The sequence below is a fragment of the Micromonospora sp. WMMD1155 genome, assembly GCF_029581275.1.
Taxonomy (GTDB): domain Bacteria; phylum Actinomycetota; class Actinomycetes; order Mycobacteriales; family Micromonosporaceae; genus Micromonospora.
This window is the reverse complement of sequence record NZ_CP120742.1, coordinates 3,873,381-3,931,051: the sequence shown is the minus strand read 5'-3', so window position 1 is coordinate 3,931,051 and position 57,671 is coordinate 3,873,381. Positions and strand designations below refer to the sequence as shown.

The window sequence follows — 57,671 nt, the reverse complement described above, 5'->3', positions numbered from 1 at the left end:
CGCCGCGATCGACTTCTACCAACGGACGTTCGGCATGCGTTGCGTGCACGTCGAGACGAACGAGGAGCAGGGCGTCCGCGAGGCGATGCTGTCCGTCGGACCGACCACCGAGGGCGGCTGCGTGCAGTTGCTCGCACCGCTGACCCCGGAATCGACGATCGCCAAGTTCCTGGACCGCAACGGGCCGGGCGTGCAGCAGGTCGCGTACACCGTGGTGGACGTCGACGCGGCCTGCGCCGCACTGCGCGAGCGGGGGATGCGACTCCTCTTCGACACCCCGCGACGCGGCACCGCGGACAGCCGGATCAACTTCGTCCACCCGAAGGACGCCGGCGGCGTCCTCGTGGAACTGGTGGAACCCGCCCGCACCCCCCACTGACCCCACCCCGCCCCCGCGCCGGGGCCACACGGGCCGTGCCGCCTCCGCGCGGCCCGCGCACGGCCCCGCGCGGGCCGCGCCGGGGCCACACCCGCCGCCCCCCGCCGCCCCGCCCCCCAAGATCCGCGCAACTGCGGGGATGTTGCTGCCACCGTCGCGTCTGAGACAGCAACATCCCCGAAGTTGCTGCCTCCGCCCGCGCACGCAGGCGAGGCGTGGGACGTCGGCCCTGCCTGCGCGCACGTCAGTGCGCGGTTGGCGGGCTGGTCGGACACCTTCACGCATCGGCGGATGCAGTTTTTCACAGAGGACTTCCGGGCCTAGCTACCGTTCAGTAACGTCCGGCCCCACCGGAGCGCGACCGGTGCCGGATGTGTCGAACGCCGACATGGTGGTCGTGCCCACCGGCGCCGACGATGGCAGCACCCGGGCCCGTGCGGGTGCGGACGAACCGGAGGTCACCGTGCAGGACATCCTCGAAGCGATCATGGCGGCGGAGGACTCGAACGATCCGGACCGCGAACTCGCCGGCGTCGCCGCGCTGCCCGTACCGCAGAGCTACCGGGGCGTGGTGGTCCGCGCCGAGGAGTCCCGGATGTTCGACGGGATGGCCACCCGCGACAAGGACCCCCGCAAGGCGCTGCACGTACAGGAGGTGCCGACGCCGGAGCTGGCGGCGGGCGAGGCGCTGGTCGCCGTCATGGCCAGTGCGATCAACTACAACACCGTGTGGACCAGCATCTTCGAGCCGCTGCCCACCTTCAAGTTCCTCCAGCGCTACGGCCGGATCTCCGAGCTGACCCGTCGGCACGACCTGCCGTACCACGTGGTCGGCTCGGACGCGGCGGGCGTGGTGCTGCGCGTCGGTCCCGGGGTGACCCGCTGGGCACCCGGCGACGAGGTGGTCGCGCACTGCCTCTCCGTCGAGTTGGAGGACGCGGCCGGACACGACGACACCATGCTCGACCCGCAGCAGCGGATCTGGGGCTTCGAGACCAACTTCGGCGGGCTGGCCGAGCTGGCGGTGGTCAAGGCCAACCAGCTCATGCCGAAGCCACGGCACCTGAGCTGGGAGGAGGCGGCCAGCCCCGGCCTGGTCAACTCCACCGCGTACCGGCAGCTCGTCTCGCACCACGGCGCCAACATGAAGCAGGGTGACGTGGTGCTGATCTGGGGCGCCTCCGGCGGCCTCGGCGGGTACGCCACCCAGATGGCGTTGAACGGCGGCGCGATTCCGGTCTGTGTCGTCTCCTCGCCGGAGAAGGCCGAGCTGTGCCGCCGGATGGGCGCGGAGCTGGTCATCGACCGCGCCGCGGAGGGCTTCCGCTTCTGGCAGGACGAGGAGACGCAGGACCCGGACGAGTGGCGACGCTTCGGCGAGCGGATCCGCGAGCTGACCGGCGGCGAGGACCCGGACATCGTCTTCGAGCACCCGGGTCGGGAGACGTTCGGCGCCAGCGTCTTCGTGGCCCGGCGTGGCGGCACCATCGTCACCTGCGCGTCCACGAGCGGCTTCCAGCACCAGTACGACAACCGTTACCTGTGGATGCACCTGAAGCGGATCGTCGGCAGCCACTTCGCCAACTACCACGAGGCGTGGCAGGCCAACCGGCTGGTCGCGCTCGGCAAGGTGCACCCGACGGTCTCCCGCACCTACCCGCTGGAGCGCACCGGCCAGGCCGCGTACGAGGTGCACCGCAACGCCCACCAGGGCAAGGTCGGCGTGCGGTGCCTCGCCCCCACCGACGGGCTGGGTGTACGCGACGGGGAACTGCGCGCCCAGCACGAGGACGCGATCAACCGGTTCCGCGGACACTGAGCGGGCCCGTCCGGCTGGGCTGGTCGGCACCGAGCGGGCCCGACCGGCTGGCACCGAGCCGGCCACCGGCCGGACGGACGAGCACCCGGTGGCCATTGTGGTGCTCGGCATTGTTCTTCCATCTGATTAGCGCAAGGCCGCCCTGGGATCCGACAAAGGGCCTCGGGGTGACCTCGGGGCCCTTTTCCGGATCACGCCGCACGGCGTGCGCCCCGCCCGGGAGCTGCCAAGATCGCCGATTGGTCCGGCTCCGCCGATCGCCGAAGTTGACCATGTAAACAGGGCACGAAAGCTCCGCACCGCTCTTGCGAACCACCCTGGGGCGTCTGCCAGTATGTCCCAATGCCCCAGCAGCAGTCCTCCCCTCTCGCGTTCTTCGATAACGCGAACTCGCAGCCAGATTTCACCGTGGGTCTGCGCGGATACAACACTCACCAGGTCGACGACTTCCTCGGCCGGATGACCGCCGCGCTCACCCAGTCCGAGCAGGCCCGTGCCGAGGCCGAGCAGCGGATGAACGACGCCCAGCGCCGCCTCCGCCAAGCCGAGCAGCGCATGAGCGCGTTGGAGCAGAAGCTCACCGACACGAACAAGCAGCTCGAAGAGAACAACCGGCCCACCCTCTCCGGGCTCGGCACCCGCGTCGAGCAGATTCTCCGGCTCGCCGAGGAGCAGGCCAACGACCACCGCAACGAGGCCAAGCGCGAGTCCGAGGGCATCCTCTCCGCCGCTCGCCTCGAGGCCCGCGAGATCACCGACAAGGCCCGCGCCGAGGCCGCCGCCATGAAGGCCAGCGCGGAGCGCGAGGCGGGCAACCTGCGTACCGCCGCCGAGCGGGAGGCCGCCGAGGTCCGGGTGCAGGCCCGCCGCGAGGCGGACACGCTTCGCGCGGACGCCGACCGCGAGACCAAGCAGCTGCGCACCGTCACCGCGCACGAGGTGGCCGAGCTGAAGTCGACTGTCGAGCGGGAGGTGGCGACCCTCCGGGCGACCGCCGAGCGTGAGATCACCCAGCAGCGGGCGAAGGCCGCCCGCGAGGCCGAGGAGAAGCGTGCCGAGGCGACCAAGCTGCTGACCGACGCACGGGACAAGCGCGACAAGGACCTCCAGGCGCTGGAGCTCCAGCTCGCCGAGCGGCGGGAGAAGGCCGAGCGCGAGGAGTCCGAGCGCCACGCCGCCCAGGTCGCGCAGACCCAGAAGCTGGTCAGCGAGGCCGAGCAGCGTGCCCGGGCGGCGCAGGAGCGCGCCAAGGAGATCGAGCAACGCGCCGAGGCTCGGCGGGTCGAGTCGGAGCGCAACGCCGCCGAGACTGTGGACAAGGCCAAGGCGCACTCCGAGAAGACCCTCAACGAGGCCAAGGCCGAGTCGCAGCGCCTGCTCACCGAGGCCCGCACGGAGGCGGAGCTGACCACGCAGGCCGCCCGCCGCGAGGTCGAGGACCTCACCCGGCAGAAGGACGCTGTCACCTCGCAGCTGGGCCAGATGCTCTCCGGGCTCGCCGGCATCGTTCCGGGGGTGCCGGCCGCGGCGGCTCCGGCGACGGGCAAGCCGGAGGCCAAGAAGACCGACGGCGGTCAGGACCGGGTTCCCGCGGAGACCGCTGGCTGACGCGTGGCGTAGGTCGGGGCATCGACGGCGCGAGGTGACACCGGGTGACCGGTTCCACCTCGCGCCGTATGCGTTTCCCAGCTCGTGGAATGCCCGGTCCGAAACCGAGTGAAGTAGCTCGCACAAGGCCCGTCCGTATCGCCCCAGCCGGGCCCGATGCGTGTGAGGATGGGGGCATGTCGCACGGCGAGGAACTGTTCGCTCTCGGCGGGGACGTGACGACGGAGCCCAGCTTCGAGTCCGCTCTGCGGGGGTACGAGAAGAAACAGGTCGACCGGTATGTCGCACGTGCCGAGCACGAGATCGCGACCCTCGCCGCCGAACGGGAACAGGCGTACACACAGATCCACAAGCTCGCCGGCCAGGTCGAGGTGCTCCAACGCGACCTGACCCAGGTGCGCAAGCAGATGAACGTGGTGGACCGGGCTTCGTTCAAGCACCTCGGGCCGCTCGTCGGCTCGATCCTCAGCCAGGCCGAGGAGTTGGCCGAGCAGATCGTCGCCGACGCCAACGTGGAGATCGAGGCCCGTCGCGCCGCCGCCGAGCACATCATCGAGGAGGCCCGCGAGCAGGCCGACCGGGCACTGAAGGACTTCGAGATCGCCCTCGCCGCGCGGCGCGCGGAGGAGGAGCGGCACAGCGCCGCCCAGCGGGCCGAGGCGGAGCAGACCCTGCGGTCGGCCCGGGCCGAGTCGGAGCAGCTGCGTAAGGCTGCGCAGGACGCGCTGGCGAAGGCCCAGCAGGAGGCCACCCAGCTACGCGACACCGCCAAGGAGATCCACACCCGGGCCCAGCAGGAGTCGACCAAGCTGCGCGAGACGGCGCGCGAGACGTTGGCCAATGCCCGGCAGGAGGCCAGCGACCTGCGCGACGCGGCCAAGGAGGTGCACGCCAAGGCCCTCCAGGAGGCCAAGCGGCTCACCGACACCGCGACCGAGGCGGGCCGGGCCACGCACGCCAAGGCGCAGCAGGACGCCAAGCAGATCATCGACGACGCGTCGATGGCGGGCCGAGCCACCCGCGCCAAGGCACAGCAGGAGGCGGAGCGGCTGATCACGCAGGCGTCCGAGTCGGCCAAGCGCAACCGCGCCGAGACCGAGGCGTACGTGCAGCGGATGCGCGCCGAGACCGAGGCGTACGTCAAGCACACCCGGGAGCAGACCCAGCAGGAGCTGGGCGCGTGGCGGGCCGGGGTGGAGCAGGAGGTCAACTCCCGGCGGGAGGCGGCCGACCGCGAGTTGGCGCAGCGGCGGTCCGCAGCCGAGCAGGAGTACGCCAAGCGCCGCGACGACCTGGACAAGCAGCACAAGTCCCGCCAGCAGGAGCTGGAGACCGGGTTCACCAGCCGTCAGCAGGAGTTGGAGACGGGCTTCACCAGCCGCCGCGACGAGCTGGAAGCCGAGTACACCGGCCGCAAGAACGAGCTGGAGACCGCGTACACGGCGCGTCGGGACGAGTTGGAGACCGAGTACACGGCTCGCAAGAACGAGATCGAACAGGGCGCGGCCGGGATCCTCCAGGCGGCCGAACAGGACGCGGCGGCTCTGCGCCAGCGGGCCGAGACGGAGGCCACCGAGCTGCTGACCCGGGCCAAGACCGAGGCCGGCGAGAAGCGCCGCGAGGCCGACGAGCATGTCGCGTCCTCTCGGCGGCAGTTCGAGGAGTACGCGGCCACCACGCAGCAGCACCTCGCCACCACGCAGCAGCACCTGGCAGCCACCCAGCAGGAGGCGGCGGCGGGGCGGCAGCAGCTCGCCCAGGTGATGTTGGAGATCGCCCAGGCCCAGCAGCAGCTCGCGGACCTGCGGCAGGAGACCTGGAAGGCCCGGCAGGAGTCCGACGAGCTCCAGCGGCAGATGAGCGAGCTGCGGTTGCAGAGTGTCGCGGGTCCGATCGACGGTCCGACCGCACCGACGGCCGATGACGCCGCGAGCAGCGCGACCGGCGGTGGCGACGACGGCGTGACCGTCTCCGGCTCGGCACCCGGGTCGGGTCCGGCCACCGGTCTCAAGGCCGAGCCCACCGACACCAGGCAGCCGGCGAACGCCGACGCGGAGGACGCCGGGCAGCCGACGACGCGACCCGTGGCCGAGCCGGTGACCACCGTCGACGGTGGCGCGGCGAGCGCCGGGGTGGACGGCGAGCCGACTGTCGCCGCGGTGCCGGGGGTGGGCGGCCGGGACGCCAAACCAACCAAGATCACCAGCACCGGTGAGAACGGCAAACGTCCCACCAAGCCGACCACCGACGAGCGCAGCGCCAAGCCCAGCAAGGTCACCATCGAGAAGGACTGACCCCGCTGCGGGCGCAGCTACATGATCGACACGACATCACGAAAACCGGGGTGTCCGGATCACCCGGACACCCCGGTTTCATGAATGGCGAGTGGATCAGGACGGGTGGTCGGGTGGCGGGTCGATGATCGGGCGGCGGAACGGGCCCCACGCCACGAAGCGTTCGAACAGCTCCCGGGGTGCCGGCCCGTCGTAGGGATTGAGCTGGTACAGGTCGTGCGCCGCCTCGTGGTAGAGCCCGGCGAGGTAGATGGTCAGCGCGGCCGGATCACTATCGAACTCCGCCTTGAGCAGCAGCCGGGCGTCCGCGCAGGGCCACGGCAGGCCGTCGGCCCGGCAGCACCACATGGGCCGCAGCGGGGTGTGCGGCGTCCGCGCGCCGCACGCTCGCGGAAACATGGGGTACGGCCCGAGTCGCGGCTGGGGCAGCCCCGACACCGGGGTACGCGCCCTGCCGCCCGGGTGCGGACCCGGCGGCGTGCAGCCTGTGGACAACCGCCACACCGGGGTACGCGGCCCGCCCACGTACAGGCCGGACGGTGCGCAACCGGTGGACGGCCACGACGGCGAGGCGACGGTGACGGGCAGCGACCGGCCGACGGGGCGAGACGTGGGAGTGGGCATGGGGTTGTCTCCTCGACTGGGGCGTGGTCGCGCCGACGTGGAGACGGCAGACCCGGGCGGTGGAAAGCGGAGTGGTCCGGGACGACCCGGCACGTGACAGTCTGCTGAAGACACCGCTACGGTCGGAAGGCATCGACGGCTCCGGTGGGGTGAATCCGGTGACGACGTGGCCCGCCGGGTCGACCGGTGGAGACGACCCCTCGACCTGCGGAGGCACTGTGGAAGACGACGCCGCGCCGACGGCCGACATGATCCGTGCGCAGCTGCGTCGACTGCGGACCGCCGCCGGGATGAGCCAGGAGGAGTTCGGTCGGCTGGTGCACTACTCCGGCTCGATGGTGTCCGCGCTGGAGCTGGGGCAGCGTCCACTGGACCGGCTTTTCCTGGCCCGCGCCGACGAGGTGCTGACCACCGGCGGCCTCCTCGTCTACCTGCTCAAACTCGCCGAGCGCGACGGCCAGCCGAGTTGGTTCCGGCCCTGGCTGGACGCCGAGCGCAGCGCCCGCCAACTGCGCTGCTTCCAACCCACGCTGATCCCCGGCCTGCTACAGACCGAAAACTACGCCCGCGCGGTCCTGCGTGGCGACGAGTCCCTCAGCGCCGACGGCTTGGACCGGCTGCTGGCTGGCCGGATGGACCGCCAGTCGCTCCTCGTTCAGGCTGAGCCGCCGCAGTTCGTTGCCGTCATCGACGAGCTGGTGCTGAGGCGCACCGGGGAAGAGTTTGTCGGTCTGATGGTCGAACAGGTCGCCCACCTGATCTCCTGCGCGGAGCAGCCCAACATCAGCGTGCACATCGTGCCCGCCGAGGTCGGGCTGCATCCAGGGCTGTCGGGGCCGTTCGTCCTGGCCCGGGGCGCGGACGGCGGCTGGGTGGGACACCTGGAAAACCAGCTTGGCGGCACCGTGGTGGACACCGAGGATGGTCTGGCTACGCTGCTCGCGAGATGGGAGAGCGTGCGGAACGATGCCCTGTCCCGCCGGCAGTCCATCGAGCTGATGAAGAGGATCGTGACGACATGGAGCTGAAGAGCGCCGAATGGCGCAAATCAACCCGCAGCGGCGTTAGCGGGGGCGACTGCGTCGAGGTGGCGGACAATCTGCCCGGGGTGGTGGGCGTGCGGGACAGCAAGGACCCGAACGGCCCGGTCCTGGTTTTCGCGCCAGCCGCCTGGCGGGCGTTCGTCGCCGTCGCCGGTCGACCCACCGCCTGACCCGGGAGGTCCTGGTGCCGCAGCGAGGCCCGTCAGCCGGTGACCCGGACAAGCCGGAAGGACCGCCAGACAAGCCGGAAGGACCGCCGGACACACCGACCGGACGCCCGCCGACCACGCCGGCCGAGGTGCCGCCTCCGGTGCCGGTTCCCGCGCCGGGGATCGACCCGGACGAGCCGCCGGCCGTCCCGTCCGGGAAGTTCGGCACTCCGGGGCGGCCGTTGCGCCGTAGCAGCTTCCTGATCGGGTTCACCGGTGCGCTGGGCGTGCTGCTGGCGTACACCCTCTATCTGGGGATTCGCAATGCCGGCGGCATCCTGGTGCTGGTGGTGATCGCGCTCTTCCTCGCGGTCGGCCTCAACCCGGCGGTGGTCCGACTACGCCGGTGGGGTGTGCCGCACGGCCTGGCGGTGGCGTTGGTGGCGTTGACCGTGGTGCTGCTGCTCTGCGGCGGCGTGGTCGCACTGGTCCCGCCGATCGTCACCCAGTCGGGTCAGTTCATCGACCAGATCCCGAGTCTGCTCGACGAGCTGCGCCGCAATCCGACGGTCAACGACCTGGTGGAGCGGTACGACGTGGTGGAGCGCGTGCAGGGCGCGGCCAACGCGGAGACCGTCGGCCGGGCGCTGGGCGGGGTGTTGGGCGGCGCCCAACTGATCTTCGGCACGGTGTTCCGGACGTTGACCGTGCTGGTGCTGACCATCTACTTCCTGGCCTACTTCAACAAGCTGCGTTCACTGGGCTACTCGCTGGTGCCCCGCTCGCGGCGGGAGCGGGTGCAGCTGATCGGCGACGAGATCCTGGCCAAGGTGGGCGCGTACATGGTCGGCGCGTTGAGTATCGCGGTGCTGGCCGGGGCGACGACCTTCGTGTTCGCGCTGATCGTCGGGCTGCCGTACCCGTTCGCGTTGGCGGTGGTGGTCGCGGTGACCGACCTGATCCCGCAGATCGGCGCGACCCTGGGCGCGGTGATCGTGAGCCTGGTCGGCTTCGCCGCCGACCTGCCCACCGGCATCGCCTGCGCGGTGTTCTTCCTGATCTACCAGCAGGTGGAGAACTACCTGATCTACCCGAAGGTGATGCGGCGCTCGGTCGAGGTCAACGAGGTCGCGGCGCTGCTCGCCGCACTGCTCGGAGTGGCGTTGCTGGGCGTGGTCGGCGCGCTGATCGCCATCCCCACGGTGGCCGCGCTGCAACTGATCCTGCGCGAGGTGGTGCTGCCCCGCCAGGAGAGAGGGTGACCGATCAGTCGCCCGGCTGCGGCACTGGCGTGTCCGCGAACGAGGCGACCGTCCGGTCGGCGTACGCGCTGACGTCGCCGGACTCCATCGGGCCGTCCCAGGTCGTCGGCAGTGGCACCTCGACCGCCGGGTTGACCCGACGGACGATCTCGTCGAGCACCCTCTCCGCGTCACCCACCCAGAGGTGCTTGGCACCGGACACCCCGACCACCTCGGCCTGCGGCACGGCGGCGAACCGCTCCCGCGCCTCGGTCGGCCGCAGGTAGTCGTCGAACTCCGGCACGAGCGCCGTCAACGGTCGACCTGAGGCGGCCCAGGTGGCCAGGTCCTCCGGGGCGGAGAAGCGCAGCGGCGGGGAGAGCAGGATCGCACCCGCGATCGCCGGGTCGCAGCCGTACTTCAGGGCCAGGTCGGTGCCGAACGACCAGCCGACCAGCCAGATGTCGGGCAGCTCGGCGAACTCCGCGTACTCGATGGCGGCGGCCACGTCGTAGCGCTCGCCCACGGCACCGTCGAACGCGCCCTCACTGGTGCCGCGCAGGCTGCTGGTGCCCCGGGTGTTGAACCGCAGCACCGCCAGGTCGGCCAGCGCGGGCAGCCGCCAGGCCGCCTTGCGGAAGACGTGACTGTCCATCATCCCGCCGTGGGTGGGCAGCGGGTGCAGGCAGACCAGGGTGGCCACCGGCGGCCGGTCGGCCGGCACCGCCAACTCGCCGACCAGCCGCAGACCGTCTGCGGTGTGCAGCTCGATGTCCTCCCGGCGGCCGGGCAGGATCGACGACGCGCGGATCGCTGTGCTCACCGCCCAAGTCTGTCGCGAAACCGCCGCCGCCGCCCACCCAGGCAGGAACAGGGTGATCCAGGTCGCTCAGTGGACCGGTCAGTAGCGCGGGGCGCCCCGGCCGCGCTGCACCGCCGGGCCACGCCGGTCCCGGGCGCGCCAGCAGCCGCTGTGCCAGTGCCGCCGGTCGGTCAGGTCACCCAGGCCGTCGGCCGGCCAGGCCACCAGGTGCGCCACCCCGGGTCGGATCTCCTGGTCACAGCCGGGGCAGCGGTACGTCTTGACCGACGCCCCCGCGCCGATGCCGCGTACCTGCCAGGCGCCGTCGGTCCACTGCTGCACCGAGGCCACGCCCTGCCGGACCCGGTCGGCGTCCAGGTCGGCGTTCTCGTCCCGGCGGGGGCGGTTGCGACGGGGGCTCACAGTCACCAAGCGTACGGTCCAACAGCCGGGACGGCTCCGCGGCCGGCCCGGCGGCGATTGGGATCACCGCCAGCTCTGTGGCCGGGTCGGGTCCTCGTCGACCTGGGTACCAGCCAGCACGGTTGTCGCGTCGGCCTCGGTGAAGATGTGCGGTGGTCGTTCGCTCTGCCAGGGCCAGCCGAAGTCGACGGAGACCGTGATCCGGGGAATGCCGACCAGCTCCATCCGGGTCGCGGAGAGCAACACGGGCCGGCCGGCGACGCTGTGGTTCGCCCTGGTGTAGGTACCGGCCTGGCTGGCGTAGCGGTACTGCACCGTCATGGTCTCGGTGTCAGCGCGGGTCACGGCGAACCGGGCGGTGACCAGCCGGGGGTACGAGGCGACGTCGACCGCACAGGCGGACACCCTCGCGCCCTGGGGCAGGGCGTCGAGTCGCAGCGGACCCACGCACCGGCGTGCCTCGTTCCAGCGCAGGGCTCCGAGCGCCCGTTCCAGCACCGCCCGGTCGTCGTGCAGCATCACCGCACGGGCGTAGAGGCCTGGCACGGGCTGCCACATTGTGACCAGCCCACGGGGCATGCCGGTCGTCGCTCGGGCTTGACCGTCGAAGACCTGCGGGCCGGGTTCGCTCACGTCGACGGAGACGCCGTCGATCTCGACGCTGCTGGGCAACTCGGCGGACCGGGCCACATCGACGCGCACCGGCTCGCCGCCCGGCACGCCGATCCGCACCGTCTCGACCTGCCCCAGGATCACCTCCCAGCCCAGGTAGTGGGCCCGGGCCGGGTCGACGCCGAGGTGCAGCACGTGCGGGTCCGCACCCACCAGCGTCGGGTCGGCAGCCGCGCCGGGCACCCCTTCGGCGCGGGCTGGCAACGGTGGGACCACGGTGGCCGTGGCGCTGGTCCAGGGCATCCGGTCGGCCAACCGGTCGAGGTCCGTCCCCACCACCCCGCCGAAGCCGAGTGCTCCGACCAGTGACAACGCGGTGCCGGCGGCGACCCGGCGGTGGAGTTGGCGACGCCGACCCCGGGCGCGGGACGACCGCAGTAGCCGGTCGCCGTCCACCGGCCCCTCGGCACGTTCCCGCAACGTCAGGACGATCCGCTCGTCGAGGTCGGTCACGGCCGGCTCCCGTTCGTGGTCGGGGCACCGCAGCGCTCCCGGAGGTTGGCGAGCGCCCGCATCGCGTGGGTGCGGACGGTGACCGGCGAGCAGTCCAGGATCTGGGCGATCGTCGTGTCGTCGAGGTCCTCGTAGTAGCGCAGCACCAGCACCGCCCGCTGGCGGTCGGGCAGGCCGAGGATCAGCCGCCACATCTCGTCCCGGTCCGCCGCCTCGCCGCCGAGGTCGCCCCGGTGCGGCAGCTCCGCGAAGGTGTCGACGACCAGCTCCCGGCTCGACCGACGACGCCACCAGGAGATGTTGGCGTTGACCAGCATCCGCCGCACGTACACGTCGGGGCGGTCGGCGCGGGCGATCCGCCGCCACTGCACGTACGCCTGGGACAGCACGTCCTGGGTGAGGTCCTCGGCCCGGTACGGGTCACCGGTCAGCAACCGGGCGAGCCGGACCAGCGCCGGACCCCGGCTGCTGACGTACTCCTCGAAGGTCACACCTTGCAGACGCCGTCGGCACCCTCCGGCGTTGACCCGTCAGCGGTGCGAGTGGTCGCGGAAGCCGCGGCGGGTCTTGCGGCCCAGGTAGCCGGCGGTGACCAGGTGTTCCAACAGCGGCGCGGGCGCGAAGCCGGGCTCGCGCAACTCCAGGTACAGCTCCCGCTGGATGGCCAGCGAGACGTCCAGGCCGACCACGTCGAGCAGCTCGAACGGGCCCATCGGGTAGCCGCAACCGAGCTTCATCGCGTGGTCGATGTCGTCGGCCGTCGAGTAGCTGGCCTCCAGCATCTTCACCGCGTCGTTCAGGTACGGGAAGAGCAGCGCGTTGACGATGAACCCGGACCGGTCGCCGCAGACCACGCCGGTCTTGCCGAGGGTGGCGCACACCGCCCGGGCGGTGGCGGTGGCCTCCGGCGAGGTACGGATGGTGCGGACCACCTCGACCAGCGGCATGACCGGCGCCGGGTTGAAGAAGTGCAGCCCCACCACGTCGGCCGGCCGGTGGGTGGCCATCGCCACGTCGATCACCGGCAGCGACGAGGTGGTGGTGGCCAGCACCACGCCCGGCTTGCAGATCTCGTCGAGGCTGGCGAAGAGGGCCTTCTTGACGCTCAGCTCCTCGACGACCGCCTCGACCACCAGGTCGACGTCGGCGAGGTGGTCGAGGGTGGCCGACCAGGTGATCCGGCCGAGCGCGGCGTCCCGGTCGGCCTCGGCGAGCCTGCCCCGGACCACTCCCTTGTTCAGCGAGGTCTTCACCGCCTCGCACACCGTCGCGGATTTCTCCGCACCCCGGGTCACCGAGACGACCTCGTAGCCGGCCTTCGCGAACACCTCGATGATCCCGGTGGCCATCGTGCCGGAACCCACGATGCCCACCTTCGCGATGGCGCGAGCCCCGTCGGCGAGCGCGGCCTCCGTGGCCGGCGGCGTCGTCTCGTCGGGTACGACCTTCGGCGAACCGGGCCGCTCGTAGGTGTAGAAGCCCCGACCGGACTTACGGCCGAGCAGTCCCGCCGTGACCATCTGCTTCAGCAGCGGCACCGGGGCGTGCCGGCGGTCGCGCCCACCGCGCCGGTACATGGTGTCCAGGATCTCGTACGCGGTGTCCAGGCCGATCAGGTCCATCAGCGCCAGCGGGCCCATCGGCAGGCCGCAGCCGAGCTTCATGGCGGCGTCGATGTCCTCCCGCGTCGCGTAGTGCGACTCGAACATGCCCACCGCGTGGTTGAGGTAGCCGAAGAGCAAGGCGTTGGCGATGAAGCCGGCCCGGTCGTTGATGGTGACGTCGACCTTGCCGAGCCGGGTGCAGAGCGCCTCGACGTCGGCGACCACCTCGGGCGAGGTGACGACCGTGCGGACCACCTCGACCAGCTTCATCACCGGCGCCGGGTTGAAGAAGTGGATGCCGATGACCTGGTTGGGCCGGCTGGTGGCCACCGAGATCTCGGTGACGCTCAGCGACGAGGTGTTGGTGGCGAGGATGGTCTCCGGTCGGCAGACCCGGTCCAGCTCCGCGAAGATCCGCTGCTTGAGGTCCAGGTGCTCGGGCACCGCCTCGATGACCAGGTCGACGGAGTGCAGCGCGTCCAGCCCGACCGCGAAGTGCACCCGCTCGTGCAGGGCGTCGCGGTCCGCCGCGGCGAGCTTGCCCTTGGCGACGGCACGGTCGGTGGAGCCGGTGAGGGTGGCCCGACCGCGTTCCAGCGCGGGCTCGGAGATCTCCACGGCCACGACGTCGATGCCGTTGCGGGCGAAGACCTCCACGATGCCGGCACCCATGGTGCCCAGCCCCACCACGCCCACGGTGCTGAAATCGCGCGCCACGACCGGCCTCCCCGGAGACTCCGCACGGCCACTGAACGGCCGCTAAGGTTATGCGCGCGAGTCTGCCACGTGACGCTCGGTTGTCGAGACGCCGTGGCATATTTCACCCACGACGCCGCGACCGTCAGGGAGCGGGCACTGTGGCCGCTAGGCGGCGGGCACCGTGGTCAGGGCCAGCAGCTCCGCGACGAACTCCATCGGACGCTCCAGGTGCGGGCTGTGACCACAGCCGGGCAACACCACCTCGTGGTACGCGCCGCCGGCCGCCGCGTACCGGTCCAGCACCGCACGGGTCTGGCCGATCATCGGCTGGGGTGGACATTCCTCCTCACCCGGCCAGCCGGGCACCACACCCAGCGAACCCAGGTACGCCAGGTCGAACAGCGAGGTGTCCGAGACGATGACGTCGGCGTCCCCGCGTACCCAGGTGACCGGAGGTTTCTCGGCGACGGCCACCAGCTCGTCGGCGAGCTGGAACCAGGTCGGCGCGAGCGCGTTGAGCACACCGCGCTCCCCCGGTGCGGTGCCGGGCCAGTTCTCCGAGGGCACCGCCGTGCCCGGGTAGTTGTCGTCCCCGGTGGCGGTGGAGAGCACGGTGTCCAGCAGGAGGTCCTCGTCGGTGCCGAGGGAGGCGGGATCGGCCACATAGATGGCTCGCAGCACGGCGCGCGGGCTGGCCGGGGCGTCCGCGCTCCGGTCGCCGGACGCGAGCCGGGCGACGAAATCGGGGTTCGCGGTGCCGGCGCCGGTGCCGGCGAAGTCCGGGGTGGTCGGTGTGCCGGTCAGGTCACGGGTGCCGCCGAAGCCGTACGGGGAGACCGGCGCCGCGAGGAGCAGGGCGCTCACCCGGTGCGGGTGGTCGACCAGCAGGCGCATCGCGACCCCGCCCCCGAGGGAGTGCCCGACCACCACCGGGCGGGCGTCGGCCTCGAAGAGCATCGGGTCGTCCAGCAGGGCCGCCACGTCGTCGGCGAAGTCAGCAAGCCCTCGGGTGGCGTCCACCGGGGCCGTCTCGGTGTCGCCGTACCCGCGCAGGTCGGGGGCGACCACCCGCAGCGTCGGCGGCAGACGCCGGACCAGCGGCTCCCAGAACAGCGCGGACGAGCAGTTGCCGTGAATCAGCAGCACCGGGGTGCCGTCGGCCGGGCCGGCCACGCGTACCGACTGGGTGATGCCGTTCGCCGTGACGGTCCGGTGCTCGGTCTCCATCCGCGGCATGCTGCCACGCCCGACCGCGACGGTCCAGGTGCCCGGTCACCATCCGGGGAGCGGCCCGAGTGTGGGCCGCCCTCACCGTCGCGTGCCGGGCGGCGTCGCCAACGGCAGCGGCAGTGTCGGTCGGACGTCGCGGCGGGACGGGCCGAAGCTGAGGCCCACCGGATCGGTGAGCGCCACCCCGGGGTCGAACAGCCGCAGCTCGGTCCGGCCGAGCCGGATCACGTCGCCGTCGGCGAGCAGCTCCACCTCTGTGATCCGGCGATCGTTGAGCCAGGTGCCGTTGGTCGAGCCGAGGTCCCGCAGGGACAGGCCCTCCGGCGTCAGCCACACCTCGGCGTGGCGGCGGCTCAGGTGCGGATCGTTGATGACCACCTGCCCGGTCGGCGCCCGGCCGATCACCTGCCGTTCGGTTCGCACTCGAAAGCTCGCTCCGCGCATCGGCCCACCGGCAACCGTCAACAGCGGCATCAGTTCCGGATGTTCCTCCATGGACAGTCAGCCCTCCACCCCACACCGTCACTCCGCGCGTCAGCCTGCCACCAGACGGTAATCGTCAATACCGACCGGCCGGTCAGCCTCTCGTCACCTCCCGGCCACCTGCCGTTCGACGATTCGGGCGGGGGCTTTCGACATCACTGTCCTGACCTGCACTGATCAACGATCGGCCGGGGTGGTGGGACGCCCGGCGCGGCACCCCGGATCGCCGAGCTACCCGCGAGTAATTTTCGGGTCTAGACTTCCGCCATGACGGCTGTGCATGTCCCCGGCATCCCGATCATCGAGGCGGGCCGACTGGTGTCGACCAGCCCGGCCACCGGCGTCGAGGCCGGCCGCCTCCCCGTCGCCACCGACGCCGACGTGCGCGAGGCCGTCGCCCGCGCCCGCGTCGCCGGCGAGTGGTGGGCCGGGCTCGGCTTCACCGGCCGCCGCGACCGGCTGCTGCGGTGGCGTGCCCTGCTCGCGAAACGGATCGAGCAGTTGGCCGAATTGGTGCACACCGAGGGCGGCAAGCCGGTCGACGACGCGATCGTCGAGATCGTCACCGCGATCGAGCACATCGACTGGGCAGCCCGCAACGCCGGGCGCGTGCTCGGCCCACGCCGGGTGCGGTCCCGGCTCATCCTCGCCGAGTTCTCCGGGCACCTCGAATACCAGCCGCACGGCGTGGTCGGCGTCATCGGGCCGTGGAACTATCCGGTCTTCACGCCGATCGGCTCCGCCGCGTACGCCCTGGCGGCCGGCAACGCCGTGGTGCTCAAGCCGAGCGAGTACACGCCCGTCGTCGGCCAGTGGCTGGTGGACGGCTTCGCCGAGGTGGTGCCCGAGCATCAGGTGTTCACCGCCGTACACGGCCTGGGCGACGTCGGCGCCGCACTGTGCCGCTCCGGGGTCGACAAGCTGGCCTTCACCGGGTCCACCGCCACCGCCCGGAAGGTCATGGCCGCCTGCGCCGAGACGCTGACCCCGGTGCTGATCGAGGGCGGCGGCAAGGACGCCATGATCGTCGACAGCGACGCCGACCTGGACGCCGCCGCCGAGGCGTGCGTCTGGGGCGGCATGACCAACGCGGGGCAGACCTGCATCGGCATCGAGCGGGTGTACGCGGTCGACTCCGTCTTCGACGCCTTCGTCGACAAGGTGGTGGCCCGTGCCGGTCGGCTGACCGTCGGCCCGGAGGGTGCCGACATCGGCCCGATCACCATGCCGAGACAGATCGACGTGATCCGCCGGCACATCGACGCCGCAGTCGCCTCCGGCGGGCGGGCCGTGCTCGGCGGGCCGACCGCGGTGCAGCCGCCGTACGTCCACCCGACCGTGCTGGTGGACGTACCGGAGGAGTCGGCAGCCGTCCAGGAGGAGACGTTCGGCCCCACAGTGACCATCAGCCGGGTCCGGGACGCCGACGAGGCCGTCACGCGGGCCAACGCCCTGCCGTACGGCCTTGGCGGTTCGGTCTTCGGCCGACGGCGCGCGGTGGCCATCGCGCGGCGGCTGCGCTCCGGAATGGCCTCGGTCAACTCCACCCTCACCTTCGCCGGCATGTCGACACTGCCGTTCGGTGGGGTGGGTGACTCCGGCTTCGGGCGGATCCACGGTGAGGACGGGCTGCGCGAGTTCGGCCGGGCCAAGGCGATCACGCGGCGTCGCGCCCGGTCACTGCTGCCGTCGATGACCTTCGAACGGACGCCCACCGACATGACCCGGCTCGTCAAGGCGATCAAGGTGATGTACGGCAGGTGAGTGTCGGATAACCGATCTTCACCAAAGATCGGCGTATCCACATGTTTATGAGCCGTGGTCGCAGCGGTACATTACGTTAAATGGGCCCCAATCGATTGCGTTACCGCCTTGTCGACAGTGACCAGTCGTGGAGCGCCCGTCGGCGTCGGCACCGCTCGGACTGGCTGGCCCGCACCTTCCCCGACCTCGGTGACATGCACGTCGTCGATCTCGGCGGCCGGCTCGGCACCTGGCACCGCGCCACCGTCCGCCCGGCCCGGGTGACGGTCGTCAACCTGGAACAACCCCCGTCGGTCGTCCCGGAATGGGCCCACGTCGAGCAGGCCGACGCCTGCGACCTGCCGGAGCACCTCGCCAAGGGTGCCTTCGACCTGGTCTTCTCGAACTCGGTGCTGGAACACGTGGGCGGGCACGAACGCCGGTTGCGCTTCGCCGCCGCCGTCCGCTCGCTGGCCGACCGGCATTGGGTGCAGACGCCGTACCGTTACTTCCCCATCGAGCCACACTGGATCGCGCCGGGGATGCAGTTCCTGCCGGTCCGACTGCGCACCGCGCTCGCCCGCCGTTGGCCCCTGGGGCACAAGCCGACCCGCAGCCACGACGCCGCCATCCACCAGGTGCTCTGGACCGAGTTGCTGGACCGATCGCAGATGCGCCACTACTTCCCCGACTCGACGATGCTCGTCGAGCGGGTCTTCGGCCTGCCCAAGTCGCTGATCGCGGTGCGTACCGGAAGCTGAGCGGCGGCTCAGAAGAGCGTCAGCTCGTCCTTCTCGATGCCCCGCAGCTTGTCGTAGTCCACGACCACGCACCGGATTCCCCGGTCGGTGGCGAGAACCCGGGCCTGCGGCTTGATCTCCTGAGCGGCGAAGACCCCGGCGACCGGGCTGAGCAGCGGGTCACGGTTCATCAACTCGAGATAGCGGGTCAACTGCTCCACGCCGTCGATGTCGCCGCGCCGCTTGACCTCGACGGCGACCGAGCCGGAGTCGGCGTCCCGGCACAGCAGGTCGACCGGGCCGATCGCCGTCATGTACTCCCGGCGGACCAGCGTGAACCCCTCCCCCAGCACCTCCGGGTTGGCGGCCAACAACTCCTGCAGGTGCGCCTCCACCCCGTCCTTGCGCAGACCCGGGTCCACACCCAGCTCGTACGAGGTGTCCTGGAAGATCTCCTCCAGGGTGATCCGCAACTCCTCACCGGCCTTGTTGACCACCCGCCACACACCGGGGGCCTCCTCCAACCGGCACGGCGGGCTCATCCAGTTCAACGGCTTGTACGCCCGGTCGTCGGCATGGATCGACACCGACCCGTCCGCCTTCACCATCAGCAACCGGGTGGCCGGCGGCAGGTGAGCCGAGAGCCGTCCGACGTAGTCCACCGAGCACTTCGCAATGACCAACCGCACCCGACGAGGGTAGCCGAGCACCCGCCGGCCACCAGCGAGCGGCACTGGCGCGTCGATGCGATGCTGAGTCCGTGTTCGAAGTTCTCACCGGCACCGGCCTCGCCGCCTCGGCAGGGCTGAACGCCTACATACCCCTGCTCGTCCTCGGTCTCCTCGGCCGCTACACCGACCTGATCGACCTGCCCAGCGGCTGGACCTGGCTCGGCAACGGCTGGGTCATCGTCATCATGGCCGCCCTGCTCGCCGTCGAGATGGTGGCGGACAAGGTGCCCGTCGTCGACCACATCAACGACGTGGTGCAGACGGTGGTCCGACCGACGGCGGGTGGCCTGGCCTTCGGTGCCGGTTCCTCGTCCGAGACGGTGACGGTCAGCGACCCGGGAAGTTTCTTCTCGACCCACCAGTGGGTGCCGGTCGTCACCGGTGTGCTGCTGGCGTTGGGCGTGCACCTGCTCAAGTCCGCGGCGCGGCCGGTCATCAACGCGACCACCGCCGGTTTCGGCGCTCCGGTCGCCAGCACCGCAGAGGACGCGACGAGCGTGGTGGTCTCCCTCGTCGCGGTCATCCTGCCGGTGCTGGTGCTCGTCTTCCTGGTCGGCCTGCTGTTCTTCGTCTACTGGTTGTTCCGTCGGCGCTCCGAGCGACGCCGTGAACGAGAGGCGGCCCGCGCCGCCGGGTTCCGCGTCTGACCCCTGATCGACTCGGGTTCGTGTAAACCGCGGTGTCCCCGATCTCGGGACACCGCGGTTTCCTGAAAGTCGAGTCGATCAGCCCGGGTCTGGGTGGGTCAGGGCAGGTCGTTGGCGCGCCGGATGACCGTGACCAGGTCGTCGATGATGTCGGTGAGGGCGAAGTCCTTCGGGGTGAACACCCGGGCCACCCCGGCGGCCCGGAGGGTGTCCGCGTCGGCGGCCGGGATGATGCCGCCCACGACGACGGGCAGGTCCGCCCGCCCGGCGCCGCGCAGACCGTCGAGCACCGCGGGCACGGCGGCCAGGTGCGACCCGGAGAGCACGGACAGCCCCACCAGGTCGACGTCCTCCTCGACGGCGGCGGCGACGATCTGCCCGGCGGTCAGCCGGATGCCCTGGTAGACGACCTCGAAGCCGGCGTCACGGGCACGTACCGCGATCTGCTCCGCGCCGTTGGAGTGCCCGTCCAGGCCGGGTTTGCCGACCAGCAGCCGCAGCCGACCGCTGCCCAGCTCACGGGCTGTGGCGGTGACCCGCTCCCGGACCGCCGCGAGCCCCGGGTCGCCGCCGCTGCCGGTGGCGCCGGCCAGGCCGGTCGGCGCGCGGTACTCGCCGAAGACCTGGCGCAGCGCGCCGGCCCACTCGCCGGTGGTCACCCCGGCCCGCACGCACTCCAGGGTCGCCGGCATCAGGTTGGTGGTGGTCGCGGCGTCCGCGCGGAGCCGGGCGAGGGCCGCGTCCACGGCCGCCCCGTCCCGATCGGCACGCCATCGGTGTACGCGGTCGACGGCGGCGGCCCCGACCGCCGGATCGACCTGCTCGACGGCGTCGGCTCCGGCGGCGGTGAGCGGGGAGGGTTCGGTCTCGGCGTAGCGGTTGACCCCGACCACCACGTCGGCGCCGGACTCCATCCGGCGGCGGCGCTCGGCCAGCGAGGCGACGAGCGCGCTCTTGAGGTAACCGGTCTCCACGGCCGCGACGACGCCGCCCAGTTCGAGGACCTTGTCCAGCTCGACCCGCGCCCCGGTGACGATCTCGTCGACGAGTGCGGTCATCACGTGCGAGCCGGCGAACAGGTCGGGGTATTCGAGCAGGTCCGACTCGTAGGCCAGGACCTGCTGCATCCGCAGCGACCACTGCTGGTCCCAGGGGCGGGGCAGACCGAGCGCCTCGTTCCAGGCGGGCAGTTGCACGGCCCGGGCCCGCGCGTCGCGGGACATCGTGACGCCGAGCATCTCCAGCACGATGCGCTGGATGTTGTTCTCCGGCTGCGCCTCGGTGAGACCGAGCGAGTTGACCTGAACCCCGTAACGGAACCGCCGTTGCCGGGCCTCCGTGACCCCGTACCGGTCCCGGGTGACCTCGTCCCAGAGCACGCCGAACGCGCGCATCTTGGCGATCTCCTCGACGAAACGCACCCCGGCGTTGACGAAGAACGACACTCGCTGCACGACGTCGCCCATCCGCTCGGCGGGCACCTGACCGGAGTCGCGGACGGCGTCGAGCACGGCGACCGCGGTGGCCAACGCGAAGCCGACCTCCTGCACGGGCGTGGCACCGGCCTCCTGCAGGTGGTACGAGCAGATGTTGACCGGGTTCCACTTCGGCATCGCCCTCAGCGTGTAGGCGATGACGTCCGCGGTCAGCCGCAGGGAGGCCGCCGGCGGGAAGATGTACGTCCCCCGGGAGAGGTACTCCTTGATGATGTCGTTCTGGGTGGTGCCCGCGCAGCGGGCCAGCTCGGCGCCCTGTTCCAGCCCGACGGTCCCGTAGAGGGCGAGCAGCCACATCGCCGGCGCGTTGATGGTCATCGAGGTGTTCGTCTCGGCGAGTGGAATGCCGTCGAACAGCGCCCGCATGTCGTCGAGGTGGGCCACCGGCACCCCGACCCGGCCGACCTCACCGGCTGCCAACTCGTGGTCCGGGTCGTACCCGGTCTGGGTGGGCAGGTCGAAGGCGACCGAGAGGCCGGTCTGCCCCTTCGCCAGGTTGCGGCGGAAGAGGGCGTTGGTCGCGGTCGCCGACGAGTGGCCGGCGTAGGTGCGCATCACCCACGGGCGGTCCCGCTCGGGCAGCCGCCCCGGAAGTGCCGTCTCGTCCATGGCCGGAGTTTAAGTTACCGGCCAGTAAAAAGGGCTGTGGAAAACCACACAGGTCCATGTCGAGGACGTCCGGGTGCGAAGCACCCGCAGTGGCGCGCACCGCCACACCCCGGGCACCCGCAGCTTGCCGCCAGGACGCACACTGGACGGCATGGATGACGAGCTGGCCATCTCCGTCCGGGGGCTGCGCAAGGCGTACGGCGACAATGTGGCGGTGGCGGGCGTGGATCTCGACGTGCGGCGCGGTGAGGTGTTCGCGTTGCTCGGCCCGAACGGCGCCGGCAAGACCACCACCGTGGAGATCCTGGAAGGTTACCGACGGCGGGACGCCGGCGAGGTCTCCGTGCTCGGCGCGGACCCGGCGAACCCGGACGCCGGTTGGCGTTCCCGGGTCGGCATCGTGCTCCAGGGCACCGGCGAGTTCGACGAGCTGACCGTGGCCGAGGTGGTCCGGCACTTCTCCGGCTTCTACCCGGACGCGGACGACCCGGACAAGGTGATCGAGCGGGTCGGGCTGGCCGGCAAGGCCACCGCCCGTACGCACACCCTCTCCGGGGGGCAGAAGCGCCGGTTGGACGTGGCGCTCGGCATCATCGGTCGCCCCGAGCTGCTCTTCCTCGACGAGCCGACGACCGGCTTCGACCCGGAGGCCCGGCGCGAGTTCTGGGACCTGATCCGCGACCTCGCCGCCGCCGGCACCACGATCGTGCTGACCACCCACTACCTGGACGAGGCGGAGGCCCTCGCCGACCGGGTCGGCGTGATCGCCGGCGGCCGGCTGGTCGAGGTGGCCGCGCCGAACCAGCTCGGCAACCGGCAGGAGGCCCTGGCGACGGTCTCCTGGCGTATCCCGGACGGGGCGCTGGAGAGCGTGCAGAGCGCGACGCCGACGGCCCTGGTCGCCGATCTGGCCGCGCGCCACGGCGGCGAGGTCCCGGGGCTCACCGTGACCCGGCCGACCCTGGAGGACGTCTACCTCACGATGATCGGACACGGACGATGACGACCACGACGAAGCCGGCGACGCCGGTCGCCGCGACCCCCGGCCGACGGCCGAGCGCCGGCGCGCTCGCAGTGCGCCAGGGCCGGCTGGAGATCACCCAGTTCCTGCGCAGCAGGGAGTCAGTGGTCTTCACGATGGGTTTCCCCATCATCATGATCCTGATCTTCGCGTCGATCTTCGACGGGACGATCGGCGGTGGGGTCAAGTTCACCCAGTACTTCATCACCGGCATGATCGCGACCGGCCTGATGACGGTGAGCTTCCAGAACCTCGGCATCTGGATCCCGGTCGAGCGGGACCGTGGGGTGCTCAAGCGGTACCGGGGCACGCCGATGCCGAAGTGGGTCTGGTTCGCCGGCAAGGTGATCATGGTGGTGGCGATCGGCATCGCCGAGACCGTGTTACTGCTGGCCGTCGCGGTGGCGCTGTTCGACCTCGACCTGCCGGGCACCGCCGGCAAGTGGTTCACCTTCGGCTGGGTCGCCGTGCTCGGCGTGACCGCGTGCACCCTGTGCGGCATCGCCATCTCGTCGCTGGCCCGCACCGCCCGCAGCGGCTCGGCGGTGGTCACCCCGGTCGCCCTGGTGCTCCAGTTCATCTCCGGGGTGTTCTTCGTCTTCACCGACCTGCCCACCTGGATGCAGCAGGTGGCGGCGCTGTTCCCGCTGAAGTGGATGTGCCAGGGGCTGCGCGCGGTCTTCCTGCCGGAGAGCTTCGGTGCGCAGGAGCCGGGCGGCTCGTTCGAGCTGGGACGGGTCGCGTTGGTGCTGGTCCTGTGGTGCGTGATCGGCGTGGTGCTCTGCCTGACCACCTTCCGCTGGACCACCAAGCGCGACGGCTGAGCGGCCGACCGGGGCGGGCCTCCGCCCCGGTCGGCACCGGTCAGTACGTGTAGAAGCCCTTGCCGGTCTTGCGGCCCAGGTCACCGGCCGTGACCATCCGCTGGAGCAGCTCCGGCGGGAAGAACTTCTCGTCGGCGGTATCGGTGTAGATGTTCTTCGAGGCGTTCAGCAGCACGTCCACGCCGGTCAGGTCGGTGGTGGCCAGCGGGCCCATCGCGTGCCCGAAGCCCAGGCGGCAGGCCGTGTCCAGGTCCTCGGCGGACACCACGCCGGACTCCACCAGCTTGACCGCCTCCATCACCAGGGCGGAGATCAGCCGGGTCGTGACGAAACCGGCGATGTCCCGGTTGACCACCACCACCGTCTTGCCGACCTCCTCGGCGAAGGTCCGTGCGGTGTCCAGCGTGGCATCGCTGGTCTTGTAACCGCGAACCAGCTCGCAGAGCTGCATCATCGGCACCGGGGAGAAGAAGTGGGTGCCGACGACCGCCTCGGGACGCTCGGTCACCGCGGCGATCTGGGTGACCGGGATGGCCGACGTGTTCGTGGCGAGCACCGCGTCCGACTTGCAGATCTTGTCCAGCGCCCGGAACACCTCGTGCTTGATCTCCAGCCGTTCGAAGACCGCCTCGACCACGATGTCCGCTTCGGCCGCCGCCTCCAGGTCGGTGGTCGGCGTGATCCGAGCCAGGGTCGTCTCGACGTCGGACGCCTCGATCCTGCCCTTCTCGGCGAACTTCTCCAGCGACTTCCGGATGCCGCCGAGCCCCCGGGTGGTGGCCGCGTCGTCCAGGTCGCGCAGCGTCACCTGCCAGCCCGCCTGCGCCGCCACCTGGGCGATGCCGGAGCCCATCAGCCCGGCCCCGACGACCGCGAGTCGACCCGCCATCTACTTCTCCCTCGCTGCGATTGAGTGCCTGACTGCACCCTAGTCCGCGAGCCTGAACGATGGCTAAGTGGCGTCGTGGGGCGGCCCCTCGGCCGTCCTCGGCCGCCCTCGGTCGTCAGATCTCCAGCGACGGTTCCTCCGGCGTTGTGCCCCGCTCGACCGCCACCCCGAGCGCCCGCAGGTCGGCGACGAAGTCCGGGTAACCCCTGTCGACGTGGTGCACGTGGGAGACCTCGGTGACCCCCTCCGCGCAGAGCCCGGCGATGATCAGCCCGGCGCCGGCGCGGATGTCGGTGGCCCGTACCGGCGCACCGGAGAGACGGTCCCGCCCACGGACCACCGCGTGGTGCCCGTCGGTCTTGATGTCCGCACCGAGCCGCATCATCTCGTTGGCGAACATGAACCGGCCGTCGAAGATGTTCTCGGTGATCAGGGAGGCGCCGTCGCTGACCGCCGCCAACCCGATCGCCATCGGCAACAGGTCGGTGGCGAAGCCGGGGTACGGCAGCGTCACGACGTCCACCGCCCGGGGCCGGTCGTCCATCCGTACCCGGAAGCCGTTCCCCCGCGTCTCGACCAGGCCGCCGGCCGCGACCACCTTGTCCAGCGCGACCTCCAGGTACGCCGGGTCGAGCCCGGTCACCGTCACGTCGCCCCGGGTCATCGCCGCCCCGAACGCCCAGGTGCCGGCGACGATCCGGTCCCCCACCGTGGCGTGCCGCACCGGATGCAGACCGGGAACCCCGGTGATCCGCAACGTGGACGTGCCCGCGCCGACGATCCGCGCGCCCATCTGGCTGAGCATCGTGCAGATGTCGACGATCTCCGGCTCCCGGGCCGCGTTGTCGATGGTCGTGGTGCCCTGGGCGAGCACCGCCGCCATCACCAGGTTCTCGGTCGCGCCGACGCTGGGGAAGTCCAACACGATGTCCGCGCCGCGCAGCCCGTGCGGGGCCGAGGCGATGACGAACCCGTGCTCACCGGAGATCTCCGCACCCATCCGGGTCAGCCCGGAGATGTGCATGTCCAGCCCACGCGAACCGATGGCGTCCCCGCCGGGGTGCGCCACCCGCACGTACCCCCGGCGGGCCAGCAGTGGGCCGAGCACGCAGATCGACGCGCGCAACCGGCGGACCAGGTCGTAGTCGGCGTCGGCACCCGGCTGTTCGGGCACGTCGATGGTCACCGAGCGGGACCGGGCGACCCCGCCCTGGGCGACCATCGGGTCGACCGGGTCGTCCGCGTCGAACCGGACGTCACAGCCCAGCCGGCGCAGCACCTCCCCCATGATCGCGATGTCGGTGATCCGCGGGACGTTCGTGATCACGCTGCGGCCGGGCGCGAGCAGCGCGGCGGCCATCAGCTTCAACGCCGAGTTCTTGGCACCGACCACGTGCACGGTGCCGGCCAACCGGGCGTCACCGTGCACCCTGATGACGTCGACGTCGTTGACCGCCGGGTCGCCCGCGTCGCCGGGGCCCACCACCACCGGCCAACCGGCGCCGCTGTCCGGCCGCGTCGGGATCGTCAGGTCGGGAATCCGTAGGCTGTGCGTCATGGCCGTCCACCTCACGCGCATCTACACCAAGGCCGGCGACGCCGGCATGACCAGGCTGAGCAACAACGAACAGGTGCCGAAGACCGATCCGCGCATCGCCGCGTACGCGGATGTCGACGAGTGCAACGCGGCGATCGGCGTCGCGATCGCGCTGGGCCACCTCGACGAGGAACTGCGGTCCGTGCTGGCGTCGGTGCAGAACGACCTGTTCGACGTCGGCGCCGACCTGTCCACCCCGGTCGAGCCGGAGCCGAAGTACCCACCGCTGCGGGTGACCGAGGAGTACGTCGAGCGCCTGGAGGGATGGTGCGACGAGTACAACGCGCGCCTGAGCAAGCTCGACTCCTTCATCCTCCCGGGCGGCACCGCTGGCGCGGCGTTGCTGCACGTGGCACGGACCATCGCCCGGCGAGCCGAACGGGCGGCCTGGGCGTTGGTCAGCCACGATCCGGAACGAACCAGCACGCTCCCGGCAAAGTATCTCAACCGGCTCTCCGATCTGCTCTTTATCCTGTCAAGAACGGCAAATCCGGCTGGAGACGTGCTATGGGTGCCGGGCGGCAAGCGCTGACCGTCGGCGCTGCGCACCACCTCGGGGTGTGGGTTCCCACTCTGACCGCTGCCACGCGTCATCGAAGCTGACTCCTGGACATGCCAGGCCGACCAGCGCAGACCGGCCCACGGGCGCCTTGAGGCCGACCGGCGCCTTCCGGCCGACCGGCGCCTTGATCGACTCCGGTTCCTTGATGTCGGGGTGTTCTACTGCCGGGGACACCCCGACATCAAGAAAGCCGAGTCGATCAACCCACGTGCGGGCGCGGCGGGCGGGCTGCCACGGGGAAAACCCCAAGCGCAACAGCGTCAGGCGGCCGGCCAGTCCTGGGAGGCCACACGTGGCGAGACCGCCCCCGGAGGGGCGGCCTCGAGCCAGGAGAGAAAGCCGGTGACCGTCGATCGCGCCATGGCGATCTCCACCGGTGCGTGGTGACTGGTACAGCGGAGGATCACCCAGTCGGCCGGCATGGAGAGCCGTTCCTGACCCTCCGGCAACCGACGGCGTTCCACCGCCAGCCCCTTGCGCGACAGCACCCGCTTGGGCCGGATCGCGAAGCTGAACATCCGGTACCAGCGCAGCTCGTCGTCGGCGAACCGGCCGAAGCCGGGCGACCAGCCACGTCCGTCGAGCATGGTGGAGACCCGGACACTGAGCCGGATGATGCCACCGCTACGGGTGACCAGGGCTCGCCGGACGAAGAGGATCAGGAGCGCGACGAGGATGAGGCCTACGCCGATCCCGAAACCTTCGACGATCTCCATCCCCGGTGTGACTCAGCGGCTCGGCGCGGAAACCGGGGTTGCGCTCTCGGCCAGCACGGTGACGCCGTCGGCGCTCACCGAGAGGAAGCCGCCAGCCACCTCGTAGGAGACCTGCTCGCCACCGGCGAGCTTGATGCGTACCTGGCCGGGCTCGGCGAGCTGGCCGAGCAGCGGCGCGTGACCCGGCAGGACACCGAGCTCGCCCTCGGTCGTCCGGGCGACGACCATCTCGGCCTCACCCGACCAGACCTTCTCCTCGACGGCGACGAGCTCGACGTGAAGCTGCTGTGCCACGCTGTCTCCTTGCTGCGGCTACGGATTGCCGAAAGTCTAGCCTGACGCCGAGGCGCGCCTGACGCGGGTGGCGACAACCGCGCCCCGACTACTTGGTCTTGTTCACGAATTCCGGGTGCTCCAGCAGGAACGGGTCGAGTTGCTCGTTGTGCAGGGCGGTGAAGAAGTCCGCGACCCCCTCCTGGAACTGCTCACCCAGGTACCTCTTGCCGTCGTACACCCCACCACCCGGAAGCTTGATCATCTCGATCGTGTTCGGGCGGATGTCCTTCAGGGCGAGCCCGAAGTCGACAACACTGTTGCCCCGACCGTTGAAGATCAACGACTGACCGGCGGCGCGGAGCACCTTGTCGAGCTTGACCGGGTTGGACACCACGTCGGCGCTGAACGCCTGGCCGACCATCGCCTTGACGAACTGCTGCTGGTGACGCTGCCGGCCGTAGTCCGAGTCGGGAACGCCGTTCTTCGGGTAACGCTGCCGCACGTAGTCCAGTGCCTGCCACCCACTCAGGTGCTGGTTGCCCTTCTTGTAGAGCGCCTGCGGGCCGATGTAGCCCTCACCGCGGGGGTTGCCCGGGCGAGCCTTGCCGTCCGGCTGCTTGTGCTCGGACCGCACGTCCCGCTCGATGTACATGTCGACGCCGCCCATGGCGTCGACGATCTTCTGGAAACCGCTGAAGTTGATGATCGCGCCGGCGTCGAAGCGCTTGATGCCCGTCACGTTCTGCACGGTGGTCGCCAGCAGCTCGAAGCCCCGGGCCGCGTCGGGGTTCTTGCCCGGGACCTTGCTGCCGTGGGACATGGCAGCGTTGATCTTCGTGGTCTCGCCCAGGAACTCGGCCTTCTTGAACGGCGGGATGCGCACGTAGAGGTCCCGAGGCATCGAGAACAGGTAGGCGCGGTCCATCGACGCCGGCACGTGCAGCACCATGATCGAGTCTGCCAGGGGCGCCGCCGTCGGCGTACGCGGGTCGATGCCGACCAGCAGGATGTTGAGCGGCCCCTTGATCTCGCTCTTCTTCGCCTGGGCACCCGCGGCCTGGTCGCCGAACAGGTCCGCCTTTCCGACGGCACCCTCGTAGCGAGCCATCAGCACCTCGGTGCCGACCAGGACGGCCCCACTGAGCACTGTCAGCACGGTGCCGAACACCGTGCAGATCTTGGCCCAACGCGGCACACCTCGCCAGACGGACGACCTGCGGCCACTCTTGCCGGCCTTACCCACGAGCATCTCCGTTCGTTACGCCCACGGGAGAAAGACGGGCGCACGTCGCCGAAAGGTTGCAAGGATCAACGCTCGTTCGGGTGAGCGCGGAACCGACCGTATCTCGGATTACTCGAAAGCGACGAGCACCAGTAACGGACCGCGACGATGGTAGGACGCGAACATGAACAAAAGACTGCCCCGGCATTGCCGGGGCAGTCTTTTTGTTACGGATCCGATCGGGCTGGTCAGCCCTTCATCAGCTCCTCAGCCTTCTTCTCAAGGTCTTCGAGGCCGCCGCACATGAAGAACGCCTGCTCGGGGAAGTGGTCGTACTCACCCTCGCTGATCTTGCGGAACGCCTCGATGGTCTCCTTGATCGGGACCGTCGAGCCCGGCACGCCGGTGAACTGCTCCGCCGCGTACGTGTTCTGCGACAGGAAGCGCTCGATCCGCCGGGCCCGGGCCACGGTGATCTTGTCTTCCTCGGAGAGCTCCTCGATACCGAGGATGGCGATGATGTCCTGCAGGTCCTTGTAGCGCTGCAGGATCCGCTTCACCTCGGTGGCGACCTGGAAGTGATCCTGGCCGACGAACTCCGGGGCGAGGATCCGGGACGAGGACGCCAGCGGGTCCACGGCCGGGTAGATGCCCTTGTCGGAGATCGACCGCTCCAGGTTGGTGGTCGCGTCCAGGTGGGCGAACGTGGTGGCCGGGGCGGGGTCGGTGTAGTCGTCCGCCGGCACGTAGATCGCCTGCATCGAGGTGATGGCCTGACCCCGGACGGAGGTGATCCGCTCCTGGAGCTCGCCCATCTCGTCGGCCAGGGTCGGCTGGTAACCCACGGCGCTCGGCATCCGGCCGAGCAGGGTGGAGACCTCCGAACCGGCCTGGGTGAAGCGGAAGATGTTGTCGATGAAGAGCAGCACCTCCTGCTTCTTCACGTCGCGGAAGTACTCCGCCATGGTCAGCGCGGAGAGCGCCACCCGCAGACGCGTGCCCGGCGGCTCGTCCATCTGGCCGTAGACCAGCGCGGTCTTGTCGATGACGCCCGACTCGGTCATCTCGGCGATGAGGTCGTTGCCCTCACGGGTGCGCTCACCCACGCCGGCGAAGACCGAGGTACCACCGAAGTTACGGGCGACACGGGTGATCATCTCCTGGATGAGCACCGTCTTGCCCACGCCCGCACCGCCGAACAGGCCGATCTTGCCGCCCTTGACGTACGGGGCGAGCAGGTCGATGACCTTGATGCCGGTCTCCAGCATCTCGGTCTTCGGCTCCAGGTCCGCGAAGGCCGGGGCCTTGCGGTGGATACCCCAGTGGTCATCCGGGGTGAGGGTCTCGCCCTCGGTGAGGTTGAGCACCTCGCCGATCGCGTTGAACACGTGGCCCTTGACCGCGTCGCCCACCGGAACGGTGATCGGCGAACCGGTGTCACGAACCTCCGCGCCGCGAACCAGACCGTCGGTCGGCTGCATCGAGATGGCACGGACCAGGTTGTCACCCAGGTGCTGGGCGACCTCCAGGGTCAGCGTCTTCTCACCGCCGGACAGGTTCACGGTGACGTTCAGGGCGTTGAACAGGGCCGGCATGGCGTCGCGCGGGAACTCGGCGTCGACGACCGGGCCGATGACCCGGACCACGCGACCCGTGGCCGTCTTGGTCTCTACTGGGGCAGTCATCACACTTCACTTCCCGACGCGGCCAGCGCGTTGGCGCCGCCGACGATCTCGCTGATCTCCTGGGTGATCCCGGCCTGGCGGGCCGAGTTCATCTCACGCGTGTACTTCTCGATCATCTCTTCGGCGTTGTCCGTGGCGCTCTTCATCGCCCGCCGCCTCGCCGCCGACTCACTCGCCGCCGACTCGATCAACGCCGCGTAGATCCGCGTGTTGATGTACCTCGGCAGGAGCGCGTCGAGCAGCGCCTCTGCCTCCGGCTCGAACTCGTACGCCGGCAGCAGCCCCTCGGAGCGCGGCCGGTCCTCCACCTGCATCGGACCGATGACCTTGGTGACCGGGTTCTGCGTCATCAGTGAGTGGAACTCGGTGTAGACGATGTGCAACTCGTCCACGCCCAGCACGCCGTCCGCACCGGCAGCGCCGTCGACGTCGTCCGCACCGGCGGTGAACGCCTTGATCAGCGTCTCACCCACAGCACGGGCGTCCTCGAACGACGGCTGCTCGCTGAAGCCGGTCCAGTTCGCCTCGATCGGCCGGTCGCGGAACCGGTAGAACCCGACGCCCTTACGCCCGATGACGTAGAGCACCGGCTCCTTGCCGTCCGCCCTGAGGCGAGCGATCAGCGACTCGGCCATCCTGATCGCGTTGGAGCTGTAACCGCCGGCCAGGCCACGGTCGCTGGTGACCACCAGGACGCCGGCCCGCCGCACCCGCTCGCGCGGGGTGAGCAGCGGGTGGTCGATCCGGGCGTTGGACGCCAGCGCCGTGAGCACACCGGTGATGGCCTGGGCGTACGGCAGGGACGCCTGCACCCGGGCCTGAGCCTTGGCGATCCGGCTCGTCGCCACGAGCTCCATCGCCTTGGTGATCTTCTTCATCGACTTCGCCGAGCGGATCCGTTGACGAAGAACGCGTACCTGGGCCGCCATCAGATCAGCTCTCGGCCGGGCGGTCGGTCGCGCCGTCGCGGAAGCGGGTCACCGTCTCGCGGTTCTCGTCGCCCTCAAGCGGAGCGGCCGGCGCGTCGTTGACCCGACGGTCGTCCTCCTTGTTGAGGAAGACCTGCTTGAACTCGGTGATCGCCGTGTCCAGCGAGTTGACGATGTCGTCGCCCCACTGGTTGTCGGCGATCCCGGCCAGCACACCCTCGTGCTTGTGGCGCAGGTACTGGAGGAACTCCGCCTCGAAGCGCCGGATGTCACCCACCGGGATGTCGTCCAGCTTGCCCTCGGTGCCGGCCCAGACCGAGACGACCTCTTCCTGCACCGGGTACGGCGAGTAGTTCGGCTGCTTGAGCAGCTCGACCAGCCGGACACCGCGCTCCAGCTGGGCCCGGGAGGCCTTGTCCAGGTCGGACGCGAAGGCGGCGAACGCCTCCAGCTCGCGGTACTGGGCCAGGTTGAGCCGCAGCGAGCCGGCGACCTTGCGCATCGGCTTCACCTGGGCGGCGCCGCCGACCCGGGAGACCGAGGTGCCGACGTTGATCGCCGGACGAACGCCCTGGTTGAACAGGTCGGTCTCCAGGAAGATCTGACCGTCGGTGATCGAGATGACGTTGGTCGGGATGAAGGCCGAGATGTCGTTGGCCTTCGTCTCGATGATCGGCAGACCGGTCATCGAGCCGCCACCCAGCTCGTCGGAGAGCTTCGCGCAGCGCTCCAGCAGGCGGGAGTGCAGGTAGAAGACGTCACCCGGGTACGCCTCACGGCCCGGCGGGCGACGCAGCAGCAGCGACACGGCCCGGTACGCCTCGGCCTGCTTGCTCAGGTCGTCGAAGACGATCAGGACGTGCTTGCCGCCGTACATCCAGTGCTGCCCGATGGACGAGCCGGTGTACGGGGCCAGGTACTTGAAGCCGGCCGGGTCGGACGCGGGCGAGGCGACGATGGTCGTGTACTCCATCGCGCCCGCCTCCTCCAGCTGCCCCTTGATCGAGGCGATGGTGGAGGCCTTCTGGCCGATGGCGACGTAGATGCAGCGAACCTGCTTCTTCGGGTCGCCGGTGCGCCAGTTGTCCCGCTGGTTGAGGATGGCGTCCAGGGCGACCGTGGTCTTGCCGGTCTTCCGGTCACCGATGATCAGCTGCCGCTGGCCCCGACCGATCGGGGTCATCGCGTCGATGGCCTTGATGCCGGTCTGCAGCGGCTCGAACACCGACTGCCGGGCCATCACGTTCGGAGCCTGCAGCTCCAGCTCGCGGTACCCCTCTTCGGCGATGTCGCCGAGGCCGTCGATCGGCTGGCCGAGCGCGTTGACCACGCGGCCGAGGAAGGCGTCACCGACCGGAACCGAGAGCACCCGGTCGGTGCGCTTGACCCGCTGCCCCTCCTCCAGCTTGGCGGAGTCACCGAGGACGACGACGCCGATCTCCCGCACGTCGAGGTTCAACGCCACGCCGAGCGTGCCGTCCTCGAACTCCAGGAGCTCGTTGGTCTTGGTCGAGGGCAGGCCCTCGACGTGGGCGATACCGTCACCGGTGTCGGCGACGGTGCCGACCTCCTCGCGGGAGACGTCGGACGAGTAGGAGGAGACGTAGCGCTCCAGGGCGCCGCGGATCTCCTCCGTCGAGATGGTCAGCTCGGCCATCCTCTGCTTCCTTAAAATTCAGGGGCCCGGGATACCTAGTACCAACCGGTCCGAATGGCGTCTGTCAATCCGGGCGCTGGGCGGCGGTGCCGCCCGGATGCGCTGGGCGGCACAACCGCCCCGACACTGGGCGGCTGAACCGCTCAGCCGCTGGGCGGCGGAGCCGCTCAGCGCTTCGCGAGCGCGTTGCGGGTCTCGTTGAGGCGGCGCAGGATGGTGCCGTCGTACAGGTCGGAACCGACCCGGACGCTCACGCCACCGAGAACGGCGGGGTCGACCGTCTGCTTGACGGACACCTCTCGACCGTATATCGCGGTGAGGCTCGCACCCAGCCGACGCTCGTCCTCGTCACTCAACGGGGCCGCGACGGTCACGTACGCCACCTGCCGGTCACGCCGGTCGGCGGCCAGCTCGACCAGCCGGGTGAGCGCCCCGCTGAAGGAGCGTCCCCCGAACCCGCCGATCGCCGCCTCGACGAGGCGGACGGTGACCGGGCGGGCCTTGTCGGCGAGCAGCTCACGGGCCAGGGTGGCCCGCTGCTCGACCGGAGCCACCGGGTCGGCGAGCGCGTTGCTGAGCGCCGGCTGACCGGTCACCACCTGGCCGAAGCGGAACAGCTCGTCCTCGACCTCGCCCAGCTCGCCGGCCTTGTCGGCGCTGGCCAGCAGCGCCTCCACGCCGAGGCGCTCGGCGCCGTCGAGCAACTCCGACGGTGCCGACCAGCGGCCGGAGACCAGCGAGACGAGCAGGTCGAGCGCGTCCGCGCCGATCCGCCCACCCAGCATGTCGCCGAGCAGCGCCCCGCGATCCTCGCCGGACCGGGCCGGCTCGGACAGCGCCCGGCGCAGCCGCGGCTCACGCCGCAGCAGCCCCGCCACGGAGAGGATGGCGTCGGCGGTGGAGGTCACCGCCGACGGCTCCGCGCCGCGGACGTACGCGTCGAGGCGCTCGGCCGCGATCTTGTACGACTCCCGGCTGGCGGCCTGCATCAGCGGGCCCCCGTGCTCTCGAGACCGCTCAGGAACCGGTCGACGGTGCCCTTGCGCCGTGCCTCGTCGGCCAGCGACTCGCCGACGATCTTGCTGGCCAGGTCCACCGCGATGGTGCCGACCTCCGCGCGCAGCTCACGCACGATGGTGGCCCGCTCGGCGGCGAGCGCGTCCTTGCCGGCCTGGATGACCCGGTCGGACTCCTCCCGCGCCTTGGCGAGGATGTCCTGCCGGATGCCCTCGGCGTCGGCCCGAGCGTCGTCACGGATCTTGGCGGCGTCGGTCCGGGCCTCGGCGAGCTGGGCACGGTACTGCTCGAGCAGCTGGTTCGCCTCGGCCTGGGCGGCCTCGGCGCGCTTGATGCCGCCCTCGATCGCGTCGACCCGAGCCTGGAACGTCTGCTCCATGCGCGGGAAGACGAACTTCATCAGCACGAAGCAGAGCACGGCGAAGGCCACCGACCCGACGACGATCTCCTGCCAGAGCGGGACGATCGGGTTGTGGGTGGACTCACCACCCTCAGCGGCGAGGAAGTACATGGTTACCTCCCGGTCTAGGGGCGGGATCAGCCGGCCCAGATGAAGCCGAAGGCGATGCCCAGCAGCGCCAGCGCCTCGATGACGGCGAAGCCGATCCAGACGTACGGCAGGGTCATCCGGGACGACTCCGGCTGGCGGGCGGTCGACTGGATGTAGGCGGCGAAGACCAGGCCGACGCCGATGCCCGGGCCGATGGCCGCGAGGCCGTAGCCGATGGCGGCGGTGCTGCCCTCTACCGCGGCGAGAACGCTAGCGTCCATTGGTGTGGTTCCTCCTGGTTATCACGCGTGACTCTCACGCGGGACGACAACGGTTGGTGCGGTGGATCAGTGCTCGTCGGCGAGCGCGCCCTGCACGTAGCTGGCGGTGAGGACGGTGAAGACGTATGCCTGCAGGCAGATCACCAGGAACTCGAGGAAGGTGAGCGCGATGGTCATCACCCAGGAGAGCACCGAGATCGGGGCCAGCCAGACGTTGGCGCTCAGGATGGCGAAACCGCCGAGCGTGAAGACCAGCAGGAGCATGTGACCGGCGAACATGTTCGCGAAGAGACGAACCGCGAGCGAGAACGGCCGGACGATGAAGGTCGAGAAGAGCTCGATCGGGATCAGCAGCGGCAGGATGTACCACGGTGCCGGCGGGATCAGCGAGTTCTTGAAGTACTTGACGAAGCCGTGCTTCTTGATGCCGATGTAGTTGAACAGCACGTAACTGATCACCGCGAGGATCGCCGGGAAGGCGATGTGCGAGTTCGGCGAGATCTGGAAGAACGGGATGATCGCGAACGCGTTCGTCAGCAACACGAAGCAGAACAGCGTCGTGAAGTAGGGCGCGAACCGCACACCCGCGTGGCCGATCATGTCGACGGCGATGTTGTTGCGCACGAAGCCGTAGATCGACTCAGCGAACCACTGCTTCTTCGTCGGCACCAGCTGCGGGTTCCGGTAGGTCGCCAGGAAGAAGATGATCAGGACGCCGACCGCGATCCAGACCATCGCCGTGATCTTGGTGAACCAGTACGAGTTCTCCGCACCCCAGGGCAGGATGGCGGGCAGGTAGAAGTCGTCCACCGTGGGGGGGAATCCCGCCTGGCCCGCTGCCAGAACGTTCGCCTGTCCGAACACCGCGTCCCTTCCTAAGTAGGCGTGCCGAGTCGGCGGACGACCAGGATGATGCCCCCGGCCATACCGAGCACGACGCCGATCCCGGTGGCGACGCCGCCGGTGTCGAGCCACTGGTCAATCAGCCAACCGATGAAACCCCACACGAGCATGCCTCCGATGAGGTAGCTGAGCGCGGTCCAACCCTGACCGGCACCGGACGGAAGGTCGTCCGGTTCACCGGCGGGACGGGGGGTTTGGTCACCAGCCATGACGGGGCGAACGATATCAGCCGGGAAGACGAGGCTGTGCCTCACCCCCCGCACAACCGTCGTTGTGTGGGCTTCTCGTGGGCGCCGTCGTCTGTGGGCACGCTACTCCCCTTCCGCCCGTCGGAAAATGACCGGAGGCCGACACATTGCCGCGCGTCCAGAAAGTGGGACGACCCGCCGGGTCAGCGGTACGCCCGGCGAGCGTGCACCGTGGTCAGCCACCAGATGTGCACCGCCGTCCACACTGCCACCCCGGCGACGATGCCGAGGCAGAGCGGGATCAACCCCGCCCAACCGGTGGACGCCACCGCCACCAGCACCCCACCCAGCAGGCTGAACTTCAGCACGTACAGGCCCACGCCGAGCGGGAGCAGCAGCTGAGGGTTGACCTGGTCGGCCCGGGCCAGCACCACGGTGGTCAGCGTGTAGCTGAGCACCGTGACGCCCACCCCGGCCGCCGCGCCGACCGCCGCCGTCGGGCCGCCGGTCACCGCGCCGACGACGGCCGCGACCACGGCGAGCGCCACCGACGCGGCCAACAACACCGGCAGGTGTCGCAGCCGCCAGCGCCGGTCGCTGTCCGGCTCGACCACCCCGGGCTCAGCCACGGGGGTACGCCGGAAACGCCGCGACCAGCTCGGCCACCTCGGCGCCCAGCCGAGTCAGTTCGTCGGTGCCACCGGGCGTGCCGGGATCGGTGCGTACCGCACGGGCGATCAACGTGGCCACCTGCCGCAGCTCCCCCTCGCGCATCCCCTGGGTGGTGACGCTCGGCGTGCCCACCCGGATGCCGGAGGCCACCATCGGCGGCTGCGGGTCGTAGGGGATGGCGTTCTTGTTCAGGGTGATCGACGCGGCGTCGCAGCGTCGCTCGGCGTCCGCGCCGGTCACGCCCAGCTCCCGCAGGTCGATGAGCGCGAGATGGGTGTCGGTGCCACCGGACACCGGGCGCATCCCCTCGTCGGTCAGCCCGGCGGCGAGCGCCTGGGCGTTGCGGACGACCTGACCGGCGTACGTCTGGAACTCCGGCTGGGCGGCCTCGCGCAGCGCGACGGCCTTGGCCGCGACGGCGTGCATCAGCGGGCCACCCTGGGTGAACGGGAAGACCGCCTTGTCGATCCGCTGGGCCAGCCCCTCGCGGCACAGGATCATGCCGCCGCGGGGGCCGCGCAGCACCTTGTGGGTGGTCGCGCAGACGACGTCGGCGTACGGCACCGGGGACGGGATCGCCCGGCCGGCGACCAGGCCGATGAAGTGCGCGGCGTCCGCCATCAGATACGCGCCGACCTCGTCGGCGATCTCCCGGAACCGGGCGAAGTCGATCAGCCGGGGGTACGCGGTGGCACCACAGATGATCAGTTTGGGCCGGTGGGCCCGGGCCAGGTCCCGGACCTCGTCGTAGTCGATCAGCTCGGTGTCCGGCCGGACCGGGTAACCGACCGGGTGGAACCACTTGCCGGAGAAGTTCACCCGGCTGCCGTGGGTGAGGTGCCCGCCGTGCGGCAGGTCCATCGCCAGCACCGTGTCACCCGGCTGCACCAACGCGGCGTACGCGGCCAGGTTGGCGCTCGCCCCGGAGTGCGGCTGGAGGTTGGCGTGCTCGGCACCGAAGAGTTCCTTGGCGCGGGCGATGCCGATCTCCTCCGCCCGGTCCACCTCGGCGCAACCGCCGTAGTAGCGCCGACCCGGGTAACCCTCGGCGTACTTGTTGGTCAGCGTCGAACCGAGCGCGGCCAGCACCGCCGGCGAGGTCAGGTTCTCGCTGGCGATGAGCTGAAGGCCGCCCCGCAACCGGTCCAGTTCACCGAGGACCACCTCGGCGATCTCCGGGTCGGTGGCCCTGAGCTGCGCGAAATCCGGCCCCCAGAAGGTGCTCGTCTCGGTCTCCACAGCGAACGAGTCTAGGGCCTGTTGCACAAGGGCGGCCGAGCCGAGGCGGAGTCCGGGCGGCGATCCGGCAAGACGCGGTCACGTCCGGAACCGGTGTCGTATCCGGACGTGACCGCAACGCCGCCGGGCGTCGTCCGGGCCCGCCGCAGGCCGGCCAGTTCTTGTGCAACAGGCCCTCGGGGGCCGCAGACTGGGAGCCGTGAGATGCCTCGTCACCGGAGCCACCGGATACATCGGCGGGCGGCTGACGCCCCTGCTGCTCGCGAACGGGCACACCGTCCGCTGCCTGGCCCGTAAGGCGATGCGACTGCGGGACGTGCCCTGGGCGGAAGCGGCCGAGATCGTCGAGGGCGACCTCAGCAAGCCGGAGACGCTGCCGGCCGCGTTCGCCGACGTCGACGTCGCCTACTTCCTGGTCCACTCGCTCGGCCGGCCGGACTTCGAGGAGGCCGACCGGACCGCGGCGACCAACTTCGCGACGGCGGCCCGCGCTGCCGGCGTACGCCGGATCGTGTACCTGGGTGGGCCGGAGCCGGCAGCCGACGCGGAGGTCCCCTCCCCGCACCTGCGCTCCCGGGCCGAGGTGGGCCGGATCCTGCTGTCCAGCGGGGTGCCCACCGCGGTGCTGCGCGCCGCGGTGATCATCGGTTCCGGCTCGGCGTCGTTCGAGATGCTGCGCTACCTGACCGAACGACTTCCCGCGATGATCACCCCGCGCTGGGTCCGCAACCGGATCCAGCCGATCGCGGTCCGCGACGTGCTGCACTACCTGGCCGGCTGCGTCGAGCTGCCGGCGGAGGTCAACCGGGGCTTCGACGTCGGCGGGCCGGACGTGCTGACCTTCAGCGACATGATGCAGCGCTACGCCCGGGTGGCCGGGTTGCGGCGGCGGATCATCCTGCCGGTCCGCCCGCTCACCCCGTCGCTCTCCTCGCACTGGGTCGGCCTGATCACCCCGGTACCGAACAAGATCGCCCGCCCCCTGGTGGAGAGCCTGATCCACGAGGCGGTCGCCCACGAACACGACATCGCCCGGTACGTTCCCGACCCGCCCGACGGGCTGACCGGCTTCGACGAGGCGGTGGCGCTGGCCCTGGCCAAGGTGCGCGACGCCCAGGTGGAGACCCGCTGGTCGACGGCGAGCGGCCCGGACGCGCCCGCCGAACCGCTGCCCAGCGACCCGGACTGGTCCGGCGGCACCGCCTACACCGACGTCCGCGAGCGGGCGGTGGACGCGTCACCGGCGGCGCTCTGGCGGGTCGTCGAGGGCGTCGGCGGCGAACACGGCTGGTACTCGTTCCCGCTCGCCTGGTCCGTCCGGGGCTGGCTGGACCGGCTGGTCGGCGGGGTCGGGCTACGCCGGGGCCGACGCGACCCGCACCGCCTCCAGGTCGGTGAGGCGTTGGACTTCTGGCGGGTCGAGGAGATCGTCCCGGGCGAGTTGCTACGGCTGCGTGCCGAGATGCGGCTGCCCGGACGGGCCTGGTTGGAGATGCGGGTGGTGCCGACCGACGACGGCCGCAGCCGGTACCAGCAACGCGCCGTCTTCCTGCCGCGTGGCCTGGCCGGGCACACCTACTGGGGCTCGGTGGCCCCCTTCCACGCGGTGGTCTTCGGCGGAATGGCCCGCAACATAGCCCGCAACGCCGAACAGCCCTCCTGACCCGACCCTGGGTCAGTTGCCGGTGCGGGCTCCGGTGATCTGGAAGGCGGTTCGCTCGCTGGGCGGGACGAAGTCGCGTACCGGTTGGTCGCGCAGCCCGACGACGAGCACCTCGCCGACCGCGTCCACCATCCGGGCCTGCACCGCCTGACCGACCGCGTCCCGGGGGTCGTCCGGGTTCGCCGCCATCGAGGCGACCGCCAACTGCGGGGTGAACGCCACCACCGTCTCCGTCTCGTACCGCTCCGAGCTTCCGGTCTTGCCCGCCACCGGGCGGCCGACCTGCGCGCGCAGCCTCGGCGCGGTGGCGCCGTCGCAGCGCCCGTACATCGACTGGTCACCGACCGGGCAGCGCGCCGCGTCGGTGGCCGCCCGGGCCACGTCGGCGTCGAGCACCTGGCGGCAGTCCGGCTTGGCGGCGTCGACCGGCCGACCGCCCGAGTCGGTGATCGAGACCACCGGCAGCGGGGCACACCAGGTTCCCTCGGCCGCCACCGTGGCGTAGGCGGTGGCCAGGTCGAGCGGGGTGGTGGCGGCCACGCCCAGGGTGAACGGACCCCAGTTCCTCGCGCCGTTCCGGGCCAGGTTGGCGTCGGACTCGGCCCGCAGCACGATGCCGAGCCGCTCGGCCATCTCCACCACCCGGTCGGCGCCGATCTTCTCGGTCAGCCAGGCGAAGTACGTGTTCACCGAGCGTCCGAACGCGCTCCACATGGTGCGGGGGCCGTCCATCGACGACGGGCTGGCGTTCGCCGGACACCAGCGGCCGTCGCAGCTCGCCTGCCCGGTCACCGGGAAGCGGGTGAGGAGTCGGGTGGGCGCCACGAACTCGGTGGACAGCGGCAGGCCGGATTCCAACGCGGCGAGCATGGTGAAGAGCTTGAACGTCGAGCCACCCTGGTAGCCCTCGATCGCCCCACCACCGGCCACCAACTGGTTGACCGTGTTCGGGCGGTTCTTCTGCCCCACCGGGTTGTCCTGCACGCTGTAGGCGCGGTTCACCGACATGGCCAGCACCCGACCGGTGCCCGGCTGCACCACCGCGGTCGGCACCGCCTCCGCATCCGTCGGCCGGTAGATCTTCAGGACCTGCTCGGTGGTGGCCCGCTGCACCGCCGGGTCGAGCGACGACACGATGGAGAACCCACCCCGGCGCAGCGCCCGCTGGCGCTCGTCGGCGCTCGCCCCGAACGCGGACTGGCTGCTCCACCAGCGGGTGAACCAGTCGCAGAAGAAGCCCCAGTCGTTGTGCGCCTCGGGCACCCCCGTGCAGTCGTTCGGGGTCTCGCTGGGTTGCAGCCGCAACGGTTCGGCCCGAGCCGCCGCCGCCACGTCCGCCGGCACCTGCCCCGACTCCACCAGCCGCTCCAACACGTACGCCCGCCGCTCCAGTGCGCTGTCGGCGTCGCCGTTGATCGGGTCGTCGCTGTCCGGAGACCGGACCAGGCCGGCCAGCAGCGCCGCCTGGGCCAGGGTCAGCTCGGCCGGGGCCCGGGAGAAGTAGCGTTTGCTGGCCGCCGCGATGCCGTACGCCCCGGCGCCGAAGTACGCGATGTTCAGGTAGCGGGCGAGGATCTCCTCCTTGTCGAGTTCGCGCTCCAGCGCGAGGGCGTACCGCATCTCCTGGAGTTTGCGCACGGTGGTGACCTCGGTGGCGGCCATCCGCTGCGCCTCGGTCAGCCGTGGGTCGCTGCTGAGCACGTTACGGACGTACTGCATGGTGAGCGTGCTCGCGCCCTGCACGGTCCGGCCGCCGCTCTTGTTGGCGGTGAAGGCGCGTGCCACGCCGCGCAGGTCGACGCCACTGTGCTGGTAGAACCGGACGTCCTCGGCGGCCACGATCGCCTGCCGCATCACCGGGGCCACCTCGTGCAGCGGCACGTCCACCCGGTCCTCCTGGTAGAACGAGGTGATCAGGGTGGTGCCGTCGCTGGCGTAGAGGTTGGAGCGCTGGGCGGTCGGCGGCGTCCGGAGGGTGTTCGGCAGCTCCGAGTACGGCGTGGACAGGTTGCTGAAGCCGATCCCGAAGGCCAGCGCCGCCGGCAGGGCGGCGGCGGCCAGCACCAACCCGGCCAGCACTCCGGCGATCACCACGGTCAGCAGTTTGTCGAGATGGGCCCGGATCATCAGCTCTCCCCGCAGGAGCCGGTCACGCTAGGACCCGTTCAGAATGACCCGGAATGCCCTTTTAGCCCCTGGTTTTCCCCAAACCCGGAGGAAACTCGCACCGGGCTCAGGGGAGCAGCGCGCCGGCCAGCGGGTGGACCGTCTCCTCGATCTCGTCGGCGACCCGGCTGAAGCACTGGTCCCCGCGACCCCACGGGTCGTCCAGATCGTCGGTGGGCAACGAGGACGCCCCCAACCGGGCGTCGTGAGCCGCCGCGACCAACGCCACGCCCCGCGCGTACACCGCCTCCGGGGTCGCCTCGGCCGACGGCAACGCGGCGGCGTCCACCGCGGCCAGCATCCGGCCGAACTCACCGAGCACGAACGTGCGGGCCGCCGCGTCCGGCCGCAACGCCACCACGTACTCCTGCTGGTCGGCCGTCGCGGTCAGGACCAGGTCGGCGGCGTCGATGTGGTCCGAGCGCAACTTGCGCGCCGCGAACCCCTCGACGTCGCCACCACGACCGGTCACCTGCCGCGCCGCCGGCGGGTTCATCTCCTCGCCCGCGTGCCAACCACCGGTGCCCGCGCTGTGGCTGTGCACCAGCTCCTCGGCCCGGGCCGGATCCTCCGCGCGCCGCGTCAAACGCTCCCGCACCGCCAGGGCGAGCAGCCGCTCCGCCATCGGCGAGCGGCAGATGTTGCCCATGCAGACGTGCAGAACCGTGAACGGGGGCACTCAGACCCCCCGACCGTCGACGAGATCCGGTACGACGTCGCGCAGCTTCTCCAACGGGATCGCCCCGGCGCGCAGCAGTTGGGGCACCTCACCGGTCAGATCCACGATCGTGCTGGGCACCGGGTCCGGGCAGGGGCCCGCCTCCAGGTAGGCCCGCACCGAGTAGCTGAGCTGGTCACGCGCCTCCTCGGCGGTCACCGCGGCGGGCTGCCCGGTCTTGTTGGCCGACGACACCGCCATCGGACCGGTCTCGCGCAGCACCTCCAACGCCACCGGGTGCAGCGGCATCCGCACCGCCACCGTGCCCGTCTTGTCACCCAGGTCCCATTGCAGGCTCGGCGAGTGCTCGATCACGATCGTCAGAGCACCCGGCCAGAACGCCTCGACGAGATCACGAGCGGCCGTGGGCAGCGAGAAGACCAACCCGTCCAGGGTGTGCCGCGAGCCGATCAGCACCGGCGGCGGCATCTGCCGACCCCGGCCCTTGGCATCCAGCAACGCCTTGACCGCGTACGGGGTGAACGCGTCCGCGCCGATCCCGTACACGGTGTCGGTCGGGAGGACGACCAGCTCGCCGTTCTTGACCGCCTCGATCGCCGCAGCGATGCCGCGGTCCCGGTCGGCGGGCGACCGGCAGTCGTAGAGCATCACGAGGAGTCAGTCTGCCACGCCGCCCCGATCGTGGCGTCCTGGCCGTCCGCCCGTCGGGACGCGGTGGCGAAGCGGGGCCGCCCGACGAGGTCCCGATGCTCGGTGACAGCGTCGAAACCGCCCTCCTCGGCGAGCAGCCTGGGCACCGCCGAGCCGTGCGTGTCGTCGTGTTCGACACCGAACGCGCCGCCGGGGCGCAGCAGGGCCGCCGCGCGGGTGACGACCGGCCGGATCACCGCCAGACCGTCCGCGCCCCCGAAGACCGCCTCCGCCGGGTCGTACGCGGCCACCTCCGGCGGGACCACCACCTCGTCCGGCACGTACGGCGGGTTGCACAGCAGCACGTCCACCCGGCCCACCAGCTCCGCCAGCAGATCCGGCGCGGTCACGTCGGCCTCGACCACCTCGATCGGCCGGTCCCCCGCCCCGGCCCGCTCCGCCGCGTTGCGCCGCAACCAGGCCAACGCCTCCGGGGACCGCTCCACCGCGATCACCCGCGCCCCCGGCAACTCCTGAGCCACCGCCAGCGCGATCGCGCCCGAGCCACTGCACAGGTCGACAACCACCGGGTCGGGCCGCCCGCGAGCCTGCTCGACACCCCACCCGGCGAGCAACTCGGTCTCCGGCCGGGGTACGAAGACACCCGGGCCGACCGACAGCTCCAGATGCCGGAACCCGGCCCGACCGGTCAGATGCTGCAACGGCTCCCGCCCGGCCCGACGACGCGTCAACTCGTCCAGCCGCGCCACCTGGTCGACGCCGAGATCGTCGGCGAGCGCCAGCCGGCCCCGGGGCACCCCGAGCACGTACGCGGTCAGCACCTCGGCCTCCACCCGGGCGGAGCCGACCCCGGCGGCGGCGAGCACTCGGGCCGTCCGGGCCACCGCGGCGGACGGACGGATGGGGCCTGTCCCTTCGGGGGGGTGTTGCGGCAGAGTACTCACGACATAATCATGAAGCGTCGCGGGCGACGTGACGAACTGGTGCGCCGAGGCGCACGGCAGGAGGTTGGCGGGTGGGCTGGCTCGACCGGGTCGAGGACCAGGTTGATGCGCTCACGCACGCCCGGGCGTTGCAGGAGGCCAGCCGTTCAGCGGAGGCGTACGTCCTGTTGGAGCGTGTGATCCGCACCACCACCGACCCGGCGGCGCGAGCGGACGCGATGGTGCAGCGCCTCTCCGCGCTGATCAATCTCGGTCGGACCGCGGAGTTCACCCGGGCCATCGAGGAGGCGTCGGCAGCGGTCCGCGACCTCGCCGAGCCGTACCTGCACGGGCACCTCAACGCGCTGGCCGCTCTCGCCGCCCACCACCAGGGCGCACTGGACCGCTGCGTCATGCACCTCGTCCGGGCCGCCCGCGCCCTCGGCGCGGTGGAGGACCCGGACCGGGACACCGCGTGGGGTTGGCACGACCTGGCGATGGCCTACAGCTACCTCAGCTTCCACGGGTACGCCCTGGGGGCCATCGAGCGGGCCCGGCAGCTCGGGGTGACCGCCGGGATCCCGGAGGAGACCTTCGCCGCCCCGGGCATCCGGTTGCGCAACGCGGTGGCGCTGGACCACAACGGTGACAGCGACGGCTGCCTGCGGGTGCTCCGGGACGTGGCCTCCGACCTGGCCCGTTTCCTGCGCACCGGTCGGGCCGGCCACCTCCGCCCGAGCAGCCTCGCCGCGTACGGCTACGCGGCGGCTCGGCAGGCGGCACTCGGCGACCGGGTGGAGAGCAGCGGGGAGGCCCAGCCGGCCCGGTTGATCACCCACGGTGGGGACAGCGCCCGCGCACGGGACATGCGACAGCTCGGCCAGGTGTGCCTCGCGGTGGCCGACGGGCGGCCGATCGAGGCCGTCACCCGACTCGACACCGTCCAGGTGTCCAACGAGACGCTCGGCGCAGCCGAGCCGGCCCGGCTGCGCAGCATCGCGCTGACCCGCGCCGGCGACCACCTGGCGGCGCACCGGGCCGACCGCCTGGCGTTCCGGCTCGCCGCCCAGCGCAACGACCGGCTGCGCGACGTCTACATCGACGGCATCGCCGCCCGGATCGACCACGAGGAGATGCGCCGGGAGGCGGCGCGGTTCGAGGGCGAGGCGCTGACCGACCCGCTGACCGGGCTGCCCAACCGGCGTCGGCTGGAGCGGTACATCACCGCCGTGGTCACCCGGGGCGAACGGGTGGTCATCGGCGTCTGTGACCTGGACGGCTTCAAGGCCGTCAACACCCGGCACGGGCACCACTCCGGCGACCTGGTGCTGCAACGCATCGCCGGCGTGATCAACCGGGTGATGCGCCGGGGCGACTTCGTCGCCCGCTACGGCGGTGACGAGTTCGTGGTGGTGCTCCCGGACACCAACATGGCCGAGGCCGCCGAGGTGGCCCGCCGGATCGAGGCCGCGGTCCGACTGGAGGACTGGGAGTCACTGGTGCCGGGGACGCCGGTCGGGGTGAGCATCGGCTTCGCGGAGGTCTCCGGCGGCAGCGGGTTGCGCGACGCGCTCAGCGTCGCGTTCGAGCTGGCCGACCGGGAGATGCTCCGCGCCAAGACCCGCCCCCGCGCGAGCTGAGGGCCGCGGGTCAGCTCGCGGCCGCGGTCAGCGGCGGGTCAGCTCGGTGTCGCCGGCGAGCCGGGCGGCGCGGTCGGCCTCGGTGAGGGCGTCCAGCACCCCGTCCAGTTCACCGGCGAGTGCCAGATCCAGGTTGTACGCCGTGTAGCCGATCCGGTGGTCGGTGATCCGGTTCTGCGGGAAGTTGTAGGTGCGGATCCGCTCGGAGCGGTCCACCGTACGCACCTGTGCCTTCCGGGCGTCCGAGGCGGCGGCGTCGGCCTGCTCCTGGGCGTTGGCGAGGAGTCGTGCCCGCAGGATCCGCATCGCCTGCTCCCGGTTCTGCAACTGGGACTTCTCGTTCTGGCAGGAGACGACGATGCCGGTCGGCAGGTGGGTGATCCGTACCGCCGAGTCGGTGGTGTTCACCGACTGACCGCCCGGGCCGGACGAGCGGAACACGTCGATGCGCAGGTCGTTCTGGTCGATGGTGACGTCGACGTCCTCGGCCTCCGGCAGCACCAGCACCCCGGCGGCGCTGGTGTGGATCCGTCCCTGCGACTCGGTCACCGGGACGCGCTGCACCCGGTGCACGCCGCCCTCCCACTTGAGTCGCGACCAGACGCCGTTGCCGCCGTCCGGCACACCCTTGGTCTTGATCGCCAGGGAGACGTCCTTGACCCCGCCGAGGTCGGAATCCTGTGCGTCGATCACCTCGGTGACCCAGCCGTGCCGCTCGGCGTAGCGGGTGTACATCCGGAGCAGGTCACCGGCGAACAGCGCCGACTCCTCGCCGCCCTCACCGGCCTTGATCTCGACGATCACGTCCTTGGCGTCGTGCGGGTCGCGGGGGATGAGCAGCTCGGCGAGGCGTTCCTCCAGCACCGGAAGGGACGCGGCGATGGACTCCGCCTCACCCGCGAAGGCCGGATCCTCGGCGGCCAACTCGCGAGCCGCGACGAGGTCGGCGCGAGCCTGCTCCAGCTCGCCGGCAGCCTTGTGCAGCGGCACCAACTCGGCGTACCGGCGGCCGACCCGGCGGGCGGTGGCCTGGTCGGCGTGGATCGCCGGATCGGCCAGCCGCTTCTCCAGCTCCGCGTACTCGTCGAGGAGGCCGGCCAGACGCTCGCTGCTCATGCTGCGGATGCTCCTTCGACGGTGCGCGCCGGACCGGGCGGCCGGAATGGCCGGCGGTCGGGCGGAAACTGGGTTAAACGCGGACGGCGCCCGCGTCCGGTGGTGAACCGGACACGGGCGCCGAACGAGGAGTTACTTGGCCTTCTTGGCCTGAACCTTGGCGTACTTCTGCTGGAACTTCGCGACCCGGCCGGCGGTGTCGAGAACGCGCTGCTTACCGGTGTAGAACGGGTGGCAGGCGCTGCAGGTCTCGACGTGGATCGCCCCGCCCTTGGCGGTGCTGCGGGTCGTGAACGTGTTGCCACAGGAGCAGCTGACCTCGGTGGTCGCGTACTCCGGGTGGATGTTTGCCTTCATCTCGCCTCGGTCCTCTCGTTGGTGGTCGCCGGGTCGCCGTCATCGCTCGTCGCGCCGTACGCGACGGGCTCGGGCGTGAACCGGAACCGGTGGCCGATTGACCAGTGTGCCATGGGCCTGAACCGACCCGGTAATCGGGCCGCACACCTCGTCCGGCATCGTCAACACGCGCCTCCCCATCCGCATTCCCGCCGCCCGACGGGGCATTCGCGCACCCGGCGGACCACCGCCGGGTACCCCGCCCGGGGTACGCACGCCGAGCCGAAGGTCCGCCGATGACCCGCCTGATCGCCACCCGAGGGCTGCCCGCCTCGGGTAAGACGACGTTCGCCCGCACCCTCCAGCCGTCCGTCGTCCGGGTCAACCGGGACGACCTGCGCCGAATGCTGCACGGCGAGCGGCTCTTCACCCAGTGGGCCGAGGCCCAGGTGACGGTCGTCCAGCGGGCGCAGGTCGAGGCGCTGCTGCGGGCCCGCGCGGACGTCTGCGTGGACGACACCAACCTGCGCGCGCGGACGCTGCGGAGCTGGGCTGATCTGGCCGCCCGCCACGGCGCGGATTTCGAGGTGCACGACTTCACCGACGTGCCGCTGACCGAGTGCCTGCGCCGGGACGCGGCGCGTCCGGCAGCCGACCAGGTCGGCGCGGAGGCGATCCGCCGTCTGCACGAGCGCTACCTGGAGGGGAAGTCGCTGCCGTTGCCCGTGCCGCAGGCCCGCACCGGACGCCCCGCCGCCGTGCACCCACCGACGGCCGAACCACCGGAGATCGTCCTGGTGGACATCGACGGCACCGTCGCGCTGGCCGTGTCCCGCAGCCCGTACGACATGACCCGGGTCGGCGAGGACCAGCCGAACACGGCGGTGATCGCGGCGGTCCGGGCGATGCACGCCGCCGGGTACGGGGTGGTCTTCTGCTCGGGGCGGGACGCCTCGGCCCGCTCGGCCACCGAGGCGTGGCTGGCCCGGCACGTCCGGGTCCCCCACCTCGGCCTGCACGTGCGGGCCGTCGGCGACAATCGCAAGGACTCGATCGTCAAGCGGGAGATCTACGACCGGGAGATCCGGGACCGCTACCGGGTGGCCGGCGTCTTCGACGACCGCGTGCAGGTGGTCCAGATGTGGCGGGCCCTCGGTCTCACCGTCTTCCAGGTGGCCGACGGCGACTTCTGAGACGGCACGGCACGGCCTCGGCACGCGGCCGCCGCGCCGCGGCCCCCGAGGCCGCCGCCCAGGCTGACGCCGCCGAGGCCGAGGCCCTCGATGCCGCCGAGGCTGGCCACCCTGCCACCCGCCTTTGCGCGGGAGGCCTGGTGGGGTCAGGCTCCCCAGGGCCGAGCCACACGAAGACACATGACGAAAGGGCACGGCCATGACGGCCGTGCCCTTTCGTCGTCGGTCACCCGGGGACCGTTACTCCCCCGGCGTCGACTTCGCGATCTGCATCAGGAACTCGATGTTGGTACGGGACTGCTTGAGCCGGTCCAGCAGCAGGTCCATGGCCGCCTGCGAGTCCAGCGAGTGCAGGACCTTCCGGAGCTTGTGGATGATGGCCAGCTCTTCGGGTGCGAGCAGGACCTCTTCCTTACGCGTACCGGACGGGTTGATGTCGATGGCCGGGAAGGTCCGCTTGTCGGCGATCTTCCGGTCCAGCTTCAACTCCGCGTTACCGGTGCCCTTGAATTCCTCGAAGATGACCGTGTCGGCCATGGAACCGGTCTCCACCAGCGCCGTGGCGATGATGGTCAACGACCCACCGTTCTCGATGTTGCGGGCCGCGCCGAGGAAGCGCTTCGGCGGGTAGAGGGCGGTGGAGTCGATACCACCCGACATGATCCGGCCGCTGGCCGGTGCCGCCAGGTTGTACGACCGGCCGAGCCGCGTCACCGAGTCGAGCAGCACGACCACGTCGTGGCCGAGCTCGACCAGGCGCTTGGCCCGCTCGATGGCCAGCTCGGCCACCGTGGTGTGGTCCTGCGGCGGACGGTCGAACGTGGCCGCGATGACCTCGCCCTTGATCGACCGCTGCATGTCGGTGACCTCTTCGGGCCGCTCGTCCACCAGCACCACCATCAGGTGGCACTCCGGGTTGTTGCGGGTGATCGCGTTGGCGATCGCCTGCAGCACCATCGTCTTACCCGCCTTGGGCGGCGACTGGATGAGTGCCCGCTGGCCCTTGCCGATCGGCATGACCAGGTCGATGACCCGGGTGGTGAGGATGTGCGGCTCGGTCTCCAGGCGCAGGCGCTCCTGCGGGTAGAGCGGGGTGAGCTTGTAGAACTCCGGCCGACGCCGGGCCTCCTCCGGCTCCATCCCGTTGATCGTGTCCAGCCGCATCAGCGGGTTGTACTTGTCCCGCCGCTGGTCGCCGCTGTTGCCGCCCTCGCGGGCCGCCCGCACCGCACCGGTGATCGCGTCACCGCGGCGCAGGCCGTACTTCTTGATCTGGGACATCGAGACGTACACGTCGTTCGGGCCGGCCAGGTAACCGGTCGTCCGCACGAAGGCGTAGTTGTCGAGCACGTCGATGATGCCGGCCACCGGGACGAGCACGTCGTCCTCGCCGACCTGCGGCTCACGCCCACCGGTGTCGCCACCGGTCTCGGCGCGGTCGCCGCGCCCACGGCGACGGTCCCGGAAACGGCTGCGCCGGCCGCGCCGACCACCGCCCTCACCGTCGTCGTCGTCGCTGTCGCGCTCCGCCCGCTGCTGACCCCGGTCGTTGCGGTCGTTGCGGTCGTTGCGCTCCGAACGGTCGTTACGGTCCGAGCGGTCGTTGCGCTCGCCCCGCTCGGCACGCTCGCCGCGGTCGTTGCGCTCGCCCCGGTCGTTGCGCTCGCCCCGGTCGTTGCGCTCGCCCCGGTCGTTGCGCTCGCCCCGCTCACCGCGGTCGGCACGCTCACCCCGCTCGTTGCGCTCGCCCCGGTCGCCCCGCTCCGCACGGTCGCCCCGCTCGGCCCGCTCCGGACGCTCGGCCCGCTCGCGGCGGGTCTCGCCACGGTCGGTCCGCTCGCCGGCCTCCGCCTCATCGGTACGCGACTCGGCCGCGCGGGACTCAGTCGGACGCGACTCGGCCGCCCGAGACTCGGCGGGACGCGACTCGGTCGCTGCGGCCCGGCTCCGCCGGGTGCGACCACGGCCCTCGGTCTCGGCGGCCGGCTCGGCCGACGCCTGCTCGGCGCCACGCCCTTCGGCTGCCGGCCGGTCGGCGGTCTCCCGCACCTCGGCGCGCACACCCTCACGGGTGGGAGCGGCCGCGGCCGCGACCTCGGCCCGTGGTCGAGGGGTCCCGGCGGCGTTGCCGCCCTGCCGCTCGGAGATCGCGGCGATCAGCTCGCCCTTGCGCATGCGAGCCGTGCCGGAGATGCCGAGCGACGCAGCCAGGCTCTGCAGCTCTGGCAGCAGCATCGCCGACAGACCGGTGCCGCTACGCCGACGACGGGCGGGAGCGGCGGCGGTGGCATCGCCAGCGACGTTGGAAACATCCGACGTCACGTCGGTGGTGTCGCTCAATGGATTCCTTCCCTCGATAAGGCCGGGACTGCCCGGAGTCGGAACTCAGGTGGCCGGGCGGCCTCGGTGCACCCGCCTCGCATGGACGCGTCGCGGGAGTCTGTGACACAGCAGCCGGTGGTATCCCGACTCACCAACGTCGGTGAGCAGGTCTCGCCGTCTGCGGCGACCTGTGGAAACTGCGGCGCGGCGTGGGCCTTGGCAGGGGTTGACGGGCTGACCGCCGAGAGCTTCGGGGGTGCGCCGCCCCGCAGGAGATCGCGTGCTTCGCGGCTGTGCTAGGTCTAGAGCGTAATCAACTCTTCCGACCTGCGGCAACAGGGTCCCGCTCGGCGTGTCCCAGTCTACCCCGAGCAACCCGAGCGCCGCTGACGTCTATCGGTAACTGCCAGATCTGCCAGTCTGTTCCCGCCGGAAAGCTGGCCGGAGGCTCGCTGAGCGCCAGCACAGTGGGCCCGGCACCACTGACCACAGCTGCCACACCGGCCGCTCGCAACGCGCTGACCAGGGAAGACGTGGCGGGCATGCCGGCTGCGCGGTAATCCTGGTGAAGCCGGTCGACGGTCGCCGGCAGCAGCAGGGTCGGGTCGGCGGTCAGCGCGTGCACCAGCAGCGCCGCCCGCCCGGCGGTCAACGCGGCGTCGCCGTGCGGGACGGAGACCGGCAACGCGGCCCGCGCGGTGGCGGTCAATCCGCGTTCCGCGGGCACGAAGACGACCGGCCGCACCCCGTCGGCGACCGGCAGCGAAACCGCCCGGGCGCCGGTCGGCTCGGACCAGGCCACGGTGAAGCCCCCGAGCAGGCAGGGCGCGACGTTGTCGGGATGGCCCTCGATCTCGGCGGCCAGCCGGAGCACGCCGGCGTCGTCCAGCCGGTCGTCCCCGTCGGTGACCAGGGCGCGGGCCAGCAACACCCCGGCGACGATCGCGGCGGACGAGGACCCGAGCCCTCGCGCCTGGGGGATCCGGTTGACGCACTCCACGCTCAGCCCCGTGGGTTGGCCGCCGAGCACGTCGAACGCGACACGCATGGCGTGGACCACCAGGTGCCGATCATCGTCGGGCAACTCGCCGGCGCCCTGCCCGGTCACCGTCACCCGAACCCCGGCGGACGCGACCTCGGCGGCCAGATCGTCGTAGAGCCCGAGGGCGAGACCCAACGCGTCGAAGCCGGGGCCCAGGTTGGCGCTGGTCGCGGGAACCCGGACCCGAACCGGCCCGGCGGTGAAGTTCGTCGGCACGCGCTCATGCTAGGGCCCGGCACCGACGATCCGGTCCCGCGTCCGCAGCCTGGGACCCGCCGCGGCTGTGCACACCTCGTCCGGCGCCGGTTGAGCCGCCCCGTGGACGGGCATGCCGGGGTTCAACCGGCGGTGCCCGCGACCGGTTCGGTGGCCGGTTCGGTGAGCGAGAGCCGACGGGTGGCGATGCGCCAGCCGACGGCGTAGACGACGGTGATCAGCCCGCAGCCGGCGAGCACGACACGTTCGTCCACCACGTCGACCACCAGGGCCACAGCCAGTTGGCTCACCGAGATCGCCAGCGTCGCGAGCATCATGTCGGTGGCGAAGACGCGTCCACGCAGGTGGTCCGGAACCTCGCCCTGGAGGGCGAAGTTGGAGATCACCCAGTTGCTGCCGCCCGCGAAGTGCGCCACGAACACCAGCAGCAGCACCAGCGGGAACCACCTGACCACCGATGTGCCCAGGTAGGACAGGCCGTACAACGACATGGACAGCGCGAGCCCGGGCAGCAACCAGGCTCGGTTGGTCAGCACCCGACGCATCAGGATCGGGCCCACCAACGCCCCGGCTCCCCGCACCGCGAAGAGCAGACCGGCGCCGAGCGGGCCGACGCCGTACACACCGGCCAGCAACGGGAACACGGTCAGCACACCGTTGCCCAGGCCGACCGCCGACTTCACCGTGACCAGCGCGAGCACCCGGGGCCGGTGCCCGATGTAGCGCAGCGCCTCACGGACCGCCGCCCAGGTCCGCTGGGCCGGTCGGTCGGCGTCGCGAGGCGCCTGGAGGGGGCGGCGGATCCGGGTGGCGAGGCCCGCGGCCAGCACGAGGCCCACCGCCGCCACCCAGAAGCAGGCGTACGGGCCGGCGACGGTGCTCAGGACCCCGCCGAGGGAGGCACCGACGACTGTCATGGTGCCCCAGGCGGAGCCGGCCACGGCGTTACCGGCGGCCAACTCGTGCGGCTCCAGCACGTTGGGCAGCGCGGCCTGCGCGGCCGGCGAGTAGAACGCCTTGGCGACCGCCACCACGCCGATCGCGACGAGCGCCAACCAGGCGGTGCCCGCGCCCCGTACTCCGAGCAGCAGCAGTACGCCCGCGAGCGCCGCCACGTTCGCGGCGATCATGATCTTTCGCCGGTCGAAGCGGTCGGCGATCGTGCCGGTGTACGGCAGCAGGAGCGCCACGATGCCGGTGTCCACCGCCAGCACCAGCGCACCCCAGACTCCACTGCCGGTCAGGTGCGGCAGCAGGACCAGCAGCGGCACCATGACGAACCAGTCGGCGCCGAAGACCACCAACTCGGCGAGGAAGAGGTTACGGAAGCTCCTGTTGCCGGTCAGAACCGAGAGGGTGGACGTCACGGAGCGGCACCCTACCTGGTCGGGGTGTCCGGCACGCCTGCTCCCAGCAGCGCGGAGACGGTGACGAAGGTGTAGCCACGGGCGCGCAGCCCGCCGATCATGTCGGGCAGGCAGCGCAGCGCGACCAGTCTCCGGGCCGCGCCGACATCGTGACCGAGCACGATCGTTCCCGGTCTGACATCGACGACGGTGCGCCGGGAGTGGCCGACCGGATCGTCGGGGAACTCGCGCTCCACGTGGTTGCCCGCCTCGTGCCCCGCGAGCCGGTCACGGACGACGTCGGCGTGCCGCCGGACCTGCGCCCCGACCAGGAAGAAGGTGACCGGAACCCGATGCCGGGCCAGGGTGTCGAGCACCATCGACGTCCACTGTGGTGCGCTCCCGGCCGTCCGCCCGTCCTGCGTCACCCGCACCCTCCACATCCTCATGTGGAGTATGCAAGATGTGACGTGCCGTGCAGATGCGGTCGGATCGGAGTGTCGGGTCCGGCGAAATCGGAAACGCCCCCCGGCAGATCCCTGCCGGGGGGCGTTCCGCAATGCGGTGGAACCTACTCGGTCGGCTCCGACGGAGGCAGCGGAGAGGTACGGCTACGGGGCAGCCGCAGCACCTCGAACTGGTCCGTGCCCTCCACCAACGCGCCCGACGGGGCGCGACGCGGCGCCGGCTTCGTACCCTCGGTCGCGGCCGGGGTCGACGCACCGCTCGGCACGGCGACCTGGTTCGGGGTGTCGGCCTCGTCGGTCTTCGCCACGTCCACCTCCGGCTCGCCGGAACGCCGCCGATCACGCCGGCCCCGCAGCGATTCCTTGGTGTGCTCCACCATCGAGTACAGCGTCGGCACCAGGATCAGCGTGAGCAACGTCGAGCTGAGCAGACCGCCGATCACCACGACCGCGAGCGGTTGCGAGATGAAGCCGCCCTCACCGGTCAACCCGAACGCCATCGGCAGCAACGCGAAGATGGTCGCCACCGCGGTCATCAGGATGGGACGCAGCCGGCGTCGGCCTCCCTCGACCACCGCCTCCCGGACCCCCATGCCCTGCGCGCGGTACTGGTTGATCAGGTCGAGCAGCACGATCGCGTTGGTGACCACGATGCCGACCAGCATCAGCACACCGATCAACGCTGGTACGCCGAGCGGCGTGCCGGTGATCAGCAGCAAACCGATCGCGCCGGTCGAGGCGAACGGGATGGAGATCAGCAGGATCAGCGACTGGGTGAGGCTACGGAACGTCGCCACCATGATCAGGAAGACGATCGCGATCGCGGCCAGGACCGCCAGGCCCAGGTCGGCGAAGGCGTCCGCCTGATCGGCGCTGACACCGCCGATGGTGAAGCTGGCGCCGGGCACGTCGATGCCGTCCAGGCGCTTCTGCAACTCCTGGCTGGTGGCGCCGAGGTTCGAGCCGGTCGCCGCACCGGTGACCGACACGCTGCGCTCACCGTCGATGCGGGTGACCTGCTGTGGACCCTCGCCCTGGGTGACGTCCGCGATGTCGTCCAGCTTGACCGGACCCACCGGCAGCGCCCGCAGCTCCTCCACCGTCATCGGCGGCTTCGCTCCCAGCCGCAGCACCACGTTCTGCTGCCGGCCGTCGAGCGCGACCTGCCCCAGCGGCGCGCCCCGGAACGCCTGCGACACCACCTGCCCGACGGCGGCCTCGGTGAGGCCGACCCGACCGGCGGCGACCCGGTCGACGGTCACGTCGACCCGCGGCACCCGCTCGGCCAGGCTGGTGGAGACGTCCTCGACGTCCGGCACACCGGCCATCGCCGCCCGTGCCTCCTCGGCGGCCCGGGTCAGCACCTCCGGGTCGCTGGCCTGGACGATGACCTCGAGCTGGCTGGTCGACGCCTCCTGCCCACCACCGAAGCTGATCTCACCCACGCCGGTGCCGAGCTTGTCGAACTCCTTGCGCAGCACCTCGCGCATCTGCTTGGCGTCGATGTCGCCGTCGAGCGCCAACGACCAGTTCGCGACGTTGTTGCCGCCGCCACCCGCCCACGGGTTGTCCCCGGCGCCCGCCGTCACCTGGTACGTCTCGACACCCTTGGTCCGGGACAGCACCGCCTCGACCTGCTTGGCCGCCGCGTCGGTGGCCGCCAGGCCGCTACCGGCCGGCAGCTCCTGGCTCATGTTCAGGGTGTCCTGGCCGGAGTCGTCCAGGAAGTTGGTCTCCAGCTTCTGCGCCAGACCGAAGGTGCCGAAGAGCACCAGCAGGCCGAGCCCGACGGTGATCCAGCGGGTGGACCGCTTGCGGGTGGCGAACCCGATCACCGGCAGGTACGCCCGCTGCAACGGGCTGCGCAGCTCCTTCTCCTCCGCGTCGCGGCGTACCGCCTCGTCGTCCGCGGTGCCGCCGCGCGGCTTGAGGAACCAGTACGCCAGCACCGGGATCACGGTCAGCGACACCAGCAGCGACGCGAGCAGGGCCACCGTCACGGTGATCGCGAACGGCGCGAAGAGCTGGCCCACGAACCCGCCGACCAACGCGATCGGCGCGAACACCGCCACCGTGGTGAGGGTGGACGCGGTCACCGCGCCGGCCACCTCACGGACGCCGGTGATGATGGCGTGCCGCTTCTCCTCGCCGTACTCCAGGTGGCGTTTGATGTTCTCCAACACCACGATCGAGTCGTCCACCACCCGGCCCACCGCGATCGTCAGCGCGCCGAGGGTGAGCAGGTTGAGCGAGTAGTCACCGATCCACAGGGCGATCAGCGCCACCAGCACGGAGAGCGGGATGGAGACGGCGGTGACCACCGTCGAGCGCACCGACAGCAGGAAGACCAGGATGACGATGACCGCCATCACCAGGCCCAGCAAGCCCTCGGTGGTCAACGACTCGATCGACTTCTCGACGAACGGCGCCTGGTCGAAGACGACGGTCAACTCCGCGCCGGACGCGTCCTTCAGGTCGGCGAGCCGGTCGCGGATCTCGTGCGAGATCTGCACCGCGTTGCCGTCCGGCGCGGCGGTGACCGCGATGCCGAGGCTGTCCTTGCCGTTGGTACGGGTGATCGCGGTGGCCGGCGCGAGCTGCTGCTCGACGGTCGCCACGTCGCCGAGGCGGACGGGTGCCGCACCCGGGGCGACCACGATGCCGCGCAGGTCCTCGATGGTGCCGATCGGCGAGCCGACCTGGACCGGGAGGGCCAGCGCCCCGTTGGTCACCGCGCCGGCCGGCACCGCCACGCCGTTGGTCTTCAACGCCGCGCCGATCGCCGTCGGCTGGATCTGGGCCGCGGCGAGCTTCGCCGGGTCCGGGGTGACCACCACGACGTCGTCACGGGTGCCGGTCACCTCGACCGTGCGCACCCCCTCGATGCCCTCCAACTCGGGCACCACCGTCGCGCGCAGCTTCTCGGCGAGCGCCCGCTCGTCGGCCGTGCCGGCGGCGGCCAGCACCACCGCCGGGAGGTCGTCGGTGCTACCCGCGATGACCTGCGGGTCGACGCTCTCCGGCAACTGGGCGTCGATCCGGCTCAGCGCGGTCTGCATCTTGTTGACCACGTCGTCCAGGTCGGTGCCGAACTCGTACGTCACCTGGACGGTGGCCGAGCCCTCGCGGGACGTGGAGGTGACCTTGTCGAGCCCCGGGATGCCCTGCAGGGCGTTCTCGATCGGCTCGGTCACCTGCGACTCGACGATCTCGGGACCGGCACCGGGGTAGGCGGCCACGATGAACGCGGCCGGGAACTCGAGCGACGGCAGCAGTTGCTGCTTCAGCGACGGCACGGCGAACGCTCCGAACACCGTGGTCACCACCGCGATGAGGGCGATCAGCCCTCGGTTGGCGAGGCTGAATCTGGCGAGCAGCGACATCGGCCTGGCTCACTCCTGAACGAGAATGCGGGCGGGGATACGTGAAAGTGTGCCGGACTCGATCACCGGAACCCCCGCCGCCCCCGGAGGCGGCCCACCCTCGGTGGTGGTGCGCTCAGGCCAGGTCGAGTGCCCGGGCCGCCGCCATCGGGTCGTTCGCGATGGTCAACGGGGCCGGCGCGGTGGAGATCGCCCACTCCGGGTCCTTCAAACCGTGACCGGTGACCGTGCAGACGACGGTCGAACCGGGCGGCACCGCGCCTGCGGCGGCCTGCTGGAGCAGACCGGCCACGCTGGCCGCGCTGCCCAACTCGACGAAGACCCCGACCTCCCGGGCGAGCAGCCGGTACGCCGACAGGATCTCCCGGTCGGTCACCGCGGCGATCAACCCACCGGAGGTGTCCCGGGCGTCCAACGCCTTGGTCCAGCTCGCCGGGTTGCCGATCCGGATCGCCGTGGCGATCGTCGACGGCTCCGGCACCACCTTGCCGGTCACGATCGGAGCCGCCCCGGCGGCCTGGAAGCCGTACATCTTCGGCGTCCGGGTGGTGGTGCCCGCGTCCCGCTCCTCCGCGTAACCCATCCAGTAGGCGGAGATGTTGCCGGCGTTGCCGACCGGCAGGCAGTGGATGTCGGGCGCGTCACCGAGCGCCTCGACGATCTCGAAGGCGGCGGTCTTCTGGCCGTGCAGCCGGTCGATGTTCACCGAGTTGACCAACGCGACCGGGTGATCCTGGGCCAGCTTCGCGGCGAGTGACAGGCAGTCGTCGAAGTTGCCGCTCACCTGCAGGAGCTTCGCGCCGTGCACCAGCGCCTGGGCGAGCTTGCCCAGTGCGATCTTGCCCTGCGGCACCAGCACCGCACAGGTCAG

Annotated in this window: 53 protein-coding genes (2 of these 53 cut by a window edge); 16 read left to right on the top strand and 37 right to left on the bottom strand. The window is 71.1% G+C overall.

Going from position 1 to position 57,671, the window contains the following annotated elements; all coding sequences use genetic code 11:
* From mce to O7617_RS18025, 4 genes are all read left to right on the top strand, one after another.
* A protein-coding gene (gene mce, locus O7617_RS18040) for a methylmalonyl-CoA epimerase (protein ID WP_282256946.1) crosses the window boundary here: on the top strand, positions 1-379 show its 3' portion. The gene continues 98 nt to the left of window position 1, outside the view; 379 of the gene's 477 nt are visible here — the last part of the coding sequence; its start codon lies off the left edge, out of view; the stop codon is at positions 377-379.
* A 463-nt stretch (positions 380-842) separates the two neighbouring features.
* The gene (ccrA, locus tag O7617_RS18035; protein WP_282264779.1) at positions 843-2,198 is read left to right on the top strand and encodes a crotonyl-CoA carboxylase/reductase; all 1,356 of its coding nucleotides are present in this window, start codon (positions 843-845) and stop codon (positions 2,196-2,198) included.
* A 342-nt stretch (positions 2,199-2,540) separates the two neighbouring features.
* A complete protein-coding gene (locus O7617_RS18030) occupies positions 2,541-3,806 on the top strand; it encodes a DivIVA domain-containing protein (RefSeq protein ID WP_282256945.1) in 1,266 nt (421 codons plus the stop codon).
* 176 nt (positions 3,807-3,982) lie between these two features.
* The gene (locus O7617_RS18025; protein WP_282256944.1) at positions 3,983-6,100 is read left to right on the top strand and encodes a hypothetical protein; all 2,118 of its coding nucleotides are present in this window, start codon (positions 3,983-3,985) and stop codon (positions 6,098-6,100) included.
* Positions 6,101-6,196: 96 nt separating this feature from the next.
* Here O7617_RS18025 and O7617_RS18020 read toward each other — a convergent pair whose 3' ends face one another.
* Complete coding sequence (locus O7617_RS18020; protein ID WP_282264778.1) at positions 6,197-6,499, bottom strand: hypothetical protein; 303 nt, start codon at positions 6,497-6,499, stop codon at positions 6,197-6,199.
* A gap of 473 nt (positions 6,500-6,972) precedes the next feature.
* Here O7617_RS18020 and O7617_RS18015 point away from each other — a divergent pair, with 473 nt between their 5' ends.
* The 3 genes from O7617_RS18015 to O7617_RS18005 all read left to right on the top strand — a co-directional run bounded on the left by O7617_RS18015 (position 6,973) and on the right by O7617_RS18005 (position 9,178).
* On the top strand, positions 6,973-7,752 hold the full coding sequence (locus O7617_RS18015; protein ID WP_282264777.1) for a helix-turn-helix transcriptional regulator: 780 nt from the start codon (positions 6,973-6,975) through the stop codon (positions 7,750-7,752).
* A complete protein-coding gene (locus tag O7617_RS18010) occupies positions 7,743-7,937 on the top strand; it encodes a DUF397 domain-containing protein (protein ID WP_282256943.1) in 195 nt (64 codons plus the stop codon). The genes O7617_RS18015 and O7617_RS18010 overlap by 10 nt, the downstream gene beginning before the upstream one ends.
* Before the next feature lie 140 nt (positions 7,938-8,077).
* The gene (locus tag O7617_RS18005) at positions 8,078-9,178 is read left to right on the top strand and encodes an AI-2E family transporter (RefSeq protein WP_348774138.1); all 1,101 of its coding nucleotides are present in this window, start codon (positions 8,078-8,080) and stop codon (positions 9,176-9,178) included.
* Between the two features lie 4 nt (positions 9,179-9,182).
* Here the strand turns inward: O7617_RS18005 and O7617_RS18000 are convergent, their stop codons facing one another.
* The 7 genes from O7617_RS18000 to O7617_RS17970 form a co-directional block, all read right to left on the bottom strand.
* Entirely contained in the window at positions 9,183-9,980 is a 798-nt protein-coding gene (locus tag O7617_RS18000) for an alpha/beta hydrolase (protein ID WP_282256942.1), read from the bottom strand.
* Between the two features lie 78 nt (positions 9,981-10,058).
* Positions 10,059-10,388 carry a hypothetical protein gene (locus O7617_RS17995; protein ID WP_282256941.1) on the bottom strand — a complete coding sequence of 110 codons (330 nt, stop codon included), beginning with the start codon at positions 10,386-10,388 and terminating at the stop codon, positions 10,059-10,061.
* 57 nt (positions 10,389-10,445) lie between these two features.
* The gene (locus tag O7617_RS17990) at positions 10,446-11,507 is read right to left on the bottom strand and encodes a hypothetical protein (protein WP_282256940.1); all 1,062 of its coding nucleotides are present in this window, start codon (positions 11,505-11,507) and stop codon (positions 10,446-10,448) included.
* Positions 11,504-11,998, bottom strand: coding sequence for a SigE family RNA polymerase sigma factor (locus O7617_RS17985; RefSeq protein ID WP_282256939.1), 495 nt, complete (start codon positions 11,996-11,998; stop codon positions 11,504-11,506). The genes O7617_RS17990 and O7617_RS17985 overlap by 4 nt, the downstream gene beginning before the upstream one ends.
* 39 nt (positions 11,999-12,037) lie before the next feature.
* Positions 12,038-13,828: a 3-hydroxybutyryl-CoA dehydrogenase gene (locus O7617_RS17980; protein WP_282256938.1), complete on the bottom strand. Its 1,791-nt coding sequence runs from the start codon at positions 13,826-13,828 to the stop codon at positions 12,038-12,040.
* Between the two features lie 147 nt (positions 13,829-13,975).
* A complete protein-coding gene (locus tag O7617_RS17975) occupies positions 13,976-15,037 on the bottom strand; it encodes an alpha/beta fold hydrolase (RefSeq protein ID WP_282256937.1) in 1,062 nt (353 codons plus the stop codon).
* A gap of 81 nt (positions 15,038-15,118) precedes the next feature.
* A complete protein-coding gene (locus O7617_RS17970; protein ID WP_282264775.1) occupies positions 15,119-15,484 on the bottom strand; it encodes an FHA domain-containing protein in 366 nt (121 codons plus the stop codon).
* 306 nt (positions 15,485-15,790) lie between these two features.
* On the opposite strand from O7617_RS17970, the gene O7617_RS17965 reads away from it, so the two are divergent.
* Together O7617_RS17965 and O7617_RS17960 are read left to right on the top strand one after the other, a co-directional pair.
* Entirely contained in the window at positions 15,791-17,287 is a 1,497-nt protein-coding gene (locus O7617_RS17965) for an aldehyde dehydrogenase family protein (protein WP_282256936.1), read from the top strand.
* 80 nt (positions 17,288-17,367) lie between these two features.
* A complete protein-coding gene (locus O7617_RS17960) occupies positions 17,368-18,027 on the top strand; it encodes a class I SAM-dependent methyltransferase (protein WP_282256935.1) in 660 nt (219 codons plus the stop codon).
* An 8-nt stretch (positions 18,028-18,035) separates the two neighbouring features.
* Here the strand turns inward: O7617_RS17960 and nucS are convergent, their stop codons facing one another.
* Entirely contained in the window at positions 18,036-18,695 is a 660-nt protein-coding gene (nucS, locus tag O7617_RS17955) for an endonuclease NucS (RefSeq protein WP_282256934.1), read from the bottom strand.
* Between the two features lie 71 nt (positions 18,696-18,766).
* Between nucS and O7617_RS17950 the strand changes: the two genes are divergently transcribed.
* Complete coding sequence (locus tag O7617_RS17950) at positions 18,767-19,384, top strand: DUF4126 domain-containing protein (RefSeq protein ID WP_282256933.1); 618 nt, start codon at positions 18,767-18,769, stop codon at positions 19,382-19,384.
* Positions 19,385-19,482: 98 nt separating this feature from the next.
* Here the strand turns inward: O7617_RS17950 and O7617_RS17945 are convergent, their stop codons facing one another.
* Positions 19,483-21,489: a protein meaA gene (locus tag O7617_RS17945; protein ID WP_282256932.1), complete on the bottom strand. Its 2,007-nt coding sequence runs from the start codon at positions 21,487-21,489 to the stop codon at positions 19,483-19,485.
* A 151-nt stretch (positions 21,490-21,640) separates the two neighbouring features.
* On the opposite strand from O7617_RS17945, the gene O7617_RS17940 reads away from it, so the two are divergent.
* Together O7617_RS17940 and O7617_RS17935 are read left to right on the top strand one after the other, a co-directional pair.
* Complete coding sequence (locus tag O7617_RS17940) at positions 21,641-22,492, top strand: ABC transporter ATP-binding protein (RefSeq protein ID WP_282256931.1); 852 nt, start codon at positions 21,641-21,643, stop codon at positions 22,490-22,492.
* On the top strand, positions 22,489-23,334 hold the full coding sequence (locus tag O7617_RS17935; RefSeq protein WP_282256930.1) for an ABC transporter permease: 846 nt from the start codon (positions 22,489-22,491) through the stop codon (positions 23,332-23,334). Before O7617_RS17940 ends, O7617_RS17935 begins: the two co-directional genes overlap by 4 nt.
* Positions 23,335-23,374: 40 nt before the next feature.
* Here O7617_RS17935 and O7617_RS17930 read toward each other — a convergent pair whose 3' ends face one another.
* Positions 23,375-24,223, bottom strand: coding sequence for a 3-hydroxyacyl-CoA dehydrogenase family protein (locus tag O7617_RS17930; protein ID WP_282256929.1), 849 nt, complete (start codon positions 24,221-24,223; stop codon positions 23,375-23,377).
* A 115-nt stretch (positions 24,224-24,338) separates the two neighbouring features.
* Positions 24,339-25,781, bottom strand: a complete 1,443-nt coding sequence (gene murA / locus O7617_RS17925; RefSeq protein ID WP_282256928.1) for a UDP-N-acetylglucosamine 1-carboxyvinyltransferase — start codon at positions 25,779-25,781, stop codon at positions 24,339-24,341.
* Here murA and O7617_RS17920 point away from each other — a divergent pair.
* Positions 25,780-26,352 carry a cob(I)yrinic acid a,c-diamide adenosyltransferase gene (locus O7617_RS17920; RefSeq protein ID WP_282256927.1) on the top strand — a complete coding sequence of 191 codons (573 nt, stop codon included), beginning with the start codon at positions 25,780-25,782 and terminating at the stop codon, positions 26,350-26,352. The genes murA and O7617_RS17920 overlap by 2 nt on opposite strands.
* A 290-nt stretch (positions 26,353-26,642) precedes the next feature.
* On the opposite strand, the gene O7617_RS17915 is transcribed toward O7617_RS17920, so the two are convergent.
* The 13 genes from O7617_RS17915 to glyA form a co-directional block, all read right to left on the bottom strand.
* The gene (locus tag O7617_RS17915) at positions 26,643-27,098 is read right to left on the bottom strand and encodes a DUF2550 domain-containing protein (protein ID WP_282256926.1); all 456 of its coding nucleotides are present in this window, start codon (positions 27,096-27,098) and stop codon (positions 26,643-26,645) included.
* 12 nt (positions 27,099-27,110) lie between these two features.
* Positions 27,111-27,392 (bottom strand): F0F1 ATP synthase subunit epsilon, encoded by a 282-nt coding sequence (locus tag O7617_RS17910; protein ID WP_278141402.1) that lies wholly within the window; start codon positions 27,390-27,392, stop codon positions 27,111-27,113.
* An 88-nt stretch (positions 27,393-27,480) separates the two neighbouring features.
* The gene (locus O7617_RS17905; protein ID WP_282256925.1) at positions 27,481-28,623 is read right to left on the bottom strand and encodes an LCP family protein; all 1,143 of its coding nucleotides are present in this window, start codon (positions 28,621-28,623) and stop codon (positions 27,481-27,483) included.
* Between the two features lie 221 nt (positions 28,624-28,844).
* Complete coding sequence (gene atpD, locus O7617_RS17900) at positions 28,845-30,281, bottom strand: F0F1 ATP synthase subunit beta (protein WP_282256924.1); 1,437 nt, start codon at positions 30,279-30,281, stop codon at positions 28,845-28,847.
* Positions 30,281-31,210 (bottom strand): F0F1 ATP synthase subunit gamma, encoded by a 930-nt coding sequence (locus O7617_RS17895; protein ID WP_282256923.1) that lies wholly within the window; start codon positions 31,208-31,210, stop codon positions 30,281-30,283. Before O7617_RS17895 ends, atpD begins: the two co-directional genes overlap by 1 nt.
* A gap of 4 nt (positions 31,211-31,214) precedes the next feature.
* Positions 31,215-32,867, bottom strand: coding sequence for a F0F1 ATP synthase subunit alpha (atpA, locus tag O7617_RS17890; protein WP_282256922.1), 1,653 nt, complete (start codon positions 32,865-32,867; stop codon positions 31,215-31,217).
* A gap of 167 nt (positions 32,868-33,034) precedes the next feature.
* Positions 33,035-33,856, bottom strand: coding sequence for a F0F1 ATP synthase subunit delta (locus tag O7617_RS17885; protein WP_282256921.1), 822 nt, complete (start codon positions 33,854-33,856; stop codon positions 33,035-33,037).
* Entirely contained in the window at positions 33,856-34,395 is a 540-nt protein-coding gene (locus O7617_RS17880) for a F0F1 ATP synthase subunit B (protein ID WP_282256920.1), read from the bottom strand. Before O7617_RS17880 ends, O7617_RS17885 begins: the two co-directional genes overlap by 1 nt.
* Positions 34,396-34,421: 26 nt before the next feature.
* On the bottom strand, positions 34,422-34,655 hold the full coding sequence (locus O7617_RS17875) for an ATP synthase F0 subunit C (RefSeq protein WP_030488047.1): 234 nt from the start codon (positions 34,653-34,655) through the stop codon (positions 34,422-34,424).
* Between the two features lie 66 nt (positions 34,656-34,721).
* Entirely contained in the window at positions 34,722-35,519 is a 798-nt protein-coding gene (gene atpB / locus O7617_RS17870; RefSeq protein WP_282256919.1) for a F0F1 ATP synthase subunit A, read from the bottom strand.
* A gap of 11 nt (positions 35,520-35,530) precedes the next feature.
* Positions 35,531-35,767 (bottom strand): AtpZ/AtpI family protein, encoded by a 237-nt coding sequence (locus O7617_RS17865; protein WP_282256918.1) that lies wholly within the window; start codon positions 35,765-35,767, stop codon positions 35,531-35,533.
* A gap of 182 nt (positions 35,768-35,949) precedes the next feature.
* Positions 35,950-36,375: a hypothetical protein gene (locus O7617_RS17860; RefSeq protein ID WP_282256917.1), complete on the bottom strand. Its 426-nt coding sequence runs from the start codon at positions 36,373-36,375 to the stop codon at positions 35,950-35,952.
* The gene (gene glyA / locus O7617_RS17855) at positions 36,368-37,657 is read right to left on the bottom strand and encodes a serine hydroxymethyltransferase (RefSeq protein ID WP_282256916.1); all 1,290 of its coding nucleotides are present in this window, start codon (positions 37,655-37,657) and stop codon (positions 36,368-36,370) included. Before glyA ends, O7617_RS17860 begins: the two co-directional genes overlap by 8 nt.
* Before the next feature lie 199 nt (positions 37,658-37,856).
* Between glyA and O7617_RS17850 the strand changes: the two genes are divergently transcribed.
* On the top strand, positions 37,857-39,320 hold the full coding sequence (locus O7617_RS17850; RefSeq protein ID WP_282256915.1) for an SDR family oxidoreductase: 1,464 nt from the start codon (positions 37,857-37,859) through the stop codon (positions 39,318-39,320).
* A 12-nt stretch (positions 39,321-39,332) separates the two neighbouring features.
* Here the strand turns inward: O7617_RS17850 and O7617_RS17845 are convergent, their stop codons facing one another.
* The 4 genes from O7617_RS17845 to prmC form a co-directional block, all read right to left on the bottom strand.
* The gene (locus O7617_RS17845) at positions 39,333-41,447 is read right to left on the bottom strand and encodes a transglycosylase domain-containing protein (RefSeq protein WP_282256914.1); all 2,115 of its coding nucleotides are present in this window, start codon (positions 41,445-41,447) and stop codon (positions 39,333-39,335) included.
* Positions 41,448-41,553: 106 nt separating this feature from the next.
* On the bottom strand, positions 41,554-42,165 hold the full coding sequence (locus tag O7617_RS17840; RefSeq protein ID WP_282256913.1) for a phosphotyrosine protein phosphatase: 612 nt from the start codon (positions 42,163-42,165) through the stop codon (positions 41,554-41,556).
* Positions 42,166-42,813, bottom strand: coding sequence for an L-threonylcarbamoyladenylate synthase (locus O7617_RS17835; protein ID WP_088987874.1), 648 nt, complete (start codon positions 42,811-42,813; stop codon positions 42,166-42,168). It lies immediately after the preceding gene.
* A complete protein-coding gene (gene prmC / locus O7617_RS17830) occupies positions 42,813-43,760 on the bottom strand; it encodes a peptide chain release factor N(5)-glutamine methyltransferase (RefSeq protein ID WP_282256912.1) in 948 nt (315 codons plus the stop codon). Before prmC ends, O7617_RS17835 begins: the two co-directional genes overlap by 1 nt.
* A 71-nt stretch (positions 43,761-43,831) precedes the next feature.
* Between prmC and O7617_RS17825 the strand changes: the two genes are divergently transcribed.
* Positions 43,832-45,379, top strand: coding sequence for a GGDEF domain-containing protein (locus O7617_RS17825; protein ID WP_282256911.1), 1,548 nt, complete (start codon positions 43,832-43,834; stop codon positions 45,377-45,379).
* Positions 45,380-45,406: 27 nt separating this feature from the next.
* Here O7617_RS17825 and prfA read toward each other — a convergent pair whose 3' ends face one another.
* Positions 45,407-46,495 (bottom strand): peptide chain release factor 1, encoded by a 1,089-nt coding sequence (gene prfA / locus O7617_RS17820; RefSeq protein WP_282256910.1) that lies wholly within the window; start codon positions 46,493-46,495, stop codon positions 45,407-45,409.
* A 132-nt stretch (positions 46,496-46,627) separates the two neighbouring features.
* Positions 46,628-46,852: a 50S ribosomal protein L31 gene (rpmE, locus tag O7617_RS17815; RefSeq protein WP_282256909.1), complete on the bottom strand. Its 225-nt coding sequence runs from the start codon at positions 46,850-46,852 to the stop codon at positions 46,628-46,630.
* 275 nt (positions 46,853-47,127) lie between these two features.
* Here rpmE and O7617_RS17810 point away from each other — a divergent pair, with 275 nt between their 5' ends.
* Positions 47,128-48,024: an AAA family ATPase gene (locus O7617_RS17810; RefSeq protein ID WP_282256908.1), complete on the top strand. Its 897-nt coding sequence runs from the start codon at positions 47,128-47,130 to the stop codon at positions 48,022-48,024.
* Between the two features lie 240 nt (positions 48,025-48,264).
* On the opposite strand, the gene rho is transcribed toward O7617_RS17810, so the two are convergent.
* From rho to thrC, 6 genes are all read right to left on the bottom strand, one after another.
* Positions 48,265-50,364, bottom strand: coding sequence for a transcription termination factor Rho (gene rho / locus O7617_RS17805; RefSeq protein ID WP_282256907.1), 2,100 nt, complete (start codon positions 50,362-50,364; stop codon positions 48,265-48,267).
* A gap of 295 nt (positions 50,365-50,659) precedes the next feature.
* The gene (gene thrB, locus O7617_RS17800) at positions 50,660-51,604 is read right to left on the bottom strand and encodes a homoserine kinase (RefSeq protein WP_282256906.1); all 945 of its coding nucleotides are present in this window, start codon (positions 51,602-51,604) and stop codon (positions 50,660-50,662) included.
* Positions 51,605-51,726: 122 nt separating this feature from the next.
* Positions 51,727-52,971 (bottom strand): MFS transporter, encoded by a 1,245-nt coding sequence (locus O7617_RS17795; protein ID WP_282256905.1) that lies wholly within the window; start codon positions 52,969-52,971, stop codon positions 51,727-51,729.
* Positions 52,972-52,982: 11 nt separating this feature from the next.
* On the bottom strand, positions 52,983-53,384 hold the full coding sequence (locus tag O7617_RS17790) for a polysaccharide deacetylase family protein (RefSeq protein ID WP_282256904.1): 402 nt from the start codon (positions 53,382-53,384) through the stop codon (positions 52,983-52,985).
* Positions 53,385-53,521: 137 nt separating this feature from the next.
* Positions 53,522-56,800 (bottom strand): efflux RND transporter permease subunit, encoded by a 3,279-nt coding sequence (locus O7617_RS17785; RefSeq protein ID WP_282256903.1) that lies wholly within the window; start codon positions 56,798-56,800, stop codon positions 53,522-53,524.
* 115 nt (positions 56,801-56,915) lie between these two features.
* A protein-coding gene (gene thrC / locus O7617_RS17780; RefSeq protein WP_282256902.1) for a threonine synthase crosses the window boundary here: on the bottom strand, positions 56,916-57,671 show its 3' portion. 294 nt of this gene lie beyond the right edge of the window; 756 of the gene's 1,050 nt are visible here — the last part of the coding sequence; the start codon falls outside the window, past its right edge; the stop codon is at positions 56,916-56,918.

Bases quoted from the DNA above. Each gene is read 5' to 3' on its own strand.
- O7617_RS18030 (WP_282256945.1), top strand. From the start codon at position 2,541: ATGCCCCAGCAGCAGTCCTCCCCTCTCGCGTTCTTCGATAACGCGAAC.
- O7617_RS18025 (WP_282256944.1), top strand. From the start codon at position 3,983: ATGTCGCACGGCGAGGAACTGTTCGCTCTCGGCGGGGACGTGACGACG.
- O7617_RS18020 (WP_282264778.1), bottom strand. From the start codon at position 6,499: ATGTTTCCGCGAGCGTGCGGCGCGCGGACGCCGCACACCCCGCTGCGG.
- O7617_RS18015 (WP_282264777.1), top strand. From the start codon at position 6,973: ATGATCCGTGCGCAGCTGCGTCGACTGCGGACCGCCGCCGGGATGAGC.
- O7617_RS18010 (WP_282256943.1), top strand. From the start codon at position 7,743: ATGGAGCTGAAGAGCGCCGAATGGCGCAAATCAACCCGCAGCGGCGTT.
- O7617_RS17975 (WP_282256937.1), bottom strand. From the start codon at position 15,037: ATGGAGACCGAGCACCGGACCGTCACGGCGAACGGCATCACCCAGTCG.
- O7617_RS17970 (WP_282264775.1), bottom strand. From the start codon at position 15,484: ATGCGCGGAGCGAGCTTTCGAGTGCGAACCGAACGGCAGGTGATCGGC.
- O7617_RS17965 (WP_282256936.1), top strand. From the start codon at position 15,791: ATGACGGCTGTGCATGTCCCCGGCATCCCGATCATCGAGGCGGGCCGA.
- O7617_RS17960 (WP_282256935.1), top strand. From the start codon at position 17,368: ATGGGCCCCAATCGATTGCGTTACCGCCTTGTCGACAGTGACCAGTCG.
- O7617_RS17945 (WP_282256932.1), bottom strand. From the start codon at position 21,489: ATGGACGAGACGGCACTTCCGGGGCGGCTGCCCGAGCGGGACCGCCCG.
- O7617_RS17940 (WP_282256931.1), top strand. From the start codon at position 21,641: ATGGATGACGAGCTGGCCATCTCCGTCCGGGGGCTGCGCAAGGCGTAC.
- O7617_RS17935 (WP_282256930.1), top strand. From the start codon at position 22,489: ATGACGACCACGACGAAGCCGGCGACGCCGGTCGCCGCGACCCCCGGC.
- O7617_RS17930 (WP_282256929.1), bottom strand. From the start codon at position 24,223: ATGGCGGGTCGACTCGCGGTCGTCGGGGCCGGGCTGATGGGCTCCGGC.
- O7617_RS17920 (WP_282256927.1), top strand. From the start codon at position 25,780: ATGGCCGTCCACCTCACGCGCATCTACACCAAGGCCGGCGACGCCGGC.
- murA (WP_282256928.1), bottom strand. From the start codon at position 25,781: ATGACGCACAGCCTACGGATTCCCGACCTGACGATCCCGACGCGGCCG.
- O7617_RS17915 (WP_282256926.1), bottom strand. From the start codon at position 27,098: ATGGAGATCGTCGAAGGTTTCGGGATCGGCGTAGGCCTCATCCTCGTC.
- O7617_RS17905 (WP_282256925.1), bottom strand. From the start codon at position 28,623: ATGCTCGTGGGTAAGGCCGGCAAGAGTGGCCGCAGGTCGTCCGTCTGG.
- atpD (WP_282256924.1), bottom strand. From the start codon at position 30,281: ATGACTGCCCCAGTAGAGACCAAGACGGCCACGGGTCGCGTGGTCCGG.
- O7617_RS17895 (WP_282256923.1), bottom strand. From the start codon at position 31,210: ATGGCGGCCCAGGTACGCGTTCTTCGTCAACGGATCCGCTCGGCGAAG.
- atpA (WP_282256922.1), bottom strand. From the start codon at position 32,867: ATGGCCGAGCTGACCATCTCGACGGAGGAGATCCGCGGCGCCCTGGAG.
- O7617_RS17885 (WP_282256921.1), bottom strand. From the start codon at position 33,856: ATGCAGGCCGCCAGCCGGGAGTCGTACAAGATCGCGGCCGAGCGCCTC.
- O7617_RS17880 (WP_282256920.1), bottom strand. From the start codon at position 34,395: ATGTACTTCCTCGCCGCTGAGGGTGGTGAGTCCACCCACAACCCGATC.
- O7617_RS17875 (WP_030488047.1), bottom strand. From the start codon at position 34,655: ATGGACGCTAGCGTTCTCGCCGCGGTAGAGGGCAGCACCGCCGCCATC.
- O7617_RS17865 (WP_282256918.1), bottom strand. From the start codon at position 35,767: ATGGCTGGTGACCAAACCCCCCGTCCCGCCGGTGAACCGGACGACCTT.
- O7617_RS17845 (WP_282256914.1), bottom strand. From the start codon at position 41,447: ATGATCCGGGCCCATCTCGACAAACTGCTGACCGTGGTGATCGCCGGA.
- O7617_RS17835 (WP_088987874.1), bottom strand. From the start codon at position 42,813: ATGCTCTACGACTGCCGGTCGCCCGCCGACCGGGACCGCGGCATCGCT.
- prfA (WP_282256910.1), bottom strand. From the start codon at position 46,495: ATGAGCAGCGAGCGTCTGGCCGGCCTCCTCGACGAGTACGCGGAGCTG.
- rpmE (WP_282256909.1), bottom strand. From the start codon at position 46,852: ATGAAGGCAAACATCCACCCGGAGTACGCGACCACCGAGGTCAGCTGC.
- O7617_RS17810 (WP_282256908.1), top strand. From the start codon at position 47,128: ATGACCCGCCTGATCGCCACCCGAGGGCTGCCCGCCTCGGGTAAGACG.
- O7617_RS17785 (WP_282256903.1), bottom strand. From the start codon at position 56,800: ATGTCGCTGCTCGCCAGATTCAGCCTCGCCAACCGAGGGCTGATCGCC.